Origin of the sequence: Hymenobacter humi (assembly GCF_042665855.1) — a bacterium.
In the GTDB taxonomy this organism is placed as follows: Bacteria; Bacteroidota; Bacteroidia; order Cytophagales; family Hymenobacteraceae; genus Hymenobacter; species Hymenobacter humi.
The window spans coordinates 1,123,878-1,179,636 of record NZ_JBHTEK010000001.1 but is presented as its reverse complement, the minus strand read 5'-3'; the positions used below and the strand labels follow the sequence as shown (position 1 = coordinate 1,179,636).

General features: G+C 61.2%; 52 protein-coding genes, 13 pseudogenes and 1 riboswitch (2 of these 66 only partly in view). Of the genes and pseudogenes, 44 read left to right on the top strand and 21 right to left on the bottom strand.

Annotated features, from left to right (window positions below; all coding sequences use genetic code 11):
• The 7 genes from ACFQT0_RS06665 to ACFQT0_RS06635 form a co-directional block, all read left to right on the top strand.
• Positions 1 to 238 carry the 3' portion of a hypothetical protein gene (locus ACFQT0_RS06665; protein WP_380201417.1) on the top strand. The gene continues 113 nt to the left of window position 1, outside the view, so the window shows 238 of its 351 coding nt (coding positions 114–351); its start codon lies off the left edge, out of view; the stop codon is at positions 236 to 238.
• The gene (locus ACFQT0_RS06660) at positions 147 to 536 is read left to right on the top strand and encodes a ferritin-like domain-containing protein (RefSeq protein WP_380201415.1); all 390 of its coding nucleotides are present in this window, start codon (positions 147 to 149) and stop codon (positions 534 to 536) included. Before ACFQT0_RS06665 ends, ACFQT0_RS06660 begins: the two co-directional genes overlap by 92 nt.
• Positions 537 to 639: 103 nt before the next feature.
• The gene (locus ACFQT0_RS06655) at positions 640 to 1,458 is read left to right on the top strand and encodes a ferritin-like domain-containing protein (RefSeq protein WP_380201414.1); all 819 of its coding nucleotides are present in this window, start codon (positions 640 to 642) and stop codon (positions 1,456 to 1,458) included.
• 210 nt (positions 1,459 to 1,668) lie between these two features.
• Positions 1,669 to 2,382: a ferritin-like domain-containing protein gene (locus ACFQT0_RS06650; protein ID WP_380201412.1), complete on the top strand. Its 714-nt coding sequence runs from the start codon at positions 1,669 to 1,671 to the stop codon at positions 2,380 to 2,382.
• 24 nt (positions 2,383 to 2,406) lie between these two features.
• The gene (locus ACFQT0_RS06645) at positions 2,407 to 3,036 is read left to right on the top strand and encodes a ferritin-like domain-containing protein (RefSeq protein ID WP_380201410.1); all 630 of its coding nucleotides are present in this window, start codon (positions 2,407 to 2,409) and stop codon (positions 3,034 to 3,036) included.
• 47 nt (positions 3,037 to 3,083) lie between these two features.
• Entirely contained in the window at positions 3,084 to 3,290 is a 207-nt protein-coding gene (locus tag ACFQT0_RS06640) for a hypothetical protein (protein ID WP_380201408.1), read from the top strand.
• A 210-nt stretch (positions 3,291 to 3,500) separates the two neighbouring features.
• Entirely contained in the window at positions 3,501 to 3,716 is a 216-nt protein-coding gene (locus ACFQT0_RS06635) for a hypothetical protein (RefSeq protein ID WP_380201406.1), read from the top strand.
• 64 nt (positions 3,717 to 3,780) lie between these two features.
• Here the strand turns inward: ACFQT0_RS06635 and queG are convergent.
• The 7 genes and pseudogenes from queG to ACFQT0_RS06600 all read right to left on the bottom strand — a co-directional run.
• A pseudogene (queG, locus tag ACFQT0_RS06630) lies at positions 3,781 to 4,715 on the bottom strand (tRNA epoxyqueuosine(34) reductase QueG).
• A 141-nt stretch (positions 4,716 to 4,856) separates the two neighbouring features.
• Positions 4,857 to 5,908, bottom strand: a pseudogene (ruvB, locus tag ACFQT0_RS06625) (Holliday junction branch migration DNA helicase RuvB).
• Positions 5,909 to 6,134: 226 nt separating this feature from the next.
• Positions 6,135 to 6,482, bottom strand: coding sequence for an HIRAN domain-containing protein (locus ACFQT0_RS06620; RefSeq protein WP_380201404.1), 348 nt, complete (start codon positions 6,480 to 6,482; stop codon positions 6,135 to 6,137).
• Positions 6,483 to 6,528: 46 nt separating this feature from the next.
• On the bottom strand, positions 6,529 to 7,170 hold the full coding sequence (locus tag ACFQT0_RS06615; protein ID WP_380201402.1) for a hypothetical protein: 642 nt from the start codon (positions 7,168 to 7,170) through the stop codon (positions 6,529 to 6,531).
• 73 nt (positions 7,171 to 7,243) lie between these two features.
• Positions 7,244 to 7,746: pseudogene (locus tag ACFQT0_RS06610) on the bottom strand (acyl-CoA dehydrogenase family protein).
• Positions 7,747 to 7,750: 4 nt separating this feature from the next.
• Positions 7,751 to 7,975, bottom strand: coding sequence for an acyl-CoA dehydrogenase family protein (locus tag ACFQT0_RS06605; RefSeq protein ID WP_380205929.1), 225 nt, complete (start codon positions 7,973 to 7,975; stop codon positions 7,751 to 7,753).
• A 114-nt stretch (positions 7,976 to 8,089) separates the two neighbouring features.
• Positions 8,090 to 8,478, bottom strand: a pseudogene (locus tag ACFQT0_RS06600) (acyl-CoA dehydrogenase family protein); the annotation flags it as partial.
• Positions 8,479 to 8,681: 203 nt separating this feature from the next.
• Here ACFQT0_RS06600 and ACFQT0_RS06595 point away from each other — a divergent pair.
• Positions 8,682 to 10,408 (top strand): annotated as a pseudogene (locus ACFQT0_RS06595) (APC family permease).
• A 166-nt stretch (positions 10,409 to 10,574) separates the two neighbouring features.
• On the opposite strand, the gene ACFQT0_RS06590 reads toward ACFQT0_RS06595, so the two are convergent.
• Positions 10,575 to 13,064: a TonB-dependent receptor gene (locus ACFQT0_RS06590; protein WP_380201400.1), complete on the bottom strand. Its 2,490-nt coding sequence runs from the start codon at positions 13,062 to 13,064 to the stop codon at positions 10,575 to 10,577.
• Between the two features lie 61 nt (positions 13,065 to 13,125).
• Positions 13,126 to 13,231: riboswitch (TPP riboswitch) on the bottom strand.
• A gap of 162 nt (positions 13,232 to 13,393) precedes the next feature.
• Here ACFQT0_RS06590 and ACFQT0_RS06585 point away from each other — a divergent pair.
• On the top strand, positions 13,394 to 13,639 hold the full coding sequence (locus tag ACFQT0_RS06585; RefSeq protein ID WP_380201398.1) for a hypothetical protein: 246 nt from the start codon (positions 13,394 to 13,396) through the stop codon (positions 13,637 to 13,639).
• 75 nt (positions 13,640 to 13,714) lie between these two features.
• On the opposite strand, the gene ACFQT0_RS06580 is transcribed toward ACFQT0_RS06585, so the two are convergent.
• Both ACFQT0_RS06580 and pnuC read right to left on the bottom strand, forming a co-directional pair.
• Positions 13,715 to 15,151, bottom strand: coding sequence for an aldose epimerase family protein (locus ACFQT0_RS06580; protein WP_380201396.1), 1,437 nt, complete (start codon positions 15,149 to 15,151; stop codon positions 13,715 to 13,717).
• Between the two features lie 159 nt (positions 15,152 to 15,310).
• Positions 15,311 to 15,961 (bottom strand): nicotinamide riboside transporter PnuC, encoded by a 651-nt coding sequence (gene pnuC / locus ACFQT0_RS06575; protein WP_380201394.1) that lies wholly within the window; start codon positions 15,959 to 15,961, stop codon positions 15,311 to 15,313.
• 68 nt (positions 15,962 to 16,029) lie between these two features.
• Here pnuC and ACFQT0_RS06570 point away from each other — a divergent pair, with 68 nt between their 5' ends.
• Positions 16,030 to 16,362 (top strand): rhodanese-like domain-containing protein, encoded by a 333-nt coding sequence (locus ACFQT0_RS06570; protein WP_380201392.1) that lies wholly within the window; start codon positions 16,030 to 16,032, stop codon positions 16,360 to 16,362.
• Between the two features lie 42 nt (positions 16,363 to 16,404).
• On the opposite strand, the gene ACFQT0_RS06565 is transcribed toward ACFQT0_RS06570, so the two are convergent.
• Positions 16,405 to 16,875 carry a hypothetical protein gene (locus tag ACFQT0_RS06565; RefSeq protein WP_380201390.1) on the bottom strand — a complete coding sequence of 157 codons (471 nt, stop codon included), beginning with the start codon at positions 16,873 to 16,875 and terminating at the stop codon, positions 16,405 to 16,407.
• Between the two features lie 187 nt (positions 16,876 to 17,062).
• Here ACFQT0_RS06565 and ACFQT0_RS06560 point away from each other — a divergent pair, with 187 nt between their 5' ends.
• The 4 genes from ACFQT0_RS06560 to ACFQT0_RS06545 all read left to right on the top strand — a co-directional run bounded on the left by ACFQT0_RS06560 (position 17,063) and on the right by ACFQT0_RS06545 (position 20,560).
• On the top strand, positions 17,063 to 17,851 hold the full coding sequence (locus tag ACFQT0_RS06560) for a YqjF family protein (protein ID WP_380201388.1): 789 nt from the start codon (positions 17,063 to 17,065) through the stop codon (positions 17,849 to 17,851).
• Positions 17,852 to 17,859: 8 nt separating this feature from the next.
• Positions 17,860 to 18,339, top strand: a complete 480-nt coding sequence (locus tag ACFQT0_RS06555) for a hypothetical protein (protein WP_380201385.1) — start codon at positions 17,860 to 17,862, stop codon at positions 18,337 to 18,339.
• A gap of 98 nt (positions 18,340 to 18,437) precedes the next feature.
• On the top strand, positions 18,438 to 19,136 hold the full coding sequence (locus ACFQT0_RS06550) for a helicase-related protein (RefSeq protein WP_380201383.1): 699 nt from the start codon (positions 18,438 to 18,440) through the stop codon (positions 19,134 to 19,136).
• Positions 19,133 to 20,560, top strand: a complete 1,428-nt coding sequence (locus ACFQT0_RS06545; protein WP_380205928.1) for an ATP-dependent helicase C-terminal domain-containing protein — start codon at positions 19,133 to 19,135, stop codon at positions 20,558 to 20,560. Before ACFQT0_RS06550 ends, ACFQT0_RS06545 begins: the two co-directional genes overlap by 4 nt.
• A 163-nt stretch (positions 20,561 to 20,723) precedes the next feature.
• On the opposite strand, the gene ACFQT0_RS06540 is transcribed toward ACFQT0_RS06545, so the two are convergent.
• Together ACFQT0_RS06540 and ACFQT0_RS06535 are read right to left on the bottom strand one after the other, a co-directional pair.
• Positions 20,724 to 21,446 (bottom strand): FRG domain-containing protein, encoded by a 723-nt coding sequence (locus ACFQT0_RS06540; protein WP_380201381.1) that lies wholly within the window; start codon positions 21,444 to 21,446, stop codon positions 20,724 to 20,726.
• 342 nt (positions 21,447 to 21,788) lie between these two features.
• Complete coding sequence (locus ACFQT0_RS06535) at positions 21,789 to 22,640, bottom strand: oxidoreductase (RefSeq protein WP_380201379.1); 852 nt, start codon at positions 22,638 to 22,640, stop codon at positions 21,789 to 21,791.
• 240 nt (positions 22,641 to 22,880) lie between these two features.
• Here ACFQT0_RS06535 and guaB point away from each other — a divergent pair, with 240 nt between their 5' ends.
• The 12 genes and pseudogenes from guaB (at position 22,881) to ACFQT0_RS06475 (ending at position 34,112) form a co-directional block, all read left to right on the top strand.
• The gene (gene guaB / locus ACFQT0_RS06530; protein WP_380201377.1) at positions 22,881 to 24,359 is read left to right on the top strand and encodes an IMP dehydrogenase; all 1,479 of its coding nucleotides are present in this window, start codon (positions 22,881 to 22,883) and stop codon (positions 24,357 to 24,359) included.
• Between the two features lie 229 nt (positions 24,360 to 24,588).
• Positions 24,589 to 25,635 carry a hypothetical protein gene (locus ACFQT0_RS06525; protein WP_380201375.1) on the top strand — a complete coding sequence of 349 codons (1,047 nt, stop codon included), beginning with the start codon at positions 24,589 to 24,591 and terminating at the stop codon, positions 25,633 to 25,635.
• Positions 25,628 to 25,888, top strand: coding sequence for a hypothetical protein (locus ACFQT0_RS06520; protein ID WP_380201373.1), 261 nt, complete (start codon positions 25,628 to 25,630; stop codon positions 25,886 to 25,888). The genes ACFQT0_RS06525 and ACFQT0_RS06520 overlap by 8 nt, the downstream gene beginning before the upstream one ends.
• Positions 25,821 to 26,090, top strand: a pseudogene (locus tag ACFQT0_RS06515) (PP2C family protein-serine/threonine phosphatase); the annotation flags it as partial. The gene ACFQT0_RS06520 and the pseudogene ACFQT0_RS06515, both read left to right, overlap by 68 nt.
• 44 nt (positions 26,091 to 26,134) lie before the next feature.
• Positions 26,135 to 26,641, top strand: coding sequence for a PP2C family protein-serine/threonine phosphatase (locus ACFQT0_RS06510; protein WP_380201371.1), 507 nt, complete (start codon positions 26,135 to 26,137; stop codon positions 26,639 to 26,641).
• Positions 26,642 to 26,656: 15 nt separating this feature from the next.
• Entirely contained in the window at positions 26,657 to 26,986 is a 330-nt protein-coding gene (locus ACFQT0_RS06505) for an STAS domain-containing protein (RefSeq protein ID WP_380201369.1), read from the top strand.
• A 105-nt stretch (positions 26,987 to 27,091) separates the two neighbouring features.
• On the top strand, positions 27,092 to 27,487 hold the full coding sequence (locus ACFQT0_RS06500; RefSeq protein WP_380201367.1) for an ATP-binding protein: 396 nt from the start codon (positions 27,092 to 27,094) through the stop codon (positions 27,485 to 27,487).
• A 248-nt stretch (positions 27,488 to 27,735) separates the two neighbouring features.
• Positions 27,736 to 30,176: pseudogene (locus ACFQT0_RS06495) on the top strand (peptidylprolyl isomerase).
• A 237-nt stretch (positions 30,177 to 30,413) separates the two neighbouring features.
• On the top strand, positions 30,414 to 31,805 hold the full coding sequence (locus ACFQT0_RS06490; RefSeq protein WP_380201365.1) for a peptidylprolyl isomerase: 1,392 nt from the start codon (positions 30,414 to 30,416) through the stop codon (positions 31,803 to 31,805).
• Between the two features lie 101 nt (positions 31,806 to 31,906).
• Positions 31,907 to 32,862: pseudogene (locus tag ACFQT0_RS06485) on the top strand (AAA family ATPase).
• A 96-nt stretch (positions 32,863 to 32,958) separates the two neighbouring features.
• Complete coding sequence (locus ACFQT0_RS06480; protein ID WP_380201363.1) at positions 32,959 to 33,384, top strand: hypothetical protein; 426 nt, start codon at positions 32,959 to 32,961, stop codon at positions 33,382 to 33,384.
• Positions 33,385 to 33,554: 170 nt separating this feature from the next.
• Positions 33,555 to 34,112 carry a GNAT family N-acetyltransferase gene (locus tag ACFQT0_RS06475; RefSeq protein WP_380201361.1) on the top strand — a complete coding sequence of 186 codons (558 nt, stop codon included), beginning with the start codon at positions 33,555 to 33,557 and terminating at the stop codon, positions 34,110 to 34,112.
• 120 nt (positions 34,113 to 34,232) lie between these two features.
• On the opposite strand, the gene ACFQT0_RS06470 is transcribed toward ACFQT0_RS06475, so the two are convergent.
• Complete coding sequence (locus ACFQT0_RS06470) at positions 34,233 to 35,345, bottom strand: hypothetical protein (RefSeq protein WP_380201359.1); 1,113 nt, start codon at positions 35,343 to 35,345, stop codon at positions 34,233 to 34,235.
• A gap of 369 nt (positions 35,346 to 35,714) precedes the next feature.
• On the opposite strand from ACFQT0_RS06470, the pseudogene recA reads away from it, so the two are divergent.
• From recA to ACFQT0_RS06430, 7 genes and pseudogenes are all read left to right on the top strand, one after another.
• A pseudogene (recA, locus tag ACFQT0_RS06465) lies at positions 35,715 to 36,769 on the top strand (recombinase RecA).
• Between the two features lie 132 nt (positions 36,770 to 36,901).
• Positions 36,902 to 37,724 (top strand): annotated as a pseudogene (locus ACFQT0_RS31560) (DUF3108 domain-containing protein).
• A 240-nt stretch (positions 37,725 to 37,964) separates the two neighbouring features.
• A complete protein-coding gene (locus tag ACFQT0_RS06450; protein WP_380201353.1) occupies positions 37,965 to 38,660 on the top strand; it encodes a response regulator transcription factor in 696 nt (231 codons plus the stop codon).
• 149 nt (positions 38,661 to 38,809) lie between these two features.
• Positions 38,810 to 39,430 (top strand): histidine kinase dimerization/phospho-acceptor domain-containing protein, encoded by a 621-nt coding sequence (locus ACFQT0_RS06445; protein WP_380201351.1) that lies wholly within the window; start codon positions 38,810 to 38,812, stop codon positions 39,428 to 39,430.
• A complete protein-coding gene (locus tag ACFQT0_RS06440; RefSeq protein WP_380205927.1) occupies positions 39,381 to 39,881 on the top strand; it encodes a sensor histidine kinase in 501 nt (166 codons plus the stop codon). Before ACFQT0_RS06445 ends, ACFQT0_RS06440 begins: the two co-directional genes overlap by 50 nt.
• Before the next feature lie 41 nt (positions 39,882 to 39,922).
• On the top strand, positions 39,923 to 40,462 hold the full coding sequence (locus ACFQT0_RS06435) for an RluA family pseudouridine synthase (RefSeq protein ID WP_380201349.1): 540 nt from the start codon (positions 39,923 to 39,925) through the stop codon (positions 40,460 to 40,462).
• Positions 40,463 to 40,476: 14 nt separating this feature from the next.
• Entirely contained in the window at positions 40,477 to 40,635 is a 159-nt protein-coding gene (locus tag ACFQT0_RS06430; RefSeq protein WP_380201347.1) for a hypothetical protein, read from the top strand.
• Positions 40,636 to 40,642: 7 nt separating this feature from the next.
• On the opposite strand, the gene ACFQT0_RS06425 is transcribed toward ACFQT0_RS06430, so the two are convergent.
• A complete protein-coding gene (locus ACFQT0_RS06425; protein ID WP_380201345.1) occupies positions 40,643 to 42,106 on the bottom strand; it encodes a hypothetical protein in 1,464 nt (487 codons plus the stop codon).
• A 209-nt stretch (positions 42,107 to 42,315) separates the two neighbouring features.
• On the opposite strand from ACFQT0_RS06425, the gene rplM reads away from it, so the two are divergent.
• From rplM to tsf, 4 genes are all read left to right on the top strand, one after another.
• Positions 42,316 to 42,768, top strand: coding sequence for a 50S ribosomal protein L13 (rplM, locus tag ACFQT0_RS06420; RefSeq protein ID WP_092670442.1), 453 nt, complete (start codon positions 42,316 to 42,318; stop codon positions 42,766 to 42,768).
• A 35-nt stretch (positions 42,769 to 42,803) separates the two neighbouring features.
• On the top strand, positions 42,804 to 43,190 hold the full coding sequence (gene rpsI, locus ACFQT0_RS06415; protein WP_046246877.1) for a 30S ribosomal protein S9: 387 nt from the start codon (positions 42,804 to 42,806) through the stop codon (positions 43,188 to 43,190).
• An 18-nt stretch (positions 43,191 to 43,208) separates the two neighbouring features.
• On the top strand, positions 43,209 to 43,976 hold the full coding sequence (gene rpsB / locus ACFQT0_RS06410) for a 30S ribosomal protein S2 (RefSeq protein ID WP_380201342.1): 768 nt from the start codon (positions 43,209 to 43,211) through the stop codon (positions 43,974 to 43,976).
• Positions 43,977 to 44,076: 100 nt separating this feature from the next.
• A complete protein-coding gene (gene tsf / locus ACFQT0_RS06405; RefSeq protein ID WP_380201340.1) occupies positions 44,077 to 44,913 on the top strand; it encodes a translation elongation factor Ts in 837 nt (278 codons plus the stop codon).
• A gap of 54 nt (positions 44,914 to 44,967) precedes the next feature.
• Here the strand turns inward: tsf and ACFQT0_RS06400 are convergent, their stop codons facing one another.
• The 4 genes and pseudogenes from ACFQT0_RS06400 to ACFQT0_RS06385 all read right to left on the bottom strand — a co-directional run bounded on the left by ACFQT0_RS06400 (position 44,968) and on the right by ACFQT0_RS06385 (position 48,149).
• Positions 44,968 to 45,237 (bottom strand): hypothetical protein, encoded by a 270-nt coding sequence (locus tag ACFQT0_RS06400; RefSeq protein WP_380201338.1) that lies wholly within the window; start codon positions 45,235 to 45,237, stop codon positions 44,968 to 44,970.
• A gap of 12 nt (positions 45,238 to 45,249) precedes the next feature.
• Positions 45,250 to 46,115, bottom strand: a pseudogene (locus tag ACFQT0_RS06395) (DUF3089 domain-containing protein).
• Positions 46,116 to 46,623: 508 nt separating this feature from the next.
• Positions 46,624 to 47,631: a hypothetical protein gene (locus tag ACFQT0_RS06390; protein ID WP_380201336.1), complete on the bottom strand. Its 1,008-nt coding sequence runs from the start codon at positions 47,629 to 47,631 to the stop codon at positions 46,624 to 46,626.
• Between the two features lie 116 nt (positions 47,632 to 47,747).
• Positions 47,748 to 48,149: a hypothetical protein gene (locus ACFQT0_RS06385; protein WP_380201334.1), complete on the bottom strand. Its 402-nt coding sequence runs from the start codon at positions 48,147 to 48,149 to the stop codon at positions 47,748 to 47,750.
• Positions 48,150 to 48,319: 170 nt separating this feature from the next.
• Between ACFQT0_RS06385 and ACFQT0_RS06380 the strand changes: the two genes are divergently transcribed.
• Positions 48,320 to 48,736, top strand: a complete 417-nt coding sequence (locus ACFQT0_RS06380; protein ID WP_380201332.1) for a hypothetical protein — start codon at positions 48,320 to 48,322, stop codon at positions 48,734 to 48,736.
• 161 nt (positions 48,737 to 48,897) lie between these two features.
• Here the strand turns inward: ACFQT0_RS06380 and ACFQT0_RS06375 are convergent, their stop codons facing one another.
• Positions 48,898 to 50,457: a hypothetical protein gene (locus ACFQT0_RS06375; RefSeq protein ID WP_380201330.1), complete on the bottom strand. Its 1,560-nt coding sequence runs from the start codon at positions 50,455 to 50,457 to the stop codon at positions 48,898 to 48,900.
• A gap of 236 nt (positions 50,458 to 50,693) precedes the next feature.
• Between ACFQT0_RS06375 and ACFQT0_RS06370 the strand changes: the two genes are divergently transcribed.
• The 5 genes and pseudogenes from ACFQT0_RS06370 to ACFQT0_RS06350 all read left to right on the top strand — a co-directional run bounded on the left by ACFQT0_RS06370 (position 50,694) and on the right by ACFQT0_RS06350 (position 53,366).
• Entirely contained in the window at positions 50,694 to 50,948 is a 255-nt protein-coding gene (locus ACFQT0_RS06370; protein ID WP_380201328.1) for a hypothetical protein, read from the top strand.
• Between the two features lie 275 nt (positions 50,949 to 51,223).
• Entirely contained in the window at positions 51,224 to 51,997 is a 774-nt protein-coding gene (locus ACFQT0_RS06365; protein ID WP_380201326.1) for a hypothetical protein, read from the top strand.
• 198 nt (positions 51,998 to 52,195) lie between these two features.
• Entirely contained in the window at positions 52,196 to 52,357 is a 162-nt protein-coding gene (locus tag ACFQT0_RS06360) for a CsbD family protein (protein ID WP_380205926.1), read from the top strand.
• A gap of 179 nt (positions 52,358 to 52,536) precedes the next feature.
• Positions 52,537 to 53,058, top strand: a pseudogene (locus ACFQT0_RS06355) (DUF1206 domain-containing protein); the annotation flags it as partial.
• On the top strand, positions 53,001 to 53,366 hold the full coding sequence (locus ACFQT0_RS06350; RefSeq protein WP_380205925.1) for a DUF1206 domain-containing protein: 366 nt from the start codon (positions 53,001 to 53,003) through the stop codon (positions 53,364 to 53,366). The pseudogene ACFQT0_RS06355 and the gene ACFQT0_RS06350, both read left to right, overlap by 58 nt.
• Positions 53,367 to 53,394: 28 nt before the next feature.
• On the opposite strand, the gene ACFQT0_RS06345 is transcribed toward ACFQT0_RS06350, so the two are convergent.
• Positions 53,395 to 54,618 carry an NAD(P)-dependent oxidoreductase gene (locus ACFQT0_RS06345; RefSeq protein ID WP_380201324.1) on the bottom strand — a complete coding sequence of 408 codons (1,224 nt, stop codon included), beginning with the start codon at positions 54,616 to 54,618 and terminating at the stop codon, positions 53,395 to 53,397.
• Between the two features lie 216 nt (positions 54,619 to 54,834).
• Between ACFQT0_RS06345 and gcvP the strand changes: the two are divergent.
• Positions 54,835 to 55,759 (top strand): annotated as a pseudogene (gene gcvP / locus ACFQT0_RS06340) (aminomethyl-transferring glycine dehydrogenase); it runs 1,997 nt beyond the window's last position.

Genomic DNA, 55,759 nt, shown 5'->3' with positions numbered 1-55,759 from the left:
TACCGCCCTTGTGCTGGCCGGTTGCTCGAAGGACGAGGACAACACCCCCACCAATAATGGCATCAGCCTGGGTTCGGGCGATGTAGGCGTGCTCAACTACGCTTATGCCCTCGAGCAGGCTCGAGGCCGCGTTTTATGCCCAGGTAGTGAAGACGCCCGCTACCGACTTCAAGGCCGGCGAGCTGGCTTACTTCCAGCAGGTAGCGGCCCACGAAGCCATTCACCGCGACTTCTTTAAGGCGGCCCTGACCAACGTGGCCAAGGTGACCCCGCTGCAGGATTTGACCCCCAATTTCAGCACCATCACCTTCACTTCGCGCGACAGCGTGCTCGGCACTGCCAAGGCTTTCGAAGACCTCGGCGTAGCGGCCTACAACGGCGCGGGCAAACTGCTCAAAACGCCCGACTTCTTGGTGCTGGCCGGCAAAATCGTGTCCGTCGAAGCCCGCCATGCCGCCCTTATCCGCGATTTGATTACCCCGGCTCGTTTGCAGCCGACGACCAGGTCGACGCTTCGGGCCTCGATAAGGCCATGACGCCGGCCGAGGTACTCGCCATTGCCGGCAAGTACATCACCCAGACGCTGGATGCCAGCAACGTCGGTAAATAACTCTTTCCACTTCGTAAATACCTTTTGTTATGAACTTCTTCAAGATTATCGAACAACTCGCCGAAGTGGACAGCGACGCACTGGGCCGCTTCGACTCGCGCCGCGCCGTGTTCCAGTCGCTCGGCACCCTGGCCAAGCGCACGGCCCTGGCGACCACGCCTGTGTTGCTGGGCAGCATGTTCCAGAAAGCCTACGCCGGCACCAATGCCGACACCCCCATTCAGATTCTGAACTACGCCCTGACCCTGGAGCTGCTGGAAGCCGACTTCTACCGTCAGTTTATTGCTGCAGGAACGGCCACCGGCGCTGCTGCCGCGGCCATCGCTCAAATCAAGAAGCATGAGGACGCCCACGCGGCCCTGCTTACCAACGTAGTGAAAGCCCTCGGCGGCACGCCGGTTACGGGCACCAAGTTCAAAGCTTCGGCCTTCCCGGCGGCTTATGCCGACCAACTGGTAGTGGCTCAAGTACTGGAAGACACCGGCGTGCGGGCTTACAAAGGCCGCGCCGCCGAGCTGACCGGTACTGCCGACCAGAACATTGCCGGCATCGGCAACGTGAACCTGCTGACCGTGGCCCTGCAAATCCACTCGGTGGAAGCCCGCCACGCCGCCCACATTCGCTACATGCGCGGTAAAAATGCCTGGGTTACCACCGGCGAAGATGTGTCGACCAATGCCGCCTACACCGGTGCCATCCCGGAGAGCAACGTCACGCAGGCTGGTTTCGACCTGCGGACGGCCCTTGGCACGACTTATACTGCTGCCGACGTGGCTGCTTCGTTCGACGAGCCCCTCACCCCTGCCGAAGTGCTCGACATGAGCCGCGCCGGGGGCCTGGTTGCCTAGTCTTACCAACGACTTCACACTAATGAAAAAGCCGGTTCCGCCCACGCGGAGCCGGCTTTTGCCGTTTTGGCTCAACTGAACATTCACTACCTCACTTGTTAAGCCTTCCCTTTTCCACCGCCTGGTGAGAAAAAGCAACCATCGGCGCAGGGCGAGTATCTTTGCCGTGGGCCGCGTTTGGGTGGCCGCGCCGCATTTTTGATAACTGATTTGACTACTCAATTCCCTCAAGGGCCCGCCGCCCTGGCGCGCCGCTCGTTTCTGCGCGTGGCGGGTGCCTCTGCTGCCACGGTGGGGCTGGTATTGGCCGGCTGCGGCAAAGACAATACCCCTACCGCCACTAACCCGAATGCGCTTTTGCTGGGCAAGGACGACCCCGGCGTGCTGAACTACCTCTACCTGCAGAAGCAGCTCGCGGCGGCTTTCTATCAGAAAGTAAGTGACGCGGCGCCCTCGGATTTTTCGGCAAGCGAAAAAGCCTTCTTCACCGACCTGCGCGACCACGAGCTCACGCACCGCGAAGCCCTGCGCAACGCCCTGGGCACCGGCGCTTACGACACCTCGCTGGCCACGCCGCTGGTGTTCGACTTTTCTACCCTTGCCCTCACCACTCGTACCGGGGTGCTGGCCGCGGCCCAGCAGTTTGAGGACTTGAGCGTGGCCGCCTATGCCGGCGCGCTGCCGCTGCTCACCACCACCAGCACGGTGGCCCTGCTGGCCAAAATAGCGTCGGTAGAAGCCCGGCACTCCGCCTTTGTCCGCGACCTGCGCACGCCCGGCTCCTTTGCCGGCGACGACGTGGTAATCAGCGCCGACTCCCTGCAAAGCGTGAGCGTGGCCAAAACGCCGGCCCAGGTAGTGGCCGACACCAAGGCCTATTTTCTACCCATCGTGATATCCACCGATTCGCTGCCTACGGCGTAAGCGCTTCCTATTGCCTGTCTTCGCATGAATCTTCTTTCGCTCCTCGACCGCCTCAGCGCCGTTGACGCTCCTTCCGATGCCGCGCCGCGCCGCCGCCTGCTCGGCCAGCTTGGGCAGGCCGGCGTTCGGGCCGCTGCCGTGGCCTTGCCCGTGGCCCTGGCGTTGCCCGCCCAGGCCACCATCCGCGCCACCACGCTCGACGCCTTGCTGCTCCTGCTCAAGCTGGAGGACTTGCTCGCTGCTTTCTACACCCAGGGCCTGGCCGGTGTGCTGAGCAATGCCGCCCAGACGGCCGTACGGCCCGACTTTGAACGGCTGCTCCGCCAGCAGCAGGGCCACGCCCAGTTCCTGCGCACCACTGTGCAGAACGCCGGCCTCACGCCGCCCACGGCCCCGAGCTTCGACTTCAGCGGCCGCAGAAACAACTCGGGCAGCCCGGTGCTGTTTCCGAACGTGATGACCGATTACGACGCCTTTCTGCAGCTCGCCCAGCAGCTGGAAGACGCCAGCGCCGGCATCTACCTGGGCCAGGCGCCCAATTTTGCCGGCGAGAAGAAGCTGTTCGCTGCCATTCTGCGCATGCAAACCGTGGAAGCGCGCCACGCTTCGCACATCCGCACGCTGCGCCGCACGGCCCCACGGCCGCCGCGGTAAAAAGCTGGCCCAGCAAATCCGACCCCGCGCCTACCGCTGCCATCCTGGTGCCCAACCCGGACGGTAGCACCGCCCCGGTTTCCCTTTACACCATCGAAGCCAACGAAGTACAGGTGACCACGGGCACTACCACCATCCCCTTTGCTACCCTGCTCACTGGTCCCACGGCGGTGCAGACGGGTGCCGTGGCCGAGGCCTTCGACGAGCCCCTGCCCACGGCCCAGGCTACGGCTCTGCTTAATATATTCGGCTAAGCATATAAAATTTTGGCATTTGATGGAAAAGGAGCGGCTCAGGCTGCTCCTTTTGCGTATCCGGGCCACTTACGGGGGCAATTGGGCACTTCCTCTTGCGCTACCCTGTTCCTATTTTGTATCTTTATTAACGGGTGTTAACCAAGCTCTTCCGTAGGGAACGGCCACCACCTGCCTACACTTATTATTCCTACCCGTACGCCTGATGCTATGCTAGACTACGTGAAAATGATTCTGCTGAAAGTGAGCTTCAACAAGGCGCTGTTCGAAAAGGAGCTGCGCAAATCGCTGAAAATGCTGATGCCGGCCGAAGTGCCGGATTTCCGTAGCTGGTGCTACCAGCAGTTTGCCCGCGTGTACCGCAAAGTGCTCAAGCGCGTGTTTGGCAGCCTCGATGAGTCGAACCTCGCAGTTGGGATTGGGTAGTCGGTAAGATGTTGCTTTGCGATGGCCAGGGGTTAGCCCAAGCGGTGCTCCTGGCCCGGGCCGGCTATTCGCCGTCGAGCACAAACTTAATGTTGCGTTTCAGCCCCTCGTAGCCCGTGCGCTTCACGGCCGACTGGCGAAACAGCTCCGTAAATAATTCGTGGGTGATTTCGCGCCAGTCGCCGGGCGTCAGGTCTTTCAGGCCGGGCGCGGGGTTGAACTGCGGTTCGTTGTGTGGCTGCGAAAAGCGGTTCCAGGGGCACACATCCTGGCAGATGTCGCAGCCGAATACCCAGTTGCCGAACTGCCCGCTTACTTCCGTCGGAATCTGGTCTTTCAGCTCAATGGTGAAGTAGCTGATGCACTTGCTGCCGTCTACCACGTAGGGCTCGGTGATGGCCTGCGTGGGGCAGGCGTCGAGGCATTTGGTGCAGGTGCCGCAGTAGTCCCGGATGGGGCCGTCGGCGGGCAGGGCCACGTCCACAATCAGCTCGGCGATGAAGTAGAACGAGCCGGTGCCGGGCGTGATGAGGTTGGAATTTTTGCCCACCCAGCCCAGGCCGCTTTTTTAGCCCAGGCCTTGTCGAGCACCGGCGCCGAATCGACGAAGCACCGCCCGCCGATGGCCCCGATTTCGGCTTCCATGTCGGCCAGCAGCGTCTTGAGCTTGTCTTTGATGACGAAGTGGTAGTCGCGGCCGTAGGCGTACTTGCTGATTTTGAGTGTATCGTCGGGCTGCTGGTCTTCGGGCGCGGGGTAGTAGTTGAGCAGCAACGAAATCACCGATTGGGCACCGTCCACGAGCAGGCGCGGGTCGAGGCGCTTGTCGAAGTGGTTTTCCATGTAGCCCATGCGCCCGTTCATGCGCTTGGTGAGCCAGGTTTCCAGGCGCGGGGCTTCCTCTTCCAAAAACTCCGCCTTGGAAATGCCGCAGGCCATAAAGCCGAGCTCGGCCGCGCGGCGCTTGATAAAAGGGGCCCACTCAGACTGGGGAAGCATTGGCAAAAGGGAAATGGGCTGCAAAGAAACAAGAAACGCGCCGCTGGGGGCGGCGCGTTCCGTTTTAACTGTAGCGTGGACTCTGCGAGTCCGCGCATCGATGAGGCAAACGCGCGGACTCGCAGAGTCCACGCTACAGACTTACGACGTAATCTCGGCAAACAGGTCGCCGTTGTTGCCGCGCAGGTGCTGGGGCAGCAGGCGGCCCAGGTGCTGGTAAGCAGCCTCGGTGGCTTCACGGCCGCGCGAGGTGCGCTTGATGTAGCCTTCCTGAATCAGGAACGGCTCGTACACTTCCTCGATGGTTTCGCCTTCCTCGCCGCAGGCCGTGGCGATGGTGCTGATACCCACCGGACCGCCCTTGAACTTGTCGATGATGGTGGTCAGGATGCGCTTGTCCATGTCGTCGAGGCCGCGGGCGTCCACGTCGAGCGCGTTCAAAGCAAATTGAGCTATTTCCACCGTGATGGTGCCGTCGCCTTTAATCTGGGCGAAGTCGCGGGTACGGCGCAGCAGGTTGTTGGCAATACGCGGAGTGCCGCGCGAACGCCGGGCAATTTCGAAGGCCGCGTCCTCGTGAATGGGCGTGCCCAGAATCTCAGCCGAGCGCTGCACGATGGTGGTGAGCAGCTTGGAGTCGTAGTACTCGAGCCGCGACGAGATGCCAAAACGAGCCCGCAGCGGCGCCGTGAGCATGCCCGAGCGCGTGGTAGCGCCCACCAGCGTGAAGGGCGACAGCGAAATCTGCACCGAGCGAGCATTCGGACCCGAGTCAAGCATGATGTCGATGCGGTAGTCCTCCATGGCCGAGTACAGGTACTCTTCCACCACGGGGTTGAGCCGGTGGATTTCGTCGATGAACAGCACGTCGTGCGGCTCAAGATTGGTGAGCAGGCCGGCCAGGTCGCTCGGCTTGTCGAGCACCGGGCCCGAGGTCATCTTGATGCCCGAGCCCGCTCGTTGGCGATGATGTGCGAGAGCGTGGTTTTTCCCAGGCCGGGAGGGCCGTGCAGCAGCACGTGGTCGAGGGCGTCGCCGCGCTGCTTGGCGGCGGCCACGAACACCTTCAGGTTTTCCAGAATCTTTTCCTGGCCCGTGAAGTCGTCGAACGACAGCGGCCGCAGGGCTTTGTCGATGTCCTTATCGGTGGCGTCGAAATTTTCGGTGCCACCTGTGAGATAAGCTTCGCGCATAATGATAATTGCTAAATTTATTGGTTGCCGCTTGCTAAGCTTATGAGTAACCGAGTTGCAGGCAAAAAGCTCCTTTATGAGGCAAAAATTGTCTGTCATCCTGAGCTTGCGAAGGACCTTATCACGCCAGAGCAATTCGCAGTAAGGACCGTGAAATACTGGCAACCGTTCTGCGGTGATAAGGTCTTTCGCAAGCTCAGGATGACAGATGGTGCCCAACTTTCCCCTATTCGTGCAGCAGCACTTCAATATCGAGGTGCAACCAGTCCGATTCCCATGATTTATGGTTGAGCCGGGCCGAGATGTTTTTGCCGGCGTCGAGCAGGCGCGCTACGGTTTCGTTGCGGCCTTCCGGCAGGTAGCCCAGCCATACGTTGGCGGGGTCGGTGGCGGGGGCGGTGTGCACCTGCACGGCCCAGTCGTCGTACTTGTTGCCAGGCTCTCGGCTCAATTGCAAAGCTTGGCCTACGCTCAGGCTGGGCTCGTACTGCACGAGGTTGTTGCGGTGCGAGGTACCGGCCACAAGGCATTCGAGCAGCACGAGGGGTTCAGAATCGGTAGCGATTTTCATCATGCGGCCAAATTACGGCATGAGCGGCGGGTTTAGCTTCTATCCGATGTTATTCCACACCCTTCTGCAATGTCGCCTTGCGATACCAAGCAGCACCGGAATTTTCGTACACATACATTTCCCAGCCATCCTCTGTGCTGGCGACAATGAGCGCCTTTCGGTGGTTTAGTGAAAACAAGCCGCCGCCTAATCCATGCACGCGACGGCTGCCGTAGCGCTGCTGCAAAATGTCCGGGGCCCGCCAGTCGAGCCGTTTTTGCAATGCCAGGATGGTATCCAGTGCCAGTATCTTAACCCCGGCATGTGTTATTTCCGCCTGCTTGAGCGAAAAATGCCGGGCCATGGGTATCTGGTGCCGCATGTAGTCTATATCGGCCTCGGTAAAGTATTGCAATAGCGCGTCCCATTCGGGCGTACCGCGGGGATTTTCCACGAATTGTCCGGAGGCCCATCCGTAATTCAGCCGGTCGAGCAGTAGCAACGGCTCGTTATTATCGACCGGCCGGGGCCTGATTGTCTGGTAATTCCCATTGGCTCCCCTTATCACCATTGGATTGGTTTGCGGATGCAAATCCATCAGTACACCGTTGACCAGTTGGTACGTCAGCTTCTCAAGTGTCGGCTGCGGCTGCGCCAGGCACTGCCGAAAGCCACAAAGAAATACCAATAGGGAAACAAGGATAATTCGCACAGCAAAAAGCTATATAAGCAAATAAGCCGCTGCTTCGAACTTACGAAGCAGCGGCTTATTTCAACCAATAACCTTATTTAAACGCCTGAATGCCGGTAATGTCCGCGCCGGTAATCAGCAGGTGAATGTCGTGGGTGCCTTCGTAGGTAATCACCGACTCCAGGTTCATCATGTGGCGCATGATGGGGTACTCGCCCGTGATGCCCATGCCGCCGTGAATCTGGCGGGCTTCGCGGGCGATGTGCAAGGCCATGTCCACGGAGTTGCGCTTGGCCATGGAGATTTGGGCGCTGGTGGCTTTGCCTTCGTCCTTGAGCACGCCCAGGCGCCAGGCCATGAGTGGGCCTTGGTGATTTCGGTAATCATCTCGGCCAGCTTCTTCTGCTGGAGCTGGAAGCCGCCGATGGGCTGGCCAAACTGCTCGCGCTGCAGCGAATACTTCAGGGCCGACTCGTAGCAGTCGATGGCCGCGCCGATGGCACCCCAGGCGATGCCGAAGCGGGCCGAGTCGAGGCAGCTGAGCGGGCCGCGCAGGCCTTCGATGTTGGGCAGGATGTTCTCTTTGGGAATCTTCACGTCTTCAAACACCAGGCTCGCCGGTGGTGCTGGCGCGCAGGCTCCACTTGTTGTGGATTTCGGGCGTAGTAAAGCCTTCCATGCCGCGCTCCACAATCACGCCTTTGATGCGGCCCTGCTCGTTTTTGGCCCACACCACGGCCACCTGGCACTCGGGCGAGTTCGAAATCCAGAGCTTGGCGCCGTTGAGCAGGTAGTGGTCGCCTTTGTCCTCGATTTTGGTGGTCATGCCGCCGGGGTTCGAGCCGTGGTCAGGCTCGGTGAGGCCGAAGCAGCCCAACCACTCGCCGCTGGCCAGCTTGGGCAAGAACTTCTTGCGCTGCTCTTCCGAGCCGTACTGGTAGATGGGGAACATCACCAGCGAGCCCTGCACCGAGGCCGTGGAGCGCATGCCGGAATCGCCGCGCTCAATCTCCTGCATGATGAGGCCGTAGCTGATGTAGTCGAGCCGCCGCCGCCGTACTCCGTCGGGATGGTGGGGCCGAAAGCGCCCACGTCGCCAAACTTCTTCACGATTTCGGAGGGGAAGTGCGCGTCCTGCGCCCACTTCTCGATGTTGGGTGAAATCTCCTTTTTCACGAAGTCGCGGATGCTCTGGCGAATGAGCAGGTGCTCTTCGGTGAGCAGACCGTCGAGGTCGAAGTAATCGGTGAAGCCGTTGGCGTTGGTGCTGCCTTTCTGGGCAGTGTGGGCTTTGGACTCCGGGGAAAGGACGTCGGCTTGGGAAGACATAGGGATGGGTGGTGAGGTGGGATGTACCGGCAAAGATAACAAGCTGACCGAGGGCGCAGTTTGCAGCCCGATAGCGCGGCAGGCCCGCAGGCCGGGCTAACTTTCGGCCCGCCCGGCAATAATTTCGCTTCTTGCCTCCCCCAAACGTAAGCATCCTCGTAAACCTTACATTTCCTTAATATTTGCCTTCCCAAGGGCGTACCATGAGCCACGAAAAGAAACTTAACGAGCTGGAGGCCACTGCCATTTGCGGCAACGATATTTCCTCCTCCTGCCTGTATGTATCGGCCCTCGCCATTTCCTACGCCGGGCAATATGCCTGGCTGGCCCTGCTGGTGGTGGGCGCGGTGCTGTTCTTGTTTCGCAAAATCTACGGCGAAGTAGTGGGCGCCTTGCCCCTGAACGGCGGCGCCTACAACGTGCTGCTGAACACCACCAGCAAGCGCAACGCCGCGCTGGCGGCCTGCCTCACCATCCTCTCCTACATGGCAACGGCCGTACTCTCGGCCAACGAGGCCATGCACTACCTGCACACGCTCTGGCACGGGCTGCCCATCATTTCGGCCACCATGGGGCTGCTGGCGCTGTTTCTGCTGCTCACCATCCTGGGCATGTCGGAATCGGCCATCGTGGCGGTGGTCATTTTTATTACGCACTTGGTTTCGCTTACGCTGCTGGTGAGCGTGGCCGTGTGGTACCTGTTCACCCATGGGGTGGACAACCTCTCGCTCAATTTCCAGATGCCCGTGAAGGGCGGCAGCATTATCAACGCGCTGTTTTTTGGGTTTAGCGCGGCCATGCTGGGCATTTCGGGCTTCGAAAGCTCGGCCAACTTTGTGGAGGAGCAGGCCCGGGGGTGTTTCAGAAAACGCTGCGCAACATGTGGGTAGTCGTCACGGTGTTCAACCCGCTCATTGCCTTCCTGGCCATTGCGGTGCTGCCGCTGGTGGAGGTGGGGCAGCACACCGAAACGCTGCTTTCGCACCTGGGCACCGTCACGGGCGGCCCCTGGCTGGGCAAGCTCATCTCCGTCAATGCCGTGGCCGTGCTCAGCGGCGCCGTGCTCACCTCATTTGTAGGCGTGAGCGGCCTGATGAAGCGCATGGCCCTGGACCGCATTCTGCCGCAGTTCTTCCTCAAGGAAAACAAGCGGGGCAGCAACTACGTCATTCTCATTACCTTCTTCCTGCTGTGCGTGTCGGTGCTGCTGATTACGAACGGCAAGCTGGGGCCGCTGGCCGGGGTGTATACCATTTCGTTTCTGTCGGTGATGGCCTTTTTTGCCCTCGGCAACTTCCTGCTGAAGGGCAAGCGGCCCAACCTGCCGCGGCCGGTGTACGCGGGCATATTCACCGTAATACTGGCCATGCTGGGCGTGCTGGTGGCCTTGTTCGGCAACGTCAAGATTCACCCCGAGTACCTGGTGGTGTTCCTGCAGTACTTCCTGCCCACCATGGCCGTGGTGTACATCATGCTCAATCGCATGTCCATTTTGAACCTGATACTGTCGGGGGTGGAGTCCTTGGCCAAGCACCTGCCCCGGGCCTCGCGCCTGGCCCGCCTCATGGTGCGGCGGCAGCTGCGGGAGCTGGGCAATCAGGAATTTGTATTCTTCACCAAGGGCGACAACGTCTCAAACCTGAACAAAGTGATGGCCTACGTCGTGGAAAACGAGTTTACCCACCGGCTCAAAATCGTGACCCTGCTCAAAGACGGGGAAAAATACCCCGAAGAATTGCTCAACGACATCCGGGTGCTCGACCGCGCCTACGAGCAGATTGAGGTGGACTTCGTAACCATGGAGGGCCATTTCGGCCCAAAACTGATTGACGAGCTGTCGCAAAAGTGGAACATCCCCAAAAACTTCATGTTCATCGGCTCGCCCGGCGACCGGTTTCCGTACCAGATTTCCTGGGCGGCGTGCGGCTGATTATCTGAGGCCCTGGCGGGGCTTTTCGAGGCTTAGCCAATACAGAAGAACGTCATGCTGAGCTTGCCGAAGCATCTCTACCGCAATACTAAAGTCAATTAGTGACGCGGTAAAGATGCTTCGGCAAGCTCAGCATGACGTTCTTTCTCAGCAAGCGCTGAGTCCCTTAAAACTTCAGGTTCACCGAGCCCAGGAAGTTGCGGGTGGCTTGCGGGAAGTAGTAGTTGAAGGTCTCCGGCTGGCCGCTGGCGCCCACGTAGCCGTAGGTGTAGCCGTTGGCTTCGTACTCGCGGTTGAGCACGTTGTTTACCAGCAAAGCCAGCTCAATTTCCTTCATAAACGTGGGGTGAATGGTGTACCGCACCCGGAAATCCAGCGTCTGGTAGGGCCTGAGGCTGCGGGCCGCGCTGGCCGAGTTGTCGAGGTACTGCCGGCTCACGGTTTTGTAGAGCAACGCCAGGCGCAAGCCTTTCAGCGGCTGGCCTTCCAGCGTGTGGGCCGACACCGAGGCCGGCGAGTATGAGATGGTTGTGGTGCGGCCTTCGGCGGCCACCACAGGGTTGTAGTCGGCGTCGTAGCTCACGTCGCGGTAGCCCAGAATGCGGTTTTGGCTCAACGTGAGGGTGCTGCTCAGGCTGACTTTGTCATCGGCCGAGATGAAGCCGCTGAGTTCCACGCCGCGGCGGTAGCTGCGGGCCACGTTGGTGCGCAGGGCGGTACCCACGTCGTTGAGCTGGCCGGTGGCTACCAGTTGGTTTTGGTAGTTCATGTAGAAGCCGTTGGCCTCTAAGCGCACGGCCGTTTGGGGCCCCAGCAGGGCGAGGCCGGACCGGGAGAAGCGGTAGCCGCCCTCAAAATCTTCGAGGCGTTCGGCTTGGGCGGTTTGGTCACCGGCGGGGCGGTCGGTGAAGTCGGAGCGCACGGGCTCGCGCTGGCCCACGGCGAAGCTGCCGTACAGCTGCTGGCCCTCGCCCAGTGTGAGGGTGGCGCCGGCTTTGGGGTTGAAGAACGTGTAGCGCGCGCGGGTGGTCACATCGTTCTGGTCATCTTCCTTGCCGTCGATGTTGTACTCGATGTGGCGCACCTGCAGGTCACCATACACACCGAGCCGGGGCAGCACCTGCCAGGTGGCGCGAGCGTAGGCGTTGTTGTCGGTTTTGGTGGCCGTGTTGAAGTAGTAACGGTGGCGAATGTTGCCGTTGGACGCGTACTGGGCCCAGATGACTTCGCCGTAGTGGTCGTTGTCGAAGCGGTTGGCCGCGCCCCCGATGGTGGCCTGGAACTTGTCGTTGTCCTTGGGCTGGTAATTCAGGGCGAAGGTGCCGCCGTAGAAGTAGTTATCGAGCCACTTCTGGTCGATGAGGTTGGTGCGCGTGATGGTCTGGTTGCCAATTACCACGTTCTCCAGCCCGTAATCCACGAATTTGCGGCGGGTCCGGTAGTTTTCGTAGTAGCCAAAGCCGCGCGTGAGGTGCAGCGCCGCGCCCAGGTTCCAGTCCCGGCCCAGGCCCTGCGAGAGGTGGAGCTGGTAGTGGTTTTGCTGGTAGTTGTCGGTCTGGTTGTCGTAGGTGTAGTAGCTGTAGCGACGGCCTTCCTGCAGCACCCGGGCGGCATCGGCCGGCGTGAGCTCGCCGTTGTCCACGTAGGTCTGCAGCAGGGCCCGGTTGCCGGTGATGGCCGGCTCGGGCACGCCGTTCCAGGCCTGGTAGGCTTTCTCGCGACCCGAGAAGGTGATGAACTTGAGCAGCGTGTTTTTGGCCTGGTAGCCCGCGGCCAGGTAGTACGACTTCAAATCCGAGGCGGCGCGGTTCATGTAGCCATCGGTGGCGATGCGCGAGAGGCGGCCGTCGAACGTGAAGTGCCCACCCACCAGTCCGGTACCGAACTGCACGTTGTTTTTCCAGGTGTTGTAGGAGCCGTAGGTGTTCTGGGTTTCGGCGTAGGCCTCGCGGCGCACGGCCAGGGTCGAGATGTTGATGCTGGCCCCGAAGGCCGCGCCGCCGTTCTGACTGGTGCCCACGCCGCGCTGCACCTGCAGCGAGTTGATGGACGACGCCAAATCAGGCAAATTCACCAGAAACGAGCCGTGCGACTCCGGGTCGTTCAGCGGCACGCCGTTGATAGTCATGTTGATGCCCGTATTGCTCGTGCCGCGAATGCGGATATCGGTGTAGCCCACGCCCGCCCCGGCGTCGGAATTCACCACCACGGAGGGCGTCTGGTCGAGCAGATAAGGCAGGTCCTGACCAAAGTTGCGTTTGGCCAGGTCTTCTTTCCCGAGGTTGGTGTAGGCCGTGGCGGTGCGGTCGCTGGCCAGGGAAGCCGTCACGAGGGCCTCACCAGTCAGCACCGCGCCGGGCTGCAGCACGCTGTTGAGCTGCTGCGCGCCTTCCTGGCCCTGCACCTGCCGCACCACGGGCTCATAGCCCAGGAAGCTGATGCGAATTTCATGGGTGCCGGCGGGCACCACGGGCAGTGTGAAGGTGCCGGTGGCATCGGTCACCGGGCCCGCGGCGCCGTCGAGCAGGATGGTGGCGCCGGGGAGGGCTTCGCCCGTGCGGGCATCGGCCACGGTGCCGGACACGGGGCCTTGCGCCCATGCCGGCGCGGCGGCGAGCGCAAGCAGCGCTGCCCCCGCGAGGAGTACAGTTTTCAAAAAGATTATGGCGTAAAAAATGGAACGCGCCGTCGCCCCAGGGGTCGGAGCGGCAGCGGAAACGTCCGCGGATTGTTTGTTCCCTTCGCCGGCATTACCCGGTTCAGGTTCGATGGGTATCATCTCAGCCGATGTCGTGCACAACATCAGCACCCCTAAACATGCCGCAAAGGTAGCACCGCCGGCGGGAGAGCGCCAATTTTTGGGCAAACATGGCACCCATCGGCTTGCCCGTTTGTTGAAAGACAGTTAATTTAGGGACGTCGGCCGCGCAACGTCGCGCCGGGGGCCTGCGTTGTAAGGTCAGCACCGCTTTAGCCGCTTATGCCATGTTCAGCCTTGTCTACGCCGTTGCTTTTTGCGCCTTTTTCCTGTTCATGCTGGTGCTCCCGCGCCGGCGGCGCGCCGTGCCTCCGCCTCCCCCGTCCGATGGCGACGACGACGGCGGCGAACCGCACGACCCGGGCTTGCCCGACCTGGATTTGCCCCCGGCATCTCCCGCCCCATCAACGACTGGGAGCCCGACTACAACAAGCGGCGAGTGGGCGTTTGAACCTGAATTGAATGAAGAATGAGGAGTGAGGAATGGAGAATTGGCCGTTGGGCTAATTCTCCATTCCTCACTCCTCATTAAGCTCATAGCGTACGCTTCAGCCTACCTCTATGGAGTAGGCAGCTGAGAATACCTGCCCGGGCACCAGCGTGAGAATGCCTTCTTTCTCGCTGAGCTCGCCGGGCCCGCCCACGGGGCTGGCAATGCCTTGCCAGGGCTCCACGCACACAAAACCCGCGCCGGGCCCTTTGGTCCAGAGGCCGAGGTAAGGAAAGCCGTCGAACTGGAACCGCACGAAATACTCGGACTTGCGCGAGCGCAGCGTGAGCCGCTTAAAATCGTAGTGCTTGAACACCAGCGCGTCGTCGGCAAACAGCTCGTAGCTGAGCGGCAGTTCCTGCTTGTTAGTGAGCACCGGCACCGTGTCGCCGGTAAGCAGACCGCCTTGCAGCAAGTGGCGCTCCAGCGTCACGGGATGGTCAAACTGAAAGAAATAGTCTTCGAATGCCTCGCCCGGCAGCAGCGGGCAGCGCACGGCCGGGTGCGCGCCGATGCTGAACAGCAAGGGCTGCTCGGCGGCGGGATTGCGCACGTCCCAGCGCACGGTGAGCGTAGTATCGCGCAGGGTGTAGGTGATGGTCAGCTCGAAGGCGAAGGGGAAAACCGCACGGGTTTGCTCGTCGTCCTGCAGCCGAAAGGCCAACTCTGTGGCGCTTTGGTGCACCACCTCAAACGCCCGGTCGCGGGCGAAGCCGTGCTGGGTCAAGGTATACGGGCGGCCTTCGTGGTAATATGTATCGCCGGGCAGGCGGCCCACCAACGGAAAAAGCACCGGCGCGTGGCGGGCCCACACCGCAGAGTCGGCCTGCCACAGGTACTCGAGGCCGTTGGCCGGAGTCATCAGGCTGGTGAGCTCGGCGCCGTGGGCGGCAAACGTGGCCCGGCAGCTGGGCGTGGAAAGCGTGTACTGGTCGGGGGCAGCAGGCATGGCGGGCGTGGTTGAAAGGGAAAGCGGGGCGGCTGCACGTAGCAGCTCGTCTACCAGAAAGCGGGCTTGCTCGAAGCGGCGGTCTTCCGTGCCGCTGATTTCGGCGAAGTTTACCATGCGCTCGCGCAGGTCGCGGTGGTAGAGGTCGTAGAAATGCTGGCGCAGGTGGGGGTGTTCGCGCAGCGGGTCCGGCTCCCAGGGCAGGTCGACGCCCATGAGCAGCACCAAGTCGTAGGGCTGCTGCTCAATGCGCTCGAGTATCCACTCGGGGCAAACGCCGAAGGAATGCTCAGCCCAGATTTTAATCACCAGCAAGTCGGTATCGCAGAATACCACGCGCTGGGCCCGGCGCTCGGCTTCGGCCTCGGCCGCCAGCTGGCCGCGGGCTATTTCTTCGAGGTCTTCGGAAATGTAATGCGGGCCCGAAACCGCCAGGTACTCCCGGGCAAACTCGGGCGCGAAGGAGGTGCCGTAGTGGGCCGCCAGCCGCGCGGCCAGCGTCGATTTGCCCGTGGATTCGGGACCGGTCAGGGATACGCGCAGCAATTTTTACAGAAGAAAGAAAGATTCGGTGAACAGAACGAAAGTTGAGCTAAAACTGGCTAAAGCAGCCATACCGAACGCGACTTTTAGCCCAATAATGCGAACCAAGGTGGCCAGCTACCTGCCGATGCCACGCCACCTACCAGGCTACCGAAGCAACCATTAGCGAACGACGGGCACTGCCAGGCGGGCCTGGGCCGCCATTTCGCGCCGCCACTGCCAGTAGCCGTACGCGGCCAAGCCCAAGAACACTGCATAAAGTACACTGGTCAGGTAGAGGTCGCGGTGCCAGTACATGCCCACGTAGGCCACGTCTACGCCAATCCACAGCAGCCAGTTTTCCAGGTTACGGCGCGAGAGCAGGGCCTGGGCCACGAGGCTGATGGCCGTGGTGCTGCTATCCCAGTACGGCAGGGCCGCGTCGGTGTATTGATGAAATAAAAAGCCGGCTCCCACTGCATACAGCAAGCCCAAGCCGCCCAGCCAGAAAGCCACCCGCCGGGGCGTGTGCGTGATGGGCAGTGCAGGGGCATCGGGCGTGGCGGCGCCCCGCAGCCATTTTACCCAGCCATACACCAGCAAGGCTATGAAGGCCAGCTGCAAGCCTGCGTCAGAGTACAGCCGGGCCTGCTTGAACACCACCACGTAGAGCAAGCCGTTGATGATGCCAATGGGGAAATTCCAGATGGAATTGCGGGCCGCCAGCCACACGCAGGCCACGCCCGTCACCACGCCGGCTATTTCCAGGGGGCTGGCCGTTTGCACGGCCGCCACGGCGGCAGCAAAGAAATCAAAGGAAAGAAGCTGGGCCACGGGGAGCAGAATAGAAAGCCGAAAGGTAGGGCGGCGGGCCCTACTTTTGCCCCTTATCCCGCCACGCCATGGACCCCACGCCCCTCGAAATCAGCCCCGCCGAACTGCACCGCCGCCTGCAAGCCGGCGAGGACTTCCAGCTGGTGGACGTGCGCGAGCCCGAAGAATTCGAGTACTGCCACCTGCCCGGCAGCGTGCTGCTGCCCCTGGACGAAGTGCCCCGCCGGGCCGCCGAAATCCGCACCGAAGGGCCGGTGGTGCTCATTTGCCACCACGGCGTGCGTTCGGGCCAGGCCCTGGGCTACCTGCGCCAGCGCCAGGCCCGCACCAACGTGATTAACCTGCGCGGCGGCGTGGCCGCCTGGGCCGCGCAGGTCGACCCAAAGTTTCCGCGCTACTAGTAGCCGCTTGAGCCCCCACAGGCTAGCTCAAGCGCCGTGACACTATTTGGTAGGAGCCGGAGTGCCGGCTACACGCTGGCGGCGGGCATCTTCGGCGGCGTAGAACGCGGCTTCGGCGCGGTAGGGCTTTTGGTTCCAGCCTGGCTGCGCTCGGGATATGAGGGCCTGCAGAGACTTGATATTAACCTTCTGGTTCTCGGAGCAGACGGAGCTGGTACTGTCGGCTACTAGCGCTTTGTAGCACTTTTCCAGCTCTGCCTCTAGCATTCCGATGTGGCCAGCCGCGGGCCCGGTGTTTTGCTCCGCGGGGGTGCGCTTCACGGAAAACTCCTGGCCGCGGTAGCTCAGGTTGCTCACCGTGTAGTCGGTGCCGTTTTTATTAGAATTTGACGCCTGACGCGCCAGGCCGATGCCCGCCGAAATTCCGTGGATGAGGTTGGCCTGAGCCTGAGCGGCGAAAGTGCCGCTCAGCAGCGATAGGCAGGCAACGAGCGAGCGTAAACGTCTTGACATCGTTAAGAATCGTAATCGGCAGATAAAGATTGAAGTTGCAATATACCGGGTTGCGGGCCATGCGGGGATACTACCCGGCGCGGCCGCCAGCAGCACACCAGAAACGGCCCCGGCCGGCCTGATTTTTAGCTCAATTAATAGCCAACCCCGGCCGAGGGTTGTTATCCCTGCTCTCAGCTTGCAACCTATGCTCGACTTTCCTTTGCCCGCCCCCGCGCTGGCCGACCCCAGCGCCCCCACCCTGGCCAACCGCCTGGCCATGCGCGAGCGGCCCGCCGGCACGCCCATCATGCGCCAGGACTGGAACGACCTACTATTTCTGCACTGGCCCGTGCCCGTGGCCCTGATTCAGCCCCACCTGCCGCCCCGGCTACAGGTCGATACCTACGACGGCATGGCCTGGCTGGCGGTGGTGCCGTTTCGCATGTCGAAGGTGCGCACCCGCATCAGCCCGCCGGTGCCGGGCGCCCGCGAATTTCTGGAGCTAAACGTGCGCACCTATGTGCATCTCGACGGCGTGCCGGGCGTGTGGTTTTTCTCGCTCGACGCCACCAATGCCCTGGCCGTGTGGGCAGCCCGCACGTTTTTCAACCTGCCGTACCTGCGCGCCACCATGAGCCTGGACTGCCCCAGCGCACAGCTCCGGCAGTTCCGGGCCGAGCGCACGCACCCGGGCGCCCCGCCTGCGCAGTTCCGCGCCACTTGGACCCTGGGCCCGCCCCAGCCGGCCGCCGAGCCAGGCTCGCTGGCGTTCTTCCTCACCGAGCGCTACTGCCTGTACACCAGCAACCGGGCCCGCACCAAGCTCTACCGGGGCCGGGTGGCGCACGCGCCGTGGCCCCTGAGCACGGCCCAGCTCCTGCACTTCGAGTCGACGCTGCTGGAAAGCCACGGCCTGCCCACCCCCACCGAAAAGCCGCTGGTGCACGCCGGCGGCCCCGTGAGCGTGGAGCTGTGGCCGATGCAGCGGGTGTAATTTTGAGGGTGAACCCTGCCTTTGCCCTGCCCCCGCTGCCCGACTTGCCCATCCTCGCGGCGCTGCCCGCCCTGCGGGAGGCGCTGGCGGCCAACAGCCGCGTGGTGCTGGAAGCGCCGCCCGGCGCGGGCAAAACAACTGTGGTGCCGCTGGAGCTGCTGGCTGCGCCCTGGCGCAACCCAGCCGATAAAATCCTAGTGCTCGAACCGCGGCAACTAGCGGTGCGCGGCGCCGCTGCCCGCCTGGCGCAGGCTGCTCGGCGAGCCCGTGGGCCGCACCATCGGCTACCGCGTGCGGCTCGACAGCAAGGTATCGAAGGAAACCCGCGTGGAGGTGATTACCGAAGGCATTCTGACGCGCATGATTCAGGACGACCCCGCCCTGGAAGGCGTGGCCGCCGTGGTCTTCGACGAATTCCACGAGCGCAGTTTGAATGCCGATTTGGGCCTAGCCCTGGCCTTGGATGCGCAGGCCGTGCTGCGGCCTGAGCTGCGCATTCTCATTATGAGTGCCACGCTCGAAGCCCAGCGCCTGGGCCAGTGGCTGCCCGCGCCGGTGGTGTCGTCGGCGGGCTTTTTGTTTCCGATTGACACCCATTACCTCGACCCGCGCCGCGCCTCGGCCCTGCCCAACAAGCCCAACGAGCGGCTGGCCGAGCCTGGTGCCGGCCCACGTGCGGGCCGCGCTGCACACCCACCCGGAAGGCGACATTCTGGTGTTTCTGCCCGGTGTGGGCGACTTGCAGCGCAGCGCCCGCAAACTCACCGACGCCCTGGCAAACCACATCGACCTGCACCTGCTGCACGGCGAACTGCCGCTCGAAACCCAGGACGCCGCCCTGCGCCCCGCCCGAGCCGGCCGCCGCAAGGTCATCCTGGCCACCAGCATTGCCGAAACCAGCCTGACCATCGAAGGCGTGCGCGTGGTTATCGACGGTGGTTTTGCGCGGGTGCCTCGCTTTGTGCCGCGCACCGGCTTCACCACGCTCGAAACCGTGCCCGTGGCCCGCGCCGCCGCCGACCAGCGCCGGGGCCGCGCCGGCCGCTTGGCCCCCGGCACCTGCTACCGCCTCTGGACCGAAGCCGAGCACCACAACCTTCCTGCCCACCGCCCGCCCGAAATCCACACCGCCGACCTCAGCAGCCTCGTGCTGGAGCTGGCCCTGTGGGGGCCGCCGAGCCCACCGGCCTGCGCTGGCTCGACGTGCCGCCCGCAGCGGCCTTCGCCCAAGCCAAGGACTTGCTTTTGCGTTTGGGCGCCTTGGATAATGAGGAATTGGGAATGAGGAATGAAGAATTAGCAGGCCAAGCCGGACAGCCCATGTCGCCCAATTCTGCATTCTTCATTCCTCATTCTTTATTAAAAACAAAGCCCACCGCCCACGGCCGGCAGTTGGCGGGCCTGGGCCTGCCGCCGCGGTTGGGCCACCTTGTTGTGCGCGGCCAGGAATTGGGCCACGGAGCCGCGGCGGGCGCCTTGGCCGCGCTGCTGGCCGAGCGCGACTTGCTACGCTGGGCTGCCCCCACCGACACCCGACCGGCCCCGCCGGACTTGCGCCTGCGCCTGGAGGCCCTGCAAAGCGGCCGGCCACCGCTGCCCGGCCTGGCCCTGCACCACGCCACGCTGCAGCGGGTGCGCGACGTGGCCCGCAACCTAAGCAGCCGCCAGGGCCAGCGAGAAAATGCTTCGCTGAACCACACCGCCTCCGCCGCGCCTGTGGGGCTGCTCACGGCCCTGGCCTACCCCGACCGGCTGGCCCAACGCGAAACCCACGACCGGCTGCGCCTCGTGACCGGCCAGCGCGTGAGCTTAAACACCACCGACGTGGACCCGCAGGCAGAGTTCTTCGCCGTGGCGCACTTGGCGGGCACGGCCTCGGCCCCGCGCGCCACGCTGGCGGCACCGCTGGGCAAAGACGAAATTGAGCTGGCTTTTGCTGACCAGATTACCACCACCGACGAAGTCCGCTACGACCCCGCTGCCCAGCGCGTAACCGGCCGCCGCGTGCGCCGGCTAGGCGCCCTGCTTTTGGCCGAAACGGTCATCGGCCAGCCCAACCCAGTGCTAGTGGGCCGGGCCTTGCTGGCCTACCTCCAGGAAGCCGGCCTGAGCAAGCTGAACTGGACCGCCGAGGCCCGACAGCTGCAGCAGCGGCTGGAGTTTGTGCGCCAGCATTTCCCAGCTTCGGCAGCAACTCCTGAAGACGAACAGTGGCCCAACTTCGACGATGACACCCTGACGCAGGAGCTGCCCCAGTGGCTCGGCCCGCACCTGACGGGCCTCAAAACACTTGCCGATGTGCAGCGCCTCGACCTCACGGAGCCGCTACTGGCGCGCCTGCCCGGCGGCTGGAACCAACGCCAAACCCTCGACCGCCTAGCCCCGCCCGCGCTGGAAGTGCCCAGCGGCTCGCACATCACCCTCGACTACAGCGACCCGGCCGCGCCCGTGCTGGCCGTGAAGCTGCAGGAATTGTTTGGCCTCACCGAAACGCCCACCGTGGCCGGCGGCGGCGTGCCGCTGCTGCTGCATCTGCTCTCGCCGGGCGGGCGGCCGGCGCAGGTCACGCGTGACCTGCGCAGCTTCTGGGAGCGGGGCTACTTCGACGTGCGCAAAGACCTGAAAGGCCGCTACCCGAAGCACCCGTGGCCCGACAAACCCATGGAGCACATTCCCACCAAGCTCACCAAAAAGCGGCTGGGGCAATAAGGGCGGGAGTCCAGCGCGAAAAAGACCGTCATGCTGAGCGCAGTCGAAGCACCTCGCGTGTGGCAGTAAACCAATCGTAAGGATTAGTGACAGCACGCGAAATACTTCGACTGCGCTCAGCATGACGTTCCTTCTTTGCTTGAAGCTCCTAAATACCTACGGCTCAACGCATCTCGTTGTCGTCAAGAAACACTTTGCCATCGCTGCGCGGCGAGTAATGCCGATGCAGCCAGCGGCTTAGGCCGCCGAGGCCCGGCAGCAGCACCCGCTCGGTGATGTTGGCCTGGTCGAGCTTGTCGCGGACTTCCCACTTGAGCTTGGCCGGAATGATGATGCGGAAATACAGCTCCGGGCGGTCCATTAGCCAGTCGTGCAGCACGCTTTGGGCCGTGCTCATCAGCGAAAACAGCGCGTACTGGTGCACGATGCGGGCATCGAGGCTGGGCGGCTCCAGGAACAGCACGTAGGGTTCGGTTTGCAGTTCTTCCAGCTCGCGCAGGCTGCTGCTCACGGGTTGCAGCAGCTCGGACGTAAACACGTTGGAGCCTTCTTGCCGCAGCACCTGGCGCAGGCGGTCGGGCAGGTGCTCGGCAGCTTTCACGTAGTTCAGAGCCCACACGATGCCGTCTTCGTGGTAGGCTTCGAGGTCGTCGGTGGCGAAGTGCAGGGCCACGTAGGGCGAGTACGTCCAGTCGAGCAGGCGGGTGGGCAGGCCGTGGTGCTGGGCCAGGGCCAGCCAGTCCCAGGTAGTGGCACTTTGGGCCGGCACGGTGGTGTCGCGGGCGTATTTGCGAAAATTGCGCAGCAAATGGTGCTCCAGGTCGTGGTATTGGCCCCCGAGGCGCTGCAGGCTGGTGTCGAGCCTGGTACAGGTGCGAGCGGCCACCCCGGTACACAAACGGTGAGCGAAACCGCCCGATGCGCGCGTCCCAGGTGTTTTGGAAAAGCAGCCGCTGCAGGTCTTCCCAGGAGGTGGCTACGTAATCGTTGGCAGAAAGGGGCATGGGCGAAATATATGAACACGCAAGAACGGCAAACTCCCCTCCTCAGTTGAGGAGGGGACGCTGGCGCGAAGCGCCGGCTGGGGTGGTTGAGCCGTTGAGCGACACCCAAATGAGGCTGACTGCGCCGTTCTGCTGCCAGTCGTTCGGGTGTCGTTCAACGAGGGCAACCACCCCAGCTCAACTTGGCAGTTGAGCGTCCCCTCCTTAAAAAAGGAGGAGTTTGGCTACTCGCCGGCGGGAAAATCGGCCGCCTCGCCGATTGCGGCGTACTGCTCCAGCTCTTTGGTCAGGTTGGCGAATTTGTCGCGGGCGCCCTTTACCGCGGCTTTACCCAGGGGCAGATGCAGGGGCGGGTTTTCCAGCTGTACCACGTCGTACATGGCTTTGGCGGCGCGCACCGGGTCGCCGGGCTGGCGGCCGCTGTAGCCCTGAATGCTGCGCAGGTTTTCGCCCACCGTCGACTGATAATCGTCGATTTGGGTGTTGGCGATGGTGGCCGACTCGCCGGCCCACTTGGTGCGGAAGCCACTCGGCTCAATATTGGTGACGTGGATGCCCAGGGGCGCCAGCTGCAGCGACAGGCTTTCGCCAATGCCTTCGAGCGCAAACTTGGAGGCGTTGTACACGCCCACGCCGGGGAAAGCCCGTAGTCCGCCGATGCTCGTGATGTTGAGAATGTGGCCCGACCGGCGTTCGCGCAGGTGCGGCAGCACGGCCCGCAGCACGTGCAGCGCGCCAAACACGTTCACGTCGAACTGCCGCTGGACTTCTTCGGCGGGCACTTCCTCGATGCTGCCCATGGAGCCGTAGCCGGCGTTGTTTACCACCACATCGAGGTGACCGAAGTGGGCAATGGCATCGGCTACGGCGGTTTTCACTTGGGGTTCGTTGGTCACGTCGCACACCACGCCCAAGGTGCGGCCGGGTTCCTGGGCCGTAAATTCTTCGGCCTGCTTGGGCTGGCGGAAGGTCGCGACCACGCGGCCGCCTTGTTCGAGCACGTAAGTAGCCAAGGCTTCGCCGAAGCCCGACGAGGCCCCGGTGATAAACCAGGTTTGGGAGGTTGAATCAGACATAAGAGCTTACTGTAAATGGGGAGCCGGTAAGACGGATGCCGGGGATGAATTGTTTGGGTAGACTGCCGAGACAGGCTCCATCCGGCCGGGCATCGGGTGCCCAGCCGGCCCCGAGTCCTGGCAAAAATCTCTTTAAAAATCACCAGTTCTTCCTGTAGGGCAGAGTTGAGCCAAAGCTGAACCCAACTTCCCGCTGTACCTTTGCCTGGCAAAAGGCCCTTACCCCCAACCCCTTTTGCTATGGCGGATTCCGCAACCCCCAAAATTGCCTTCGAGGCCCTGACCTACGACGACGTACTGCTGCTCCCGGCGTACTCCGAGGTGCTGCCCCGAGACTGCGACACCGGCACCCGCCTCACCCTCAACATCCGGCTGCACACCCCGCTTATTTCGGCGGCCATGGACACCGTCACGGAGGCCGAGATGGCCATCGCGCTGGCTCAGGAAGGTGGGTTGGGCATTATTCACAAGAATATGTCCATCAAGGCCCAGGCCGAGCAGGTGCGCCGGGTCAAGCGCAGCGAGTCGGCCCTGATTCAGGACCCCTTCACCCTGGCACCTACCGCCACCTTGGCCGATGCCCGGCAGCTGATGCGCAAGCACGGCATCGGCGGCATTCCCATCGTCACTGACGACCGCCGCCTGCAAGGCATCCTCACCAACCGCGACCTGCGCTTCGAAACCGACCTGGCCCGGCCCGTGACCACCGTCATGATTCCGCTGGCCAACCTGGTGACCGCCCCGGCCGGCATCGACCAGGCCACCGCCGAACAGCTCCTCACCGACAGCAAAGTGGACAAGCTGCCGCTGGTGGACAGCCAGGGCCGCCTGGCGGGCCTGATGACGTACAAAGACATTCGTAAGCGCCGCCGCTCCCCACACGCGAGCAAGGACAGCAAAGGCCGCCTGCGCGTGGGCGCCGCCGTCGGCGTCACGCCCGACCTGCTCCAGCGCGTCGCCGCCCTGGTCGAAGCCGGCGTCGACATCGTGAGCCTCGATACCGCCCACGGCCACTCCAAGGGCGTGATGGATGCCGTGCGCGCCATCAAAACCGCTTACCCGACCCTCGACGTGATGGCCGGCAACGTGGCCACCGCCGCCGGGGCCCGTGCCCTGGCCGATGCCGGGGCCGACTGCGTGAAGGTGGGCGTGGGGCCCGGCTCCATCTGCACCACGCGCATCATTGCAGGCATTGGGGTGCCGCAGCTTTCGGCCGTGCTCGAAGCGGCCCGTGGGCTGGCAGGCACCGGCGTGACGCTGGTGGCCGACGGCGGCATCAAGTTTTCCGGCGACGTGGTGAAGGCCCTGGCCGGCGGCGCCGCCGCCGTGATGGTGGGCTCGCTGCTGGCCGGTACCGAGGAAGCCCCTGGCGAGCTGATTATTTACGAAGGCCGCAAGTACAAATCGTACCGCGGCATGGGCTCGGTAGAAGCTATGGAAGACGGCAGTAAGGACCGGTACTTCCAGGACGCCGAAGACGACGTGAAGAAGCTGGTGCCTGAAGGCATTGTGGGCCGCGTTCCCTTCAAAGGCAACGTCTCGGAGGTGATATATCAGCTGGCGGGCGGGCTGCGCGCCGGCATGGGCTACGTGGGCGCGGCCAACATGGAGGCGCTGCAAGCCGCGCAGTTTGTGCGCATTACCGGCGCCGGCCTGCGCGAGTCGCACCCGCACGATGTGCAAATCACCCGCGAGGCCCCCAACTACTCGAGCCGCTAAGCACACCGCGCCCAGCTTTTACCCCCGGGCAACGTCGGCTACGGCTGAAGTTGCCCGGGCCGGGCCTGCCCGGAAAAAGCTGAGTTAATTTGGCATAGCTGATTGTATCTTGCACGCCGATTGAGTGTCTTTCGAGACGCGGCGGGCTGGTGCGCTTGTGTTATTCCTTGTTTCTTCTGTGCCTAAACGCTTACTATCACTCCTGCTGCCCCTTAGCCTGCTTAGTTGGGTGCTGCTGCTGCTTAGTGCGCTTAGCCACTCGGGGGCGGGCCCGTGGCTGGGCACCTGGCCGGAGTGGACCACCCAGCTCACGCAAGCCATTTTTGTGCTTGCCGTTTTCCTGTACTACCGCTACCAGCCTTCGCCGCTGGAGGGCCAGGCCTTTGTAAAACTGCTGCGGCGCTTGCTGCTGGGACCGGGCCTGCTGGCCTTGGGCTGCGTGGCCCTGCACCTGCTGGAGCGGGCGGCCAAAGACGAGCCGGTTTTCAGCGGCAACAGCCTGTTTTTCACCAGCATCTACACCCTCAACCTGGGGTTGTTCGTTGTTTTTCTGGCGCGCACCAACTACGCCTGGCGGGCGCTGGTGCTGTTCCGCTCCTCGGCCCGGCTGCAGCGCGAGTGGACGCTGTTTGAGCTGGCGCTGGGCGCTACGCTGTTGTTCCGCCTGGTGGGGCTCAACCCGCCCAACTACATCGGCATTCCGATAGTGGTGCTGCTTGGCTTGTATGGCATCTACCTCAGCGGGCACCAGAAATGGGTGGCTTACCTGAGCCAGCGCGACAAGTGGAACGCCGTGCTGCTGCAAGCCGCCCTGCTGTTCGGGGTGCTGGTCTTTGTGCAGTACTTCCGCCTCACGCAGGTCGACCCGCAGCTCATTGCCCCGCAGCCGCAGTACGCATTTTTGCTGCTCACGGCTTTCTTCTCGGCTTTCTATGCCTTCATGGGCTTGCTGGTGACGTTTTTCAACATGCCCATTGCCGATATTATAGACCAGCGGCGGAATGAAATCCTGCGCCTGCAGCGCCTGACCCAAATCATCCAGCGAGGCCAGACCTCGGCGGAAGTTTACAGCATTTTGCTGGAGTCGGCGGTGCAAACCGTGCAGGCCGAAGCGGCGTGGCTCGACTTGGCCCCCGGCCATACCGGCCTGGACGCGGCCGACTCCACCTACTACCACAACCTGCTGCCCGAGCAAGCCGAAGCCCTGCGCGAGCGCCTGAAAGCCCACGAGCCTGCCCGAAGGCGAATTCATTACCAACGACCTGAATTTGCGTGAGGGGTTTGCAGGAATACCACAGGCCTTCCGCTCGCTGCTGCAGCTGCCCTTGCGCGGGCTGCACTACGACTACGGCATGCTCCACCTCCTCAAGGCCGAGCCGCACACCTTCGACCGCGAAGACCTCAGCATTCTGCAGACCTTCACGAGCCAGGCAGTGCTCAGCATCGAAAACCTGGAGCCTGGTGCGCACGTCGCTGGAAAACCAGCGCACCCAGGAAGAGCTGAAAATCGCCTCTCAGGTGCAGGATAGCCTCATCCCGAAGGACCTGCCCACCGACAACTGGTTTGAAATCAGCTCGCACTCGCTGGCGGCCAAAGAAGTGGGCGGCGACTTCTACGACTTCCTGCACCTGCCCGGCCGGCGGCTGGCCGTCATCATCGGCGACGTGAGCGGCAAGGGCGTGACGGCGGCCTTCCACATGGCCCAGATGAAAGGGATTTTCCATTCGCTGATGCAGGAAAACCCCTGGCGAAGAACGAGCGCGACAAATTCCCGGTGCCCAGCCGCTTCATGGCCCAGGCCAACACCGCCCTCACGCACTGCCTGGAGAAGTCGTCGTTCATCACGTCCTCGCTCTATATCATTGACTACGAGCAGGGCGGCTTCGTGTTTGCCCGCGCCGGGCACTGCCACACGCTGTACTACCACGCCCTGCGCGAGGAGGTGTTCTACTTCGAATCGACGGGCCTCGGCCTGGGCATTATTCGGAACGAAACCTACGAGAAGCACATCAAAAACCAGTTCTACGATTACAGCCCCGGCGACGTGATGGTGATTTACACCGACGGCATCGTGGAGGCCCGCGGCGGCAACGGCACCGACGAGTACGGCGAAGACCGGCTCAAGCAGCGGCTGGAAGAGAGCTACTACCATAACGCCGAGGAGATTAAGGCCTTTATTTTAAAAGACCTGAACGCCTTTACCCACGGCCACCCCATCCACGACGACCAGACCCTGCTCGTCATTAAATTCAAGTCGGCTCAACCCCTGCCATTGGCCTGACGTATCGACACCACTATGAAAGTTACCGCTCAACCCTCCGCCGATACCCTCACCCTCCTGCTGGACGGTGAACTGGACGCTAGCTCCGCCATTGTACTTGATACTGAGCTGGCTAAGCCCGACATCCTCGACTACCGCAAGGTGCTCATCGATTGCGCCAAGCTCAGCTATATTTCTTCGGCTGGCCTGGGCGTGTTCATCTCGCACCTGCAGCGCTTCCAGGATGCCAACGTGAAGCTCGTGTTTTTCAACATGCAGGAAAAAGTATTTAACGTATTTGAAATCCTGGGCCTCGACGCGCTGATGACCATCGTTCCGAGCGCCACCGAAGCCGAAGCCGCTTAAAAAAGGGTTGAAGGTTGAAGGTTGAGCTAACCAGGATTTCATCGTCCTTCCTCTTGCTCGGCACATTCACTCAACATTCAAAACGCAACATTCAAAACCTTCGAAGTGAAGTCCAGACTCCGCATTGCCTGTTCACGCAGCCACCTCCAGCAGGTGCGTGACTTCGTGCGGAACTACTTGAGCAGCCTCAACCTGCCCGATATCACCGTAAACCAGGTGGTGCTGGCCGTGGACGAGGTGGTGGCCAATTTCATCATCCATGCCAACGGTGAGGACGAAACCCAGTTCCTGGACCTCGAGCTTACCTTCGACAAGCACGACCTGAACGTGGAAATTGCCGACCACGGCGACACCATTTTCCTGCCCGAGCCCCACCAAAGCCCCGACCTGCGCGCCTACATCCGCCAGGGGCGCAAGGGCGGCATGGGCATGGCCCTGGTGAACCGGCTGATGGACCGGGTGGAGTTTTTACCCGCGGCAACCATACGGTGTGCCACCTGAGCAAGCACCTGGCGTAGCGCAGGCTGCTCCGCATTGCGTCGATGCCTTCCGGACGTTCCTGCTTTATTGGCAGAAGCCCCGCCGCCTGAATTGCAGGCGGCGGGGCTTCTGCTTTACGTAGTATAGGAATCTTTCTTTGTTTAAAACCGGTTTAGGCGCAAAAGCGGCGCTTGTTTTCCGGATTTGGGGCCGCAACTTGGTGCGGTCCGTTACCTTCGGAAAATAGTTAATTTCGCATCGGTAATTTTATGCCCGTGCGGCTGGCTTCTTCTAGCTGGTCGCCATCGTCTCTTCTTTTTTATATGCACAAACGCATTCTGTACGGCGGCGCGGCCGCTGTTACCCTGCTGGCTGGCTGCCAGGCTTCCAAAACGGCTACCTCGGGCTCTGTGGCTGCTACCGCCACGGGCCCGGCCGTCGAAATGCTGGGCACGTACCCGGTGCCGGCCAACGAGTTTGCCTACGTGTACCGCAAGAACAACGCCTCGGCGCCCGACTACGGCACCCGCCAGAGCGTGACCGACTACCTGGACCTGTACACCAACTTCCGGCTCAAGGTGCTGGAAGCCGAGCAGCGGGGCCTCGATACCACGCAGGCCTTCAAGCGCGAACTGGAGGGCTACCGCCAGCAGCTCTCGCAGCCCTACCTGACGGAGAAAAGCGTGACCGACCAGCTGGTGCGCGAAGCCTACGACCGCATGAGCCAGGAGGTGAACGCCTCGCACATCCTCGTGCGCGTGGCGCCCGATGCCACCCCGCAGGACACACTGGCGGCCTACCAGAAGATTCAAAGCATCCGCGAGAAAGCGGCGGGCGGGGCCGACTTTGCCCAACTGGCCAGCCAGCTGAGCGAAGACCCTTCGGCCCGGGAAAACGCGGGTAAGTTGGGCTACTTCACGGCCATGCAGATGGTGTACCCGTTCGAGTCGGCCGCCTACACCACGCCCGTGGGGCAGGTATCGGCGCCCATCCGCACGCGCTTCGGCTACCACCTCATCAAGGTCAACGACCGGCGCGCGGCCCAGGGTGAAATCAAGGTGGCCCACCTCATGATTCGGATGAACGCCAACGCGCCCAAGTCCGATTCGCTCACCGCCAAGAAGAAGGTAGACGAGCTGTACAACCGCCTGAAGAAAGGCGAAAACTGGGACAAGCTCGTGGCTCAATTTTCGGAAGATGCCGGCTCGGCGGCCAACGGGGCGAACTGCCGCCCTTCGGCACCGGCCGCATGATTCCCTCCTTTGAGGAAGTGGCCTTCAAGCTGCAAAAGCCCGGCGACATCGCCGCGCCCGTGCAGACGCCCTACGGCTGGCACATCATCAAGCTGATTGAAAAACAGCCCATTCCCAAATTTGCCGACCTGGAAGCCACGCTGAAAAGCAAGGTATCCAAGGACTCCCGCTCGGAGCTCAACAAAGCCGCCTTCCTGAAGCGCGTGCGCAAGGAAGACCAGTTTGTGGAAATTCCGGCTGCGAAAGCCTACGCCTTCAGCAAAGCCGATACGGCCCTGGTGGCCGGCCGCTTCAAGTACGCTGCGCCTACCACGGTGGCTAAGGCCGGCAAAGGTGCCGCCAACGACAACTCGGCGCTGTTTACCATCATGGGCAAGCCCTACGCGGTGAAGGATTTCCTCACGTTTGCGCAGCAGAACCAGCGCCCGCGCACCGGCGCCCAGCCTTCGTTTGCCATGCAGCAGCTCTACGACCAGTACGTGGAGCAGTCCCTGACCGAGTTCGAGAAAAACAGCCTCGAAAACAAGTACGAAGACTACCGCATGCTCGTGAAAGAGTACCGCGACGGCATCCTGCTCTTCCAATTGATGGACGAGAAAGTGTGGAGCAAGGCCATTGAAGACACCGTAGGCCTGAAGAAGTACTTCGCCGCCAACCAGGCCAAGTACCAGTGGGACCAGCGCGTGCAGGCCACCGTAATTAGCGCCGCGACGCCGGCCTTGCGAACCGAGGTTAGCTCGTATTTTATCAAACCGACCTCAACGACCCGGCGCACGGCACAAGGAATAGTCTCCACTGGAACAGCTCGGAGCATCTTGCCTAAAACGCAAGGAGTCCCGGCTTCCCTGAGTTTCAAGCCCGGCACGGCCACACTCACCCCCGCCAGCACGGAGTCGTTGAACAGGCTTGCCAGTCTGATGCGTTCGGATACGACTTTGTTTGTCATGTTTAGCGGGCAAACAACTGCCACGACAACAGCTGGCCTGGCGGGGCAGCGTATTACCCGCATTCAGTCCTATTTGTTGGGTAAAGGGGCAAAGGCGAACCTTATTGGGACGAACGTCATGGCTGGCAACCGCGCAGGCAAAGCAATGGCGAACGTTGTGCTGGTAAGGGCCTTTACCAGCGACCCGGTTGCCATTGAGCAGCGCTTCAACGCCAAAAACCCGCTGGCGGTACAAATCAGCCAGAAGCTGTTTCAGAAAGGCGATAACAAGGTGGTGGATGAGTTGACGAGCAAAGGCCCGGGCACCTACAAGGTCGAAAAAGATGGCCGCTACTACACCGTAACCATCGACAAGATTCTGCCCGCCGGCCCCAAGACGCTGGCCGAGGCCCGCGGCCAGGCCACCTCCGACTACCAGACGTATCTGGAAAAGGAGTGGATAAACGAGCTGCGCACCGCCCGCCCCGTGAAGGTGAACGAGGCCGAAGTCAACAAGCTCATCACCAAATAAGCAATGAAGAAGGAGGAATGAAGGAGGAATGAAGGATGAGGAATTGTTCGCCCACAATTCCTCATTCCTCATTCCTCATTCCTCCTTCTTCATTGACGGCTTCTGCAACCTTCCGGGCCGCGCTCCTTGTTTTTGTCTGCCAACGGATTTATCGTGAAATTTGTGAGCTCGTTCGCGCGTTGTGCGAGAACGGCTCAAGCCCCGGCCCTTGTCCGATGGGCTTTATATACCTACTCTATGCTTGTTAAAGTGAATCGCGCTGCGGCGTTGGCCCTGCTTACGTTGCTGCTGTTCCTGGGCTTTGCGCCCGCTTCCCACGCCCAGTTGGGCATCACCCGGCCCAAAGGCCAGCAGCTGCTGGACGGCATTGTGGTGAAGGTCGATAACCAGATTGTGCTGCAGTCCGACGTCGAGAACATTTATGCCCAGGAAGTAGCCCGCGCCGAAGGCAAGCCGCTGCCTCCGGACTTCAAGTGCAAAATCCTGCAAAGCCTGGTGCTCAACAAGCTGATGCTGGCGCGTGCCGAAGTCGACTCGGTGACGGTGGAGGACAAGCAGGTGAACAGCGAGGTAGACCGCCGCATGGCCTACTTCGTGCAGCAAATCGGTTCTGAAAAGCGCCTCGAAGAGCAGTACAACAAACCCATCAAGACGCTGAAAGACGACCTGCGCCCCCAGGTTAAAGACCAGCTCACGCAGCAGAAAATGCAGGAAACCATCACCGGCAAGGTGACCGTGACTCCGCGCGAAGTAGCTCAATATTTCAGCCGGGTGCCCAAGGACAGCCTGCCCTACTTCAGCACCGAGGTGGAAGTGGGTCAGATTATAATTCCAGCTCAGGTAAACGAGAAAGCCAAGCAGGCCGCCCTGGCCAAGCTCAACGACCTGCGGGGCCAGATTCAGGGCGGGGCCGACTTCGCCACCCTGGCCAAGAAGTATTCCGAAGACCCGGGCTCGGCCAAAGAAGGCGGCTACCTCGGCTTTTTCGGGCGCGGCGAGCTGGTACCGGAGTACGAAGCGGCTGCGAGGAAGCTGGAGCCGGGCCAGATGTCGCCAGTGGTGCAGTCGCAATTTGGCTTTCACCTCATCCAGCTCATTGAGCGCAAGGGCAACACGTACTCCACGCGCCACATTCTGCTCAAGCCCGAAACCGGCTCGGCCGATGCGGGCGAGGCTGCCAAAACCCTGACCAAGCTGCGCCGCCAAATCCTGTCGGACAGCATCAGCTTTGCCAAAGCAGCCAAGGAATTCTCTTCCGATAAAATCACCGGCGGCAACGGCGGCCTGCTCCAGAACCGTCAGGACGGCGGCACCCGCCTGCCCCTCGACAAGCTCGACCCGGCTGTGTTCTTCACCATCGACACCATGAAGGTGGGCCGCATCACTCCGCCCCTGCCCTACCGCACCGACGACGGCAAGGACGCCATGCGCATTCTGTGGCTGAAATCGAACACCCCGCCCCACCAGGCCAACATGCAGGAAGACTACCAGAAGATTGCCGCCGCCGCCCTCAACGAGAAGCGCAACAAAGCGCTCGACGAGTGGTTTCTGCAGAACCGTGGCACGGTATACCTGGAAATTGCCCCGGAATACGCCCAGTGCAAGGTGCTGGACGTGGCAACCAAATAGTTGTTGTCAGTGCTCGGGGCCGGTTGTTAGTTTGTGCTCACGGCGGCACTTCGAGTCGCTTGCACTACCCCTGACAACCCCAAACTGACAACAACCCGCTCATGATGAACGACAAAGAAGCCGCCGACGCCCTGGCCGCCTCCTTCCAGAAGCTGCGCCAGGAAATTGGCAAGGTCATCGTGGGCCAGGACGAAGTGGTGCGGCTGGTGCTTACCGCTGTGTTTTCGCAGGGCCACAGCCTGCTCGTGGGCGTGCCCGGGCTGGCCAAAACCCTGCTGATTCAAACCATTGCCGACTCGTTGGACTTGTCGTTCAACCGCATCCAGTTCACGCCCGACCTGATGCCGTCCGATATCGTGGGCTCGGAAACCATGAACCAGCAGCGGGACTTCCACTTTGTGAAGGGCCCCGTGTTTGCCAACATCATTCTGGCCGACGAAATCAACCGCACGCCGCCCAAAACGCAGGCCGCCCTGCTCGAGGCCATGCAGGAATACGCCGTGACGGTGGCCGGGCAGCGCTACCCATTGGCACGCCCGTTCTTCGTACTGGCCACCCAAAACCCCATCGAGCAGGAAGGTACCTACCCCTTGCCCGAAGCCCAGCTTGACCGGTTCATGTTCAATATTGAGCTAGGCTACCCGAGCTACGCCGAGGAGCTGAACATCGTCAAGAAAACCACTTCGGACCACAAGCCCACCGTGAACAAGGTGCTGCACGCGGCCGATATTCAGGCGTTTCAGGAGCTGGTGCGCCGCGTGCCCGTGGCCGACAACGTGGTGGAATACGCCGTGAGCCTCGTGCACAAAACCCGCCCCAGCACCGAGCGCGCCGCCCCCGCGCCACCCAGCTGCTGGAGTGGGGAGCAGGGCCTCGTGCCTCGCAGCACCTCATTGTGGGGGCCAAGTGCAACGCCCTGCTCAACGGCAAGTACTCGCCCGATATCGAGGACGTGCGCGCCGTGGCCGTGCCCATTCTGCGCCACCGCCTGGTGCGCAACTTCAAGGCCGAAGCCGAAGGCATCAACGTGGAGCAGATTGTCAAAGAGTTACTTTAATTAATGAGGAATGAGGAATGAGGAATGAAGAATTGGCTCAACTTAGCCGTTCCGTAATTCTTCATTCCTCATTCTTCATTCTTCATTAAATCAAGAATGGAAGCCCAAGCCTACTACCAGCAATTTGAGCGCAACGTGCGCATTATTCTCGACGCCCTGGCCGCCGGCCTCGACCTGCGCACTACCGCCCTCGCAACCAGCCTGCCCATCGAGGTGTACGTGCTGTGCGAGGTGCTGAACCAAGGCGCAGGTGAGGACTTCGTGCTCACGACGACCGGCGTGGCGCGGCTGGCCGAGTTTCAGCAGCAGTTTATGAAGCACGAGGGCCAGACGCTGGCCGCCATGGAGCGCGTGCTGGCCGACAAGCGCGGCACCATGCGCACCCCCGAAGGCCGCGTGCTGGCCAAGGAAATGCTCATCCGCCGCCTGGAGTTTTTCAACGAAGCCGCCCGGCAGGTGAACGTGATGCGCACGCAGCAGGCCCTGGGTAGCCCCAGCCAGTACGAAGGCGTCAACAAATAGCAGGTCCCAGAACTGCTTTTACGAAAAGGCCGCCCTGTGTTACAGAGGCGGCTTTTTTATTCGTGAGTACCAAGCTGTGGCCGGACAGCCAATCCAAACGCCGGCCTGGCTTGTTATTCTTATTCCTTTCGCCGAGCGTTACGCCCGGGCTTTATCCTTGCTGCGAATTCATGCTGCCTCGCACTCCGCTGCTCACGCCTCGCCTTTGCCTGCGCCCCTACGAGCCGACCGACGCGCCCGAATTCTTCGCCCTGCTCAACGGCGACCGCGCCCGCTTTAACGCCTCCTTTCCCGACCGCCTCCAGGCCGTGCAGGCACCCGCCGATGCCACCACGGCCCTGGCTGCCTTTGCCGACGACTGGAGCACGGGCCGCTTCTACGTGTTTGGCATGTGGCACCGCGTATCGGCCATTTACCTCGGCGATATCTGCATCATGCCACAACACAAGGGCCAGGCCGAAATCGGCTACTACCTGGCGGCCGGCGCCGAAGGCCAGGGCTACGCCCGCGAGGCGCTGGCAGCAGTCGTACGCTTTGGCTTTGAAGCCTTGGGCAGCCAACGCCTGCTCATTCGCTGCTATACCGACAACGCCAAGGGGCAGGCCGTGGCGCGGGCCGCCGGCTTCGTGCCCGAACTTCAGCCCAAGCGTCCGCTGTGGTTTCGCAACTCCGACGAGTTGGGCAACATCCGCCGCTTTGTGTTGGCGCGGCCCCAGGCAGTGGAGTAAGCGACTGGGGTTTCGGGCGGTGCTTTAAGAGCGTATCCGCACAAGCTCAGCATGACGGCCTGTTTGGATAGGCTCTAAGGTAAACCGCTCTAGAATGTCTTACTGCCCCACACGAATGTCTTACTGCCCCACACGCCCGCGCTTGCCTACGTTGCCGAGCAGCCATTCCTGTCGGAAATTCAGGTACATCGAAAAGGAGTAGTCCAGCAGCCGGGCATTGAGGTCGAACAGTGGCTCAACCCGGGCCGTGAGCGCGGCCGCGTCGGAGATGCGGAAGTCGCGCAGCAGCCGCAGCATCACAAACTTGCGCTTTGGGTCCAGAAAGTCCGGGTTCGAGACCGTGCGCGAGGCGCTCTGGTACAGGTCGCCTCCGAGTGGGGAGATGAAGCGCGAGCCCTGCCAGTAGCTCACCATCACATCAACGTAGCGGGTTTCGAGGGTGCCGTTCAGGTACAGGCCCCGGCCGTTCCTGAAGGGATACTGGCCCTTGGTGAAGGAATAGTCCTGAAAGCCAAGGACGTATCCGTTGAACCGCACGGCCTGCACGTCCGGCCCGGCCAGGCTGTACCGCGCTTCCAGCCCCAGGGCCTCGTTAAAGACGGTTTTGAGGGGCCGGTCCAGGGTATCAATCTGGCCGCCGTTGTGGATGGCCGTGAACTGAAACGGAATGGCCACGTGCCAGCGGCTGCCATCGGGGCTGACGCGGTAGCTGCTGGTCAAGCCCCCGGCCACTTCTTCCTGAAAGTTGCTGTAGCGGTACTGCTGGCGCTGCCAGTCCACCCACTGGTCTACCTGCAGCCGGGTGCCGTTGTAGCGGACCTGGATGCCTTCCTCCAGCGGATTCAGCATCACCCGCTCGAAGTTGAACATTGGCTCAATGTAATTGTGGTGGAGGTGCGCCCGAATGTTGCCCAGTATTATCTGCTGCTTGCCGGTGGTCCAGGTGGCGCGAAACGTGGGGCGCACCTGCCGCAGCGCCGGGGTGCCAAAGTCTTTCCACAGAAACACGCCGGCTTCCAGACGCAGGTCTTTGATGGGATAATAGACAAGCTGCGGGTTGAGCTGAGTGCCGTAAAGCGTGTAGCCCTCGATAATCTTGTTGAAGTACTCGTTGTCTTTGAAGAAGGTGAAGGCCTGGAGCGAAACCCTGACGTCGCCCTTTTCGAATGTATGGGCTTGTCTACCCTCTGCTTTTTCTATATCTGTAGAATCAACTATTGCTGACGTTGCCACCTCCGCTGGCCGTGTCAAGCTGTCCCGCAGAACTCCGGGCTCCGGCCTCGTAAACGCGCGATTATCCAATTGCGCCCGCGCTTGTCCCACTGTAATTAGCACAACGCCAAGGCCAACTAAAATTTTTAGATAATTCACCATATATTTCCGCTTCCAACGGCACGAAATCAACAAGTGCTGTGTTAGAAAAAGCCGCCGCAAAAGGGTCTATTTCGGTTTCTGCCGAGGATTAGTTTTATTCGATTGCGACCCGGTCAAAACCGTTAACTTTACCAAACGTAATCCCTTTTTCATAAACACCCCCTCATGGCACTAGCTACCAAAATGGCCCCGAAAGCCGAAAAAGTCGAAAAGGCTGAAAAAGGCGATATGAACGTCGCAGCCGAAAAAATGAAAGCCCTTCAGCTCACGCTGGATAAGCTGGACAAAGCCTACGGCAAAGGCACCGTGATGAAGCTCAGCGACAACAAAGTTGGCGACATCCCGAGCATCAGCACCGGGTCGCTCTCGCTTGACATTGCCCTGGGCATTGGCGGCGTGCCCCGTGGCCGCGTGATTGAAATCTACGGCCCGGAATCGTCGGGTAAGACGACCCTGACCATGCACATGATTGCCGAAGCGCAGAAGAAAGGCGGCATGGCCGCGTTCATCGACGCCGAGCATGCCTTCGACAAATCCTACGCCGAGAAACTCGGCATCGACACCAGCAACCTGCTCATTGCCCAGCCCGACAACGGCGAGCAGGCCCTCGAAATCGCCGACCAGCTGATTTCCTCGGGTGCTATCGACATCATCGTTATTGACTCCGTGGCCGCCCTCGTGCCGAAAGGCGAACTCGAAGGCGACATGGGCGACTCAAAAGTGGGCCTGCACGCCCGCCTCATGAGCCAGGCCCTGCGCAAGCTCACCGGCACCATCAACAAGACCGGCTGCTGCTGCGTGTTTATCAACCAGGCTGCGTGAGAAAATCGGCGTGATGTTCGGCTCGCCCGAAACCACCACCGGTGGTAACGCCCTGAAATTCTACGCTTCGGTGCGCCTCGACATCCGTCGTATCGGCCAAATCAAGGAAGACAAGGACAACGTGACCGGCAACCGCACCAAGGTGAAGGTGGTGAAGAACAAAGTAGCGCCGCCCTTCAAGGTGGTCGAGTTCGACATCATCTACGGCCAGGGTATTTCGAAAGTCGGTGAGATTGTGGACCTTGGCGTCGACATGGGCATCATCGGCAAGTCGGGCTCGTGGTTCAACTACGGCGAGACCAAGATTGGCCAGGGCCGCGAAGCCGTGAAAACCCTGCTGCTCGACAACCCCGAGCCTGGCGTTGGAAATCGAAACCAAAATCCGCACCATGGCCAAGGGCGACGAGGACGTTATCCCCGTGGACCTGACCATCGTTGAGGACGGCGAAGACACGCTGTAAGCGAGCTGAAGCTGAACAATAAAAAGCCCGAGGCAATCCGCTTCGGGCTTTTTTACGTCCTATATTTGGGTAACTCCTAGGCTGGCACTCCGTTTGTCTAAGCCCGGTTTAGTTTCTATTCTTTTCCTGGTTATGCACCGCCGCTGGCTCTCCTTACTTGCCCCTGTTTTTGTATTGATGTTGGCGGGCGCTCAAATGGCCCTGGGCCCGGGCGATGCCGTTCGGCACATACCGCAGTCCAGCTTTGGGCGCGGCGAGGTCATCCGGTACACCGTTCACTACGGCCTCATCAACGGCGGCGAGGCCACCGTGGAAACCGCCGGCAGCCTGGAGCGCGTGAACGACCGGCCTTGCTACAAAGCCACCGTGAGCGGCCGCACCACGGGCTCGTTCGACTATTTCCTGCGCATCCGCGACCAGTGGCGGGCCTACATCGACACCACCAGCATACTGCCCGTGCGCTCGCACCGCGACATTGCGGAGAAGAACTACCGCAAAAAGGAAACCGTGAACTACGACCACATTCACGACCTGGCCGAGGTGCAGGACCACAGCAAAGACAAGCCCAAGCGCAGCACCATCAAAATCGCCAACAACACCCTCGAGCCTGGTGAGCGGCTTCTACTACCTGCGCACCTTCAACTTTGACCGCATGCGGGTAGGCGAAATCATCAAAGTACCGGGCTACCTCGACGGCGACAACTTCATGCTGGAGGTGGTGTATAAAGGCCGCGAAATTGTGGAAACCAAAGCCGGCGATATTCGCGCCTTCAAGCTGGTGCCCAAAATGCCCAACAACAAGCTGTTTCGGGGCGAAAACGCCATCTCCGTCTACCTCTCCGACGACCGCAACAAGATTCCGGTGCTGTTCCAGGCCGAGATGTTTGTGGGCACCGTGAAGGTGGACATGGTGAAGTACCAGGGCCTCAAGTCGCGGCTCAACATCGTGAATTAGCTCAATTAAGCGCTGCCAGAGCACAAACGCCTAATCAGGCTGCGGTCCTGTTCTCATCGCTAATCGATAAATAAGCAAAAGCCCCGGCTCAGAATTGAGCCGGGGCTTTTGCTTTGCCAGGACTTTGCAGCTTGGCTCTGCCGCCACAGGCCCAGGTCACATAAACGTAACATAGCCAGGGCCCAAGAAGCGGTACTTTTGCACCCAGAACGTCCTGCTTCACCTAAGCCCTTAACCGCCGTGACTGCTCCTAAATCGCCCGTGTACAAGATTCTGGTGGTCGATGACGACCCGGACATTGTTGAGCTGCTGGAGTTCAACCTGAAGAAGGAAGGCTACCAGACCGCCTCGGCCAGCGACGGCCGCAAAGCCCTGGAGGTCGCCGCCGAGTTCCTGCCCGACATCATCCTGCTCGACGTGATGATGCCCAACCTCGACGGCATTGCGGCCTGCCGCCTGCTGCGCGAGCAGCCCAAGTTTAAGGATACCTACATCCTGTTTCTCACGGCCCGGGCCGAAGAATTCTCCGAAGTGGCTGCCTTCGAAGCCGGTGCCGACGACTTCATTGCCAAGCCCATCAAGCCCCGGGCCCTGCTTGGCCGCCTGGCCGCCGTCCGGCGCCGCGAGCAAGACCCCCACGCCGCCGTCGACGCCATCGACATCAACGGGCTTCGCATCGACCGCACTGGGTTTGCCGTGTACCAGGAGGGCCGCAAAATCACGCTTCCCAAGAAGGAATTTGAGCTGCTGGCTTTCCTGGCCGCCTCGCCCCACAAGGTGTTCAGCCGCGAAGAGCTGCTCAAGAACATCTGGGGCAACGACGTCTTTGTGCTGGCCCGCACCGTGGACGTGCACGTGCGCAAAGTGCGCGAAAAAGTGGGCGAGCACCACATTCAGACCATTAAGGGCGTGGGCTACAAGTTCAACGCGGATTGAAGAAGGGTTGAGTTTTGAATGTCGAATGTTGAGTTTTGGAAAATTATTGAGACTGGCTCCCTGCCGAATCAGATTCACAACTCATTCCAAGCTCTGCGAATGACCCCTGGCCATTCAAAACTCAACCTTCAACACTCAATACTCCAGCAATGAACCTCTCTTCGCGCACCATTGCCATCCTCATAGCGCTGCTGGTGGCGGGCGTGCTCACGACCTACGCCCGATTGGTGCCCACCCTGGAATTTCGGGAAGCCTTTTTGGCGGCGGGCATCACGGTGGCGGCCTGCTTTCTACTGGTCTATCTGTCGTTCGAAGCGCTGATTTTTCGGGAAATCAACGGCATCTACGCGGGTCTGGAACACATCAAGCGCAAGGAGTTCAAGCGGCTCAGCAACAAGTTCTTGTTTCGTCCAGAGCCGGTGAAGCGCGTGCGCGACGAAATCCTGCTCATGGCCGAGCGCCGGCAGCAGGAGCTCGACGAGTTGGTGCGGCTGCAGGCCCTGCGCCGCGAGTTTCTGGCCGACGTGTCGCACGAATTGAAGACGCCGCTTTTCGCGGCCCAGGGCTTCGTGCACACCATTCTCGACGACGAGGACAATGAAATTGACCCGGCTACCCGCCGCAAATTCCTGAGCAAAGCCGCCGCCAGCCTCGACACGCTCGACGCGCTGGTGCAGGACCTGGTCACCATCGCCCAGGCTCGAAAAAGGCGTGGTGCGCATGCGCCGCCAGCGCTTCGACATCGTGACCTTGGTTTGGGAAATCTTTGAGTTGCTGGAGCAGCAGGCGGCCCAACGCGGCACGGCCCTGCAGCTGTTTCCACCCGTGCTGCCCGAAGCCGGCATTCAGGTCGTAGCCGACCGCAACCGCATTCGCCAGGTGCTGGTGAATTTGATTGACAACGCCATCAAGTACGGCCGCGACCACGGCCGGGTGGTGGTGGCGCTGGTGGAAAGCGGCCGTTCGGTGCGCATTTCCGTGCGCGACGACGGTGCCGGCATTGCCCCCGAGCACCAGGGCCGCATTTTCGAGCGCTTCTACCGCATCGACAAAAGTCGCTCGCGCGAATCGGGCGGGTCGGGCCTGGGCCTGGCCATCAGCAAGCACATTGTGGAAGCCCACAAGTCCACTATTCGTGTCAAGAGCACCGTGGGCGAAGGCACCACGCTGGAATTTAAGTTGAGCAAGCCCAAAAGCGGCCGAGTGGAAACGAAGGGGTAGGCGAACGTCCGGCGGAGGGAGCCGTACCTTTGGGACTCCTTATGAAGCTTCCCGATTTTTCCGACCTCGTTATTTTTGAGAACGACGATTACCTCGTCGTCAACAAGCCGCCGTTTTTGGCCACGCTCGACGAGCGGGTGGGCGGCGCCCCCAACATGCTGCGCCTGGCGCGTCAACACTACGACGACATTCAGGCGGCCCACCGGCTTGACCGCGAAACCAGCGGCGCGCTGGCGTTTGCCAAAACTCCCGAAGCCTACCGCCACCTGGCCATGCAGTTTGAGAACCGCGAGGTTAAAAAGCAGTACCACGCCGTGGTGTGGGGCACCCCGCAGTTCGACAACCAAGTGGTAGAACGCAGCATCGAAAACACGACGCGCGGCAAGGCCCGGCTCGCCTACAAAGGCAAAGCGGCCGAAACGCACTTCACCACGCTCGAAAATTTCACCCGCCACTCACTTATCCTCTGTGAGCCCATCACGGGCCGGATGCACCAGATCCGCCTGCACCTGATGTACCTGCAGGCGCCCATCGTGGGCGACACGCTGTATGGCGGGGAAGATTTTTCCTCTCATCCCTGAAGAAGAAGTTCAACATGAAGGCCGGCGAGGAAGAGCAGCCCTTCATCAAGCGCTTTGCTTTGCACGCCATGCGACTGCAGTTTACTGGCCTCCAAGGCGAGGAAATATCCGTGGAGGCGCCTTACCCGAAGGACTTCCGGGTGCTGGTGGAAGCCTTGCGGCAGAACCAATAGCTCAACTTTAGCGCACCCGCTCGAACACTATTATGCGGGTGGTGTCGCGCTCGGGCCGTTGCGGATGGCGCGGCAATGAATCCTGCCACATCTGCCGGAAGCGGGAATCGGCGCGGACTTTATCTAAATACACGTGGCCCTCTACGGGCGTGTACCAGTCGTCCCACACCAGGAGCCCGCCCACGGGCAGTGAGATTAGCTGCCCGTCTTGGTTCAGGGCGACGGCGGGGTGGGTTTTGGGGTCAAAGAAGTTGTTGCGCGTCGCCACGGCCACGTAGGGAAACTCGTACGCCAAGGGCCGCGAGGCCGGGCCGTAGGTCTTGCGTATCCAGGCCGCGGCGTTTTCCACCACTTGCTGGTCGGGTGGCCGGGTGAAGTCGTGCTGCCAGGGAAAGTCGCTGCCTGGCTCAACGGCCGGAAACAAGACCACCGCCGCTGCAATGGCGATGCGGATACGCCAGCGCGCTGCCAGCGTCTGGCCCATCTGCGATACGCCGGTGAGACCGTTGAGCGCCACCACGGCAAAGAGCGGCGCCGTGACGGTGAGCACCCGCGTCAGGCCAAAGGAATTGAACAGCCCTTTGGCCCAGAAGATGGTGTGGGCGCCGACAAACACCACGATGCTTCCATAAATCAGTAGCAACTCGGCGCGAAAAAGCGGGGCTTGGCGCCGCTCGGGCTGCAGGCAGTCGTAGAGCATGCGTGCGCCGCCAATCAGGGCCAGGCCCCAAAATATCCGGCCCAATAGGAAGGGCAGATGAATCCAGAAATGGTCCCAGTCGCCGTGCCCGTACACCGACACCGTCTTGTAGGGGTTGTGCCCGAATACCCAGCCGGGCTCCCCCAGCACCACCGCCCCTACCGCACTAAATACGACGTACCCCAACAGCAGCAGCGGCAGGAAACGCCATTTCCGCTCCCAAACGAGGTACACCGCCCAAATGCCAATCAGCATAAACCCTTCCGAACGCACGAAGGGCAACAGGGAAATGAGCGCGGCCGACCAGCCGGGCCGGTTGGTAACGGCCAGCGCCACCGCGCCCACCAGCACCAGCCCAAACAGCGGCTCGGTCAGGCCCGAATACTGAATGTAGAAGTAATCGGGAGCGGCATAGGCAAAGACGATGGCCAGTTCCGGGGCGGGCAGGCGCAGCGCCCGGGCCACGACAAACGCGCACCACGCCGACAGGGCCACCACCCCGCACTGAAACAGCTTCATGCCGATGAACCCAGCCTGTGCCGGCCCGGAGGACAACAGCGTAAACAACGGCTTAGCCCAAGAATCGAGGTAATTCATGGGGTACCGAAAGGCATCGCGCGCAAACAGGAAATGCTTGATGCTGTCGCCCGAATCGTAGGTGCTCTCCGTGAGGAAGGCCACCACTACTGATAAGCCCAGCAAACCGGCCAGCAGCCAGCGGGCGCGACGGTCGGAAGCGGTAGAATCAGGAATGAGAGCCGATGAATCCATAAGGGACGAATGGCCCAAAAGTACGCCTGGACTGCTTGGGCCGCTACAAAGCAGCGATATAAGCTGGCTCAACTTAAGGTGCTGAGAGAAAAACTACTCGTCCATGCTTGGCTATTTCCCCATAAATCAGTACCTTTGTGTCCGTTTTTCCCGAAGCCGTAGGGGCTTCGAACTCTTATTCAATAGTTTAGCATACCTTTTTTCGACTCATGGACCACCTGAGCTTCAAGACGACCCACGTCAATAAGGCCAACGCCCAGAAGAGCTGGGTTATCGTAGACGCCAGCGTAGCCCCGCTGGGCCGCGTTTGCTCGCAGATTGCCAACATTCTGCGTGGCAAGCACAAGCCTTCGTTTACCCCCAACTCGGACTGCGGCGACAACGTCATCGTTCTCAACGCCGACAAGCTGCGCGTAACGGGCAAGAAAATGACCGAGAAGGTCTACATCACGCACTCGGGCTACCCCGGTGGCCAGAAGCGTCGCACCGTGCGCGAGCAGATGGACCGCGACTCGCGTCGTGTCATCGAGCACGCTGTAAAAGGCATGCTGCAGGGCAACAAGCTGGGTTCGGCTCAGTACCGCAACTTGTACGTGTACGCCGGCACCGAGCATCCCCACGAGGCGCAGCAGCCCGTAGCTATCGAACTCAAAAACCTGTAAGCCACGACGGCTTACGTTCTTTAATTTTCCACTAAATGGCAATTACCAACACCTCTGGTAGAAGAAAAACCTCGGTGGCCCGCATCTACATGCAGGCCGGGCAAGGGAATATCACTATCAATGACCGGGACATGAAGTCGTATTTCAGCAACGAGTTGCTGGAAAACGTCGTGAACCAACCCCTGGCAATCCTCGAGCAAGTCGGCCAGTACGACATCAAGGTGAACGTGCGCGGCGGCGGCATTTCGGCTCAGGCCGAAGCCATCCGTTTGGCTATCACCAAGGCTCTGGTGAGCGACAACGAGGAGACTCGTCCCGCTCTCAAGAAGGAAGGCTTCCTGACCCGCGACCCGCGCATGGTGGAACGCAAGAAATTCGGCAAGCGCAAGGCTCGTCGCTCGTTCCAGTTCTCGAAACGCTAAACCAGGAGGAAATATATCATGGCTCAGACGACTTATAAGGACCTGCTCGACGCAGGTGCCCATTTTGGTCACCTCACCCGCAAGTGGGACCCCAAAATGGCGCCGTACATCTTCATGGAGAAGAACGGCATCCACATTATTGACCTCAACAAAACGCTGGTTTCGCTCGACTACGCAGCCCAGGCTATTCGCAACATCGCGAAGAGCGGCCGCAAGGTGATGTTCGTAGCCACGAAGAAGCAGGCGCAGGAAATCGTTACGACGGAAGCCGAGCGTTTGAAAATGCCTTTCGTGACCGACCGGTGGTTGGGCGGCATGCTCACCAACTTCGCTACGGTTCGCAAGAGCCTGAAGAAGATGGCCACCATCGACAAGATGGTGAAAGAGAACACGGCCTATGCCGCTCTCGCTAAGCGTGAGAAGCTGATGATGTCGCGTGAGCGCGCCAAGCTCGACCGCGTACTCGGTGGTATCGCCGACCTCGGCCGTCTCCCCGCTGCGCTGTTTGTAGTAGACGTGAAGCGCGAGCACATCGCCGTGAAAGAAGCTCAGAAACTGGGCATCCCGGTGTTTGCTATCTGCGACACGAACTCCAACCCCGAATTGGTACAGTTCCCGATTCCGGCCAACGACGATGCCTCGAAGTCCATTCAGCTCATCGTGAGCGTGATTGGCAAGGCCATCGAAGATGGCCTGTCGGAGCGCAAAGTTGACAAAGAAGACGCCGAGCGCAAGGAAGCCGACGAGGCTGCCATCGCTGAAAAAACGGCTGCTGACGAAGAATAGTCCCTTCTTAGCTCTTTGAAAAAGGGAACCTTCGAGTAGCTAGGCTCCGGAGGTTCCCTTTTTCTTTTCCCTGAATTCCAACCCAACAAAAATTTCTCTAATGGCCGCTATTACCGCCGCAGACGTAAACAAGCTCCGCACCATGACCGGCGCGGGCATGATGGATTGCAAAAAAGCCCTGGTGGAAGCCGACGGCGACTTTGAAGCCGCTCGCGACATTCTCCGCAAGCACGGCCAGAAAATCGCTGACAAGCGCGCCGAAAACGAAACCTCGGAAGGCCTCGTGCTGGTGAGCGTGAGCGAAGACGGCACCCAGGGCAAACTGGTAGCCTTGGCTTGCGAAACCGAATCGGTAGCCAAAGTGGCGAACTTCCGCGAGCTGGCCCAGCAAATTCTGGACACCGCTATTCGCATCGACGCTGGCACGAAAGAGGACATCCTCGCGGCCAAAGCTTCGGACGGACTGACCGTGCAGGAGCACGTGACCGACCTGATGGGCAAAATCGGCGAGAAGCTGGAAGTAACCTACGCTACGCTGACCGCTGAAAAAGTGGCTTCGTACGTACACTCCGACAGCAAGAAAGGCGTACTCGTAGGCCTGAAGAATGTTGGCTCGGCTGACGCTGCTGCCGTGGGCCGCGACGTAGCCATGCAAATTGTGGCCATGAAGCCCATCGCCGTTGACAAAGACGGTGTGGATGCGACCATTGCTGAGCGCGAAATTGAAGTAGGCAAAGAGCAGGCCCGCGCCGAAGGTAAGCCCGAGGCGATGCTTGAGAAAATTGCCCTTGGCAAACTCAATAAGTTCTACAAGGACAACACCCTGCTGAACCAGGAGTTCGTGAAAGACAACTCGATGACCATCGCTCAGCTGCTCGACAGCAAGTCGAAAGGCATGACGGTTTCGGACTTCAAGCGCGTGGCTATCGGCGCTTAATTGCGTTAAGCCATGGAATAAAAAAGCCCGCTGGCATTGCGCCAGCGGGCTTTTTTATTCCATAAAGTCTCTGCCTCCTCCTTGATTAAATATCCGAAGCAGTTGCTCAATAGCGGCAAGTGGAACGTTCTTGGCGAACCCTGAAAATACTATTTTCCTTTTTTCATCATCCCGAAAGACTTCAGCAAGCAGTTTCCGTTCAAGACTCATTCCATGAGGTGCCAACTTCACACTTCTCAATTCACATGCAATTCCGTCACGCGCTGGAATATCAGTTGCCCAAAGAATTTCATACTTGACACCATCTATTTGAAAATCGCTCATTTCAGCTGAAAACTATGGGTGAATTTGCTGCCACGCTCGCACCCGCGTCTTAGCGTTCTCGCGGATGTTCATGTAAAACAGCGCGTAGTCGGCGATGTGGAAGGAGTGACGCAGCTCGGGGCGGCCGGGCAGCAAGAAGCGGGGATAGCCACCGGGCTTGGGCGGGGTTATCCAGAGCAGGCCTTGGTGGATTTGGGCATCGGTCACGTTGGCGTCGATGCGCTTAAAATCCTGGCTGACACCGCCGCGGTTGAGGGCGGCGGGGGCTAGCAGGGTGTCGAGCTTCCAGGTGAGGGGATTGGTGACGGCGAACGGCTGGAAAGGAGGAAAGTCGTTGCTGGTCGCAACGGCATTGTACGTAATGAAGCAGCCAGTTTCGAGAGAATCGGCGCAGGGGCGGATGGTTTGGTACTCGTTGGGCTTCACCTTGAAACCCACGAGGTAGGCGGCCACGAGTGGCGTCGCAGCTTGGGGTCATTGTCGAAAAACTCGTGGAGCAGCCGCGTGGCATGGGCCGTGCCCTGGCTGTGGCCGGCGATGATGATGGGACGGCCTTGGTTGTATTGGGCCAGATAATACTGAAAGGCCGCTTTCACGTCGGCGTAGGCGAGGTCGAGCGCGGCCTGGCCGTTGGGAGTTTGCTCGTCGAAGAAGGAATAAAGCGTGGCCTGGCGGTATCGCGGGGCGTAAATGCGGCCGGCGGCGTTGAAGGCGCTGGCCTGGTGCCGGATGGTGCTACGGTCGGTGAAGCGGTTGAGCCTGGGCTTCGCTAAATCCGCGTTCCAGGAAGCCGGGCGGTAGAACGTGGTCGGGTGAACGAAGAAAACGTCGGCGTTAGCAGCGGCTTGTTCGTCGCGCAGGCCGGAGTTTGGCGGCACGGCATCGGCGGAATCCCGGCGGGTAGGCAGCGCGGCCCAGCAGCTATCCAAGGCATAATTGGGACCCGCGGCGGGGACGTAGGCCACAAAATCATGGCGGGGCTTGAGCAGCTTGATGCAGGAACTTAAGCTGAGCAGAATTAGAAGCAGCGGCAGGCAGAAGGAGCGTATTGAGGATTTTAGCACAGGAATAGATGTTATTTAGCGCGTTGGGCCGAGCGGGTCGACCCATGACGTTACTTTAATTGAAGCTGTTTAGAAAGTTGGCTGCTTCAAGCGGAATCGTCGCGTTGAAATTGGACCGTCATGCCGAGCGCAGCCGAGGCATCTCGCGTGCAGTAGTAACCCAATTGTCTGTCATGCTCATCTGGCGTCCCGAAGGAAGCATCTACTCACGGCTCAATATTTTGTGCTGGCCTGGTAAGATGCTTCCTTCGGGACGCCAGATGAGCATGACAGGCGGCGCGAGCGAGATGCCTCGGCTGCGCTCGGCATGACGGTCCATCAATTAACTAGCAACCGGCCAGCTTTTTAATTCGCGCGGCTGCCCCGATTCGTCATATAACAAGCTCAGGGGCTCAGCGGGTTTCTGGACGATATCGGCCAGGCTGATGTTCCAGCGGTGCCACAGGTCGCCCAGGGCCTGGGTGTAAGCCCCGTTTTCCCAAGGATTGAAAATGGCGCCGGTGACGTCGTCAATCAGGGCATCGAACACCATGGTGGTATCGCCGGGGCGGGGCGTGCGCGGATAGATGTCGGGCACGACGTGCAGCAAGTGGGCGGCGTAGTACACCCGGGCCTTGAACTCGGCAATCTGCACGGGGTGCAGCGGGCGGCTGGCATCCTGGTACACTTTGCCCATGGCTTGCCCAATCAGCCCAATATCGACCAGGCAGGCCACCAGCACGGCTTTATCGAGCTTGATGCTGAAGACGAGGGTATTCAGGTCGTCGTCGTATTCGAAGGGCGTCACGTCTTCGGCGGGGTCGGCTTCGAGCACGAAAACGGAGCCGGGCACGAAATCGGCGTATTCGGTGGGCACGCGCAGGCCCTGCAGCAATTGGTAAAATGCCTGAAATCGGCGAACCAAAGCTGCGTTTTCCGCCAGCGGGTACTTGGGCTTTATCAACGGCTCAAATTCGTTGAGCAGTTCGGTGATGAAGATGCCGTAAAACATCTTGCCCATCCACAGAAACAGGGTGTCGTCGCCGAGGGCGCGCAGGGCATCTGGGCCTTGGGCGGCGGCGGCCGCTACTCGCTGCTCCAGCTCCTGGAGGCGCGGGCGTACGGCCGGGCTGGCGGGCAGGCGCAGGTCTTTTATCTGCACCGTCCGCTGGTCGAGCAGCTGGATGGGGCGGTCGGCAAGGCCGTAGCGGGCTTGGAGCCAGTCGGCAAAAACGGGGATGGTGTCGTCGGGACCCACGGGCTGCCCGCTGAGAAAGCAGGTAGTGGGGCCAAACTGCATGCCGTCGAACGGGTCGTAAGGAATGAGGTCGGCGGGGGTGAGCTGGGGCATAAAAACAGTAGCGCGAACTTTGTGACTGATGCCACTGCACCCGCGGACGAATCCGAGGGACGCAGCGGCACCAGCCACAAAGTTCGCGCTACGGCGGTTAGCAACCCCGCGGGCAGCTAGCGGGAGAGCGACGAGCCGGCCCGAATAAGCAGCTTGCTCAGGTTATTGAGCGGGTCTCTGTAGGCTCCGTTGGCTTCTTCGGCTACTTTGGCGGTTTCGGCGCCGAGGGTAGCGAGAACTTCGGCAATGTCGTGGGCCGGGCTTTTGGCATCGGCCAGCAAAATATTGAGCTGATTCAGGCCCTGCTTTATTTTGGCCAGGCCCGGCCGGTCCGACGCCGCCAGCACGGCTTCCCAGCGCTCGACTTCGGCGCGGCCCTGCGGGCCGGAATTGGTGGGCGTGCTTGCCGTCAGAAACGTCAGGGTATCGTCGAGGAGGGCGGTATTTTGCTGGTCGCTCACGTTCAGGGGCACTTCGGGAGTGGCGGGCGTTTGCGGAGTGGTGGCGATGGAATCCATGGGAATTGGGAGGTAAGGAGGATACTTAGGGCTATACTAGCGCGGAGACTAAAAAGTTAGCCTGCCGGGCCGCCACCGGCCTATTGAGCCAGGATTGCCGAGCGCAGGCGGGTTACCTTTTGCGCCTGCCTCTAATAAAAGGCATCCGTTCACGCTCATTCCCCTTCGTCATGAAATCGTTGTTCAAGACCCTGCTTGTTGCTGTTGTGGTGGCCCTGAGTGCCAGCGCCTGCACCGAAACCGAAAAGCGAAACGCCGAAGCCAACGCCGACCGCACCGCCACCACTGCGGAAGCCAACGCCGACTCGGTGGGCGACCGCACCGAAGCCCGAATCGAACGAGCCGAGGACAAGCTGGACGCGGCCGCCGAAAAAGCCGGCGACAAGATGGAAGCCGCCGCCGAAAAGTTTGAAGCCAAGCTGAACGCCGCCGGCGACAAGCTGGACGCCAAAATGGACCGAGCCGGCAAGAAGCTGGAGGCTGCTGGCGACAAAGTGGACACCAAGATGGATGCCATGGGCGAGGCGGCTAAACGCACCGCCGCCCAGGCCAAGGAGAATGCCAAAGAAGCATCCCGCAAGGAATAAGGGTTTTCTCTATCCAGGAGTCTAGCCGGAAATGACGTTTGTCATGCATATCTGGCGTCCGCCTGCGAAGCATCATCTCACGCCCGATTCGCTGGTCGGTGAGAACATGCTTCCTGCGGGACGCCAGATATGCATGATAGGCGATTACTGAATGACATTTACTACAGCTCAGCCACTTCCAGCAGCACCTCATAGTACGGCCGGCCCAGCATGCGGGCGTGCAGCCAGGCGTAGAAGCTGCGGGCCTGCAGGTCTTCGCGCTCCAGCGGCATGAAGGTGGACAAATTTTCTGCCTGAGCGGCGAAAGCGGGCGTGCGGGCGGCAGCCGGGTCGTCGATAATCTTGCGCACCAGCGCGAGGTAGCCCAGCACGTAGCAGTAGGGGCCGCCGGCCGGTACCGCAGCGCCGGGGCTGGCGGCCTCGGGTGCGGGCGTGGCCGGAAACTGCTCGCGCAGGGTGCGCTCGATGGCGTGCAGCCGGTTCAGGGCCAGGTCGGGGTTGCCGAGCTCCAGCTGAATGAGCATTTCGCCCACGTTGCGGTTGAGCAGCCACTCCAGGCCCAGGTGCTGCTCCAGCCAGTGGTCGGTGCGCGCCATGCTTATCAGCGTGAGGTTGGCTTTCTGAAACTTGCCTTCGGCGAAGTAGTGGAAGGTGAGCTGGAGGCGGGCGGTGAGGTCGTCGAGCAGCGGCAGCGCCGGGGTGGCCTGCAGGGTCTTTTCGAGCAGCCCGATGCTGTCGGCGTTGCGGCGCAGGAAGGAGTAGTTGGCCGCCAGCAGCATCGTAAACCGGGACCCGAACTCGGTAAACTGCCGGCTCGGGGCCGCGGCCAAGATGGCCCGACCCTGCTCCAAATAAGCCACCGACTCAGCAAAACGGCGGGAGCGGTACAGGGCGTGGGCCAGCATGTACAGCAGCCGCAGGCGGTAGCTGCGGTGGGCCGGCGCAAAGCCGTGGCGGCGTTCCATCAGCCGGTAGCAGCGCTCGATAAATACGGCAAACGTGGCAAAATCGCGGCGCACCAGCATGGCACTGCGCGCAATGGACATGAGCCGGCACAGCAGCGACGGCGAGCGCGCAAAGGCCTCCTGCAGGTCGTACTCCACCAGGATGTCGTGCATCAGGGCATCGAGCGGGGCACCGGCGCGGCCTTTCTTGCGGGACTCGCGCAGGCGCAGGCGCAGCAGGCTGTCGGCGATGTTGGCCCGCTCCTCTTCGTCGGCGGCTTTTTTGTTGAGGTGCCGGCGGGCAATGATTTCGGTTAGCGGCTCGGCGTGCGGCGAGTTGGCGTACTGAATCTGCAGGTTGTACACCGCGTTCAGGGGCTCGTACTGCTCGTTGTCGTAGGCCAGCTTTTCGGCTTTGCGCAGCGTGCTCCACGCCAGGCGCGGGATGCCGGCTTCAAACAGGTATTGCGCCAGGGTGAGCTGCCCGCGCACCGAAGCCGCGGCCGTGGTGTCGAGCGCCGCTGGCGCAAAAGCAGGAAATCGGTGAGGTGGCGCAGCAGGCGCTTGCGCAGCGCGTAGTAGGCCACGGGGTTGGGCTCGTCGGGGTAGAGCTTGGCGATGAGTGGGGGCCGTGAGCTGCTTGGGCTGCACCAGCAACTCGTAGAGGCGGGAGTCTTGCCGGCCGGCGGCTTTGCGCCGCTGCCGCTGAATAAATACCCCAAAATCGCGCCGCTCGTCGGCCGCCAGCGTCAAAAGCGTCGTGCGCAAGTCATCCATGCAGGCAAATTACGGTGCCGTCGCTATCCGCTCAACAAAAACCTTTTAGCTGCTTCAGCTCAACCCTTACTTGCCTCACGGTGCGGCCATAAATAGAGCTTACGGCTGAGCATCGCGGTAGCTGCCCGGCACACCCGCCCTGAAACCCAACGCCATGGCAATGGGTAAAAGCGGGTTACCTTTTAATCTATTCCTGATTAAAGGTGAATATTTATTCACTCTTTCTTTCCAGAACCATGAAATTCTCTTTCAAGACCCTGCTTGTTGTAACCGCCTTCGGTGCTTTCGCCACCACTTCGTGCTCGGAGAAAAAGGCCGATGACGCTGCCACCACTACCGAAAACGCCGCCAACGATGCCGGCAACGCCATGGACAGTGCCGTTGACAGCGCCAAAGCCGACATCGCCCGCGAGCCCGGCGATACGGCTGTAGTACGCGACAAGCCCGCTGATAAGGTTATCGACAAAGTACCTGCTACGCCGCAGAAGTAAGGCCCCGACCTTACCCGTATTGCGAAAGCCCCGCTGCCCCCGGCAGCGGGGCTTTTGTTGGCTCATTTCCTGAGGCAATTCGCCAAAGAACACACGGAACTCAGCCAGCAATATCAATTTGAAATATCCTAAAAATATACAACACGCCTCTTATTATCAATATTTTATTCACAATAAACTCAAAAAGGCAAAGTCCTGCAGTTGCTAAAATGCGCTGGCATGGGGTCAGGCATTCATTCACCTTTACGCATCGTCTCACTTAACCCCCAAGCACCATGCGTACCTTTTTACTCCTTGCCCTGCTGACCCTGCTGGCCAGCGCCGCCCACGCCCAAGACCTGCTCACCAAGCGCAATGGGGAAGAACTAGCGGTGAAAGTGGTTGAAATCACCCAAGCGGAAGTCAAGTTCCGCCGCGCCGACAACCCCGACGGCCCGCTCATCAGCGTGTGGCGGTCCGATGTGCAAAAGGTTCGCTACGCCAACGGCACGCAGGAAGTGTTCAACGGGCCAGCTCCGGCACCCACGGGCCCGGCTAGCCCGGCTGCGGCGGTGAAGGCTGCCTTTCCGAACGACGTGCCGGTGGTGAACAATGCGTCCCCCAACGATGCCATTCTCGACGAACCCATTCACCTCGACGGCCCCCGGATTGGCGTCACGCTGCTTTCGCACCGCGTCGTGACCCATGCCAAAGACCGCGGCACCGACCTCAACCCCTTCCTCACCCAGTTTGGCTGGCAGTTTGAGAGCCGGCTGTTCCGGCTGCCCAATGGCATGAGCGGGCTGGTCGAATTCGTGCCGCTGGTGGGCGGCCTGGAGCAAGGCAAGTTCCTGCCCAGCCTCAGCGGCCTGCTGGGCATCCGCGGTGCCAAAGGCTTTGAATTTGGGGTCGGCCCCAACCTGAGCCCGCTCGGTGGCAGCATTGTCCTGGCCATGGGCACCTCCATTCAATCCAACGGCGTCAACTTCCCCATCAACCTGGCCGTGGTGCCCGGCAGCAGCGGCGTGCGCGTGAGCTTGCTGATGGGGTTCAATGCCCGCCACCGCTAGCGGGCGCCATTCTACTGAAACAAGAAAGCGCGGTGGCCTGCCCAACAAGATTTCGGCATTGGCTCCTTTGGCCCAACTCTGGCCAGGGCCCGGCGTACAAGGTGCAGAAATTCCACCTTCCCACCCACATTTCCTTTCAACCATGGACCTCAACCGGAATAACCTCAACGACCAAACGGAACTCAAGGCTCGCGGCAACTGGAACCACTCAAAGGCGAAGCCAAGCAGAAGTGGGGCAACCTCACCGATGACGACCTCGATTACGAGGATGGCAAGCAGGACGAGTGGTTCGGCCGCCTGCAGCAGAAAACCGGCCATGCTCTTGAAGACATCAAAACCTGGTTCAACCGGACGTTTTAGCCCGCTGCATTACCAATGAGGCAAAGCGCCTTCCAATCCACACGCTGCCGCCTCATTACGAAAAGCCTCTTCTGTAACCAGAAGGGGCTTTTTTGTTTTACCCGGGCCTCAGCTTAGCCTTAAGTCCAGGTAAGTGCGTACTGAGTAGCACGCCGTTTCACTTCATTTCCTTGCGCCCTATGTCTGCAACCGACACCCTGCTTTCTGCCGTTCCCCGCTCGCCCTCGTCGGGCATCAAGACCCTGGCCCGGCTGGGGTTTGCCGCCATCGGCATGGTGTACTTGCTGATGGGGGCCCTGGCCCTGATGGCCGCCACCGGCGTGGGTCGCGGCGCCCGCCCCGACAAAGAGGAGGCCGTGCAGCGCCTCCAGGACCTGCCCGGCGGCCACCTGCTGCTGGGGCTGATTTCCTTCGGGCTGTTGGGCTACATCGTGTGGCGCTTCACCCAGGCCATCCGAGACACCGAGGGCAAGGGCTCGGGCGCCAAAGGCGTGGGCATGCGCATCTGGTACGTCATCAGCGGCCTTTTCTACAGCGGCCTGGCCCTCTACACCGGTCGCCTGGCCCTCAACGGCCACGCCGAGGAGGGCGGCAACGCCTCCCAAACCCTGACGGCCAAAGTCCTGGGCTGGCCCGGCGGCGAGTGGCTGATAATGCTCGTGGGCGCGGTCACCATCGGCGTGGCGCTGTACCAGATATACCGGGCGTTTTCCGGCAATTTCAAGAACGACGTGAATTCCAGCAGCCTGTCGGCCGAGCAGCAGCGCTTGGTGTACCGCGCCGGGCAGATTGGGCTCACGGCCCGGGGCATTGTGCTGGGCATTCTGGGCTACTTTTTGTGCAGGCCGGCCAGCAGTCGCGGGCATCGGCTGTGGGCAGCACCGGCGATGCCTTCGATTTCCTGGCCGCCATGGGCCCCGTGGTGCTGGGCGCCGTGGCTGCGGGCCTCGTAGCCTACGGCATTTACATGCTGGTGCAAGCCAAGTATCCAATACTGCGGGGCATTTAGCTCAACTTGAGCGGCACACATATTTGCGCTAGTGCGCGTCTATCGGTTCGGCCACGTAGTCGGCCAGGTACTGGTAGCGGGGCAGCAGGCGGCCGCCTTTGGCAATGGTGGCGCGGGCAATGATGCCCTCGGCATCGGGGCCTACTAAGTGGGGCAGCACGTTGTCGAGCAGGCGGCCGAAGTCGCGGCTGGCGTTGCGCGGCAGCTCGCAGGGCAGGTTATCCACGGCCATCTCCGTAATGTTCTCGGGCCGTGAATAGGGCGGCTCCAGCTCCCCGGTAGCGGGGTTGTAGTCGAAGGCCGGGTCGGCGATGCTGGTGCTGCGCTTGGTAGTGGGCACCGAGCCGTTCACGTCGCAGGTGACGTCGGCGATGGTGTTGATGCGGAAGTCCGGACGCCGGGTGTCGGCTTCCTCGAACAGTTTCGGCGCGGCTGGGTGCCAGTAGGCGCAGGCAATGAGCAGGTCGGTAACGGGCAGAAACAGGCCGAACGTGGACTCGTACTCCTGGGGGTTGGCGTGGAAATCGGTGGTGTCCCACACGCGGCCGTCGCGCCGGCGGTTGTAGTCGGAGCTGCACAGCTGGGTGTACACCGGCTCCTTGAAATCGTGGTAGAGGTAGTCGTACACGCTCACGCGCCGGATGCCCATGCGGTTGAGCACTTCCAGCGCGCCCTGCGCCACCCGCCCCGAGCCGGTGACGGCCATCTTAATGGGCGGCAGCTTTTTCACCTTGAAGAACTCCTCCTGCATGTCGTCCATATCAACGCACTCGTGCGCCGGCTTGAGCTGAAACAGGCCGTGCTTGCGGCCATAGGTGAGCAGGCCGTTGTAGGCGCCCACAATGCCGGCGTAGCGCCCGAAGGCCACAATGCGTTCGCCACGGGCGTTGGTCAGCAGCTCGTAGTCAATCAGGGTAATGCCCTGCCGCAGCACCTCTTGCAGCAGCTTGCGGTTGGCCGGCTGCTTTTTCACGGTGTGCGAGAAAAACAGGTAGGTTTTGCTGGGGATGAGCTGGCTCACGGGCACCTCTTTCACGCCCATGAGCACGTCGCAGTCCGAAATATCGTCGCGCACTTCCAGCCCCAGGTCGCGGTATTCCTGGTCGGTGTAGCTGCGCACGGGGCTGGTTTGCACCACAATGCGCAGGCCGGGAAAGCTTTCCTGAGCTTCCAGGCACTTCTTGGGGGTTAGGGGCACGCGCTTGTCGGGCGGCGTTTTGCCTTCGCGAAGGAGACCGATGGTAAAAGACATGGGGTAGGAATGAGGAATGGAGAATGGGGAGTGAAGAATTATCGACCGGGAACTCTTCATTCCCCATTCTTCATTCCTCATTGCTGAGCTGTTGCCCGTCAAAATTACGGTTTTGGCGGCAGTCCGCCGGGCCATTTCCAGCTTACCTTTGTTTAGGATTCCGAACCTGGTAATCATCCCGCTCAAACCGCTTCTCTCCCACTTCTTCTCGCCTTTATGACGCTGAAACCCCAGCCTGCCGACGTTTTTGAAGACCGCCACAACGCGCCCGGCGCCGACGAACAGGCGGCCATGCTCCGCACCATTGGCGTGGAAAGCCTCGAGCAGGCTCATCAACGAAACCGTACCGCCCGCCATCCGCCTCAAGCGGCCGCTGGACCTGCCAGAAGCCCTCAGCGAGCGTGCCTTCCTGGCCAAGTTCAAGCAGATTGCCGGCCAGAACCAGGTGTTCAAAAGCTACATTGGCCTGGGCTACCACGATACCACCCTGCCCCCGGTTATTCAGCGCAACATTCTGGAAAACCCGGGCTGGTACACTGCCTACACGCCTTACCAGGCCGAAATTGCCCAGGGCCGCCTCGAAGCCCTCATCAACTACCAGACCATGGTAATTGACCTGACCGGCCTCGAAATCGCCAACGCCAGCCTGCTCGACGAAGGCACCGCCGCCGCCGAGGCCATGCACATGCTGCACAGCCAGACCAAAAAGAAAGGCGCCAACCAGTACTTCGTTTCCGAGCAGGTGCTGCCCCAGACCATCGACCTGCTGCGCACCCGCGCTACGCCCGTAGGAATTGAGCTGGTGGTGGGCGACCACCGCCAAATAGACCTGAGCAACGAAGGCTTCTTCGGCGCCATGGTGCAGTACCCTGCCGCCGACGGCGAGGTGTTTGACTACAAAGAATTTATCGGCCAGGCCCGCGCCAACAACGTGTTTGTGGTGATGGCCGCCGACCTGCTGGCCCTCACGCTGCTTACCTCGCCCGGCGAGCTCGGCGCCGATGTGTGCGTGGGCAACTCGCAGCGTTTCGGCGTGCCCATGGGCTACGGCGGCCCGCACGCCGGCTTCTTTTCCTGCAAAGACCAGTTCAAGCGCGTGATTCCCGGCCGCCTCATCGGCCAGAGCATCGACGCGGCCGGC

Bases quoted from the DNA above. Each gene is read 5' to 3' on its own strand.
- ACFQT0_RS06440 (WP_380205927.1), top strand. From the start codon at position 39,381: ATGCGCCGCCAGCGCTTCGACATCGTGACCTTGGTTTGGGAAATCTTT.
- ACFQT0_RS06425 (WP_380201345.1), bottom strand. From the start codon at position 42,106: ATGGATTCATCGGCTCTCATTCCTGATTCTACCGCTTCCGACCGTCGC.
- ACFQT0_RS06365 (WP_380201326.1), top strand. From the start codon at position 51,224: ATGCGTACCTTTTTACTCCTTGCCCTGCTGACCCTGCTGGCCAGCGCC.
- rplM (WP_092670442.1), top strand. From the start codon at position 42,316: ATGGACCACCTGAGCTTCAAGACGACCCACGTCAATAAGGCCAACGCC.
- ACFQT0_RS06655 (WP_380201414.1), top strand. From the start codon at position 640: ATGAACTTCTTCAAGATTATCGAACAACTCGCCGAAGTGGACAGCGAC.
- guaB (WP_380201377.1), top strand. From the start codon at position 22,881: ATGGCGGATTCCGCAACCCCCAAAATTGCCTTCGAGGCCCTGACCTAC.
- ACFQT0_RS06545 (WP_380205928.1), top strand. From the start codon at position 19,133: ATGAGGAATGAAGAATTAGCAGGCCAAGCCGGACAGCCCATGTCGCCC.
- ACFQT0_RS06490 (WP_380201365.1), top strand. From the start codon at position 30,414: ATGCTTGTTAAAGTGAATCGCGCTGCGGCGTTGGCCCTGCTTACGTTG.
- ACFQT0_RS06480 (WP_380201363.1), top strand. From the start codon at position 32,959: ATGGAAGCCCAAGCCTACTACCAGCAATTTGAGCGCAACGTGCGCATT.
- ACFQT0_RS06635 (WP_380201406.1), top strand. From the start codon at position 3,501: ATGCTAGACTACGTGAAAATGATTCTGCTGAAAGTGAGCTTCAACAAG.
- ACFQT0_RS06560 (WP_380201388.1), top strand. From the start codon at position 17,063: ATGCTCGACTTTCCTTTGCCCGCCCCCGCGCTGGCCGACCCCAGCGCC.
- ACFQT0_RS06605 (WP_380205929.1), bottom strand. From the start codon at position 7,975: ATGACCACCAAAATCGAGGACAAAGGCGACCACTACCTGCTCAACGGC.
- ACFQT0_RS06345 (WP_380201324.1), bottom strand. From the start codon at position 54,618: ATGTCTTTTACCATCGGTCTCCTTCGCGAAGGCAAAACGCCGCCCGAC.
- rpsI (WP_046246877.1), top strand. From the start codon at position 42,804: ATGGCAATTACCAACACCTCTGGTAGAAGAAAAACCTCGGTGGCCCGC.
- ACFQT0_RS06535 (WP_380201379.1), bottom strand. From the start codon at position 22,640: ATGTCTGATTCAACCTCCCAAACCTGGTTTATCACCGGGGCCTCGTCG.
- ACFQT0_RS06475 (WP_380201361.1), top strand. From the start codon at position 33,555: ATGCTGCCTCGCACTCCGCTGCTCACGCCTCGCCTTTGCCTGCGCCCC.
- tsf (WP_380201340.1), top strand. From the start codon at position 44,077: ATGGCCGCTATTACCGCCGCAGACGTAAACAAGCTCCGCACCATGACC.
- ACFQT0_RS06505 (WP_380201369.1), top strand. From the start codon at position 26,657: ATGAAAGTTACCGCTCAACCCTCCGCCGATACCCTCACCCTCCTGCTG.
- ACFQT0_RS06620 (WP_380201404.1), bottom strand. From the start codon at position 6,482: ATGATGAAAATCGCTACCGATTCTGAACCCCTCGTGCTGCTCGAATGC.
- ACFQT0_RS06645 (WP_380201410.1), top strand. From the start codon at position 2,407: ATGAATCTTCTTTCGCTCCTCGACCGCCTCAGCGCCGTTGACGCTCCT.
- ACFQT0_RS06375 (WP_380201330.1), bottom strand. From the start codon at position 50,457: ATGGATGACTTGCGCACGACGCTTTTGACGCTGGCGGCCGACGAGCGG.
- ACFQT0_RS06435 (WP_380201349.1), top strand. From the start codon at position 39,923: ATGAAGCTTCCCGATTTTTCCGACCTCGTTATTTTTGAGAACGACGAT.
- ACFQT0_RS06390 (WP_380201336.1), bottom strand. From the start codon at position 47,631: ATGCCCCAGCTCACCCCCGCCGACCTCATTCCTTACGACCCGTTCGAC.
- ACFQT0_RS06400 (WP_380201338.1), bottom strand. From the start codon at position 45,237: ATGAGCGATTTTCAAATAGATGGTGTCAAGTATGAAATTCTTTGGGCA.
- ACFQT0_RS06380 (WP_380201332.1), top strand. From the start codon at position 48,320: ATGAAATCGTTGTTCAAGACCCTGCTTGTTGCTGTTGTGGTGGCCCTG.
- ACFQT0_RS06370 (WP_380201328.1), top strand. From the start codon at position 50,694: ATGAAATTCTCTTTCAAGACCCTGCTTGTTGTAACCGCCTTCGGTGCT.
- ACFQT0_RS06445 (WP_380201351.1), top strand. From the start codon at position 38,810: ATGAACCTCTCTTCGCGCACCATTGCCATCCTCATAGCGCTGCTGGTG.
- ACFQT0_RS06585 (WP_380201398.1), top strand. From the start codon at position 13,394: ATGTTCAGCCTTGTCTACGCCGTTGCTTTTTGCGCCTTTTTCCTGTTC.
- ACFQT0_RS06570 (WP_380201392.1), top strand. From the start codon at position 16,030: ATGGACCCCACGCCCCTCGAAATCAGCCCCGCCGAACTGCACCGCCGC.
- ACFQT0_RS06430 (WP_380201347.1), top strand. From the start codon at position 40,477: ATGAAGGCCGGCGAGGAAGAGCAGCCCTTCATCAAGCGCTTTGCTTTG.
- rpsB (WP_380201342.1), top strand. From the start codon at position 43,209: ATGGCTCAGACGACTTATAAGGACCTGCTCGACGCAGGTGCCCATTTT.
- ACFQT0_RS06565 (WP_380201390.1), bottom strand. From the start codon at position 16,875: ATGTCAAGACGTTTACGCTCGCTCGTTGCCTGCCTATCGCTGCTGAGC.
- ACFQT0_RS06385 (WP_380201334.1), bottom strand. From the start codon at position 48,149: ATGGATTCCATCGCCACCACTCCGCAAACGCCCGCCACTCCCGAAGTG.